Raw genomic sequence first — 57,671 nt, 5'->3', positions numbered from 1 at the left:
CCTTATGACACGGTCCGAGTGCTTAAGCACACGCAAAGTTTCGAATTATTCTAAACTGCGTTCTAGAAAAGATGACACAGTTCGTCAAGTCTTCTCGTCGGAAGAATGCGGTTGGAGAATGAAAAAACACGACCGGAGTACCAATGCCCGAAGTCATTTTTAACGGCCCTGCGGGTCGCCTCGAAGGCCGTTATCAACCCTCCAAGGAAAAGAGCGCGCCGATAGCGATCATCCTTCATCCGCACCCGCAGTTCGGCGGCACGATGAACAACCAGATCGTTTATCAGCTCTTCTATCTTTTCCAGAAGCGCGGTTTCACGACGCTCCGGTTCAACTTCCGCTCCATCGGCCGCAGCCAGGGCGAGTTTGACCATGGCGCCGGCGAGCTTTCCGATGCCGCATCCGCTCTCGACTGGGTGCAGAGCCTGCATCCCGATTCGAAAAGCTGCTGGGTCGCCGGTTATTCCTTCGGCGCCTGGATCGGCATGCAGCTTCTGATGCGTCGCCCGGAAATCGAAGGTTTCATGTCGATTGCGCCGCAGCCCAACACCTACGACTTCTCTTTCCTCGCCCCCTGCCCGTCTTCCGGCCTCATCATCAATGGCGACGCCGACAAGGTCGCGCCTGAGAAGGATGTCAACGGTCTGGTCGAAAAGCTGAAGACCCAGAAGGGCATCCTCATCACCCACCGCACCCTTCCCGGCGCCAACCACTTCTTCAACGGCAAGGTTGATGAGCTGATGAGCGAATGTGAGGACTACCTCGACCGCCGCCTGAATGGCGAACTGGTTCCGGAACCGGCAGCGAAGCGCATTCGGTGATTTAGGAGCGCAGCTTAGGTCATTGTTGATCTACCTACAATGATCGACGGCGGGCTTGGCTCGCCGTCGTCTATTACGCCCTGACCAAAACCCCACCCGTAACCGGCTCATTCACACCGGTCGTCCCCGGATATGTTAGCGGCAGCCCCTTCAGCGATCGCACCGCCAGATAGGCCCAGGCCTCCGCCTCCATCGCCCCGCCGTCGAACCCCGCCTCTTCCGCCGCGATTACCCGCGCACCCTGCTTGGCAGCAAGGCTCGCAAACTCTTCCATGATAACAGGATTGAGCCGCCCGCCGCCGCAGATCACATAGGTCTTAGCCGCCTCCGGCAGATAGCTCGCCGATTTGAGGATCGCGGTACCCGTCAGATGCGACAGCGTGCGTGCGCCGTCCGCCAGCGAAACCTCGCCCTTTTGCGGCGGCACGAAATCGCTGCGGTCAAGCGAGCGGCGGATATTGGCCGAGAAGAACGGACTTTCCATGTAGCGCGTCACTAGAGAGGCAACGACGCTGCCGCCCGCCGCCGTCCTGCCGCCCTTGTCGAAGGCTTTGCCCGTATGCGCCTCGATCCACTGGTCGATCAGCATATTGCCGGGACCGCTGTCGAAAGCCGCAAGCCGCCCTCCCTCGCCGATATAGGTGAGATTGGATATGCCGCCGATATTGACGAAGACGGCGGGCGTTTCGAAGCCATCAGGCAGATTGGCGGAGAGCGCCATGTGGTACGCAGGAATGAGCGGTGCGCCCTGCCCGCCATGCACCATGTCGTTGGCACGCATGTCGTACACCACATCGATACCGGTTTCCTCGGCCAGAAGCGCGCCGTTGCCGATCTGCACGGTCAACGCCTCATCCGGCCGATGCAGCACCGTCTGGCCATGAAAACCGATCACGTCTATATCGCTGGCTTCAAGCCGGTGGCGGTGGAGGAAGGATTTGACTGCCGCCGCATGGGCAAGCGTCAGCTTGCGTTCCGCATCCGCGAGGTCACCCGGGCGCTCGCGCCGTTCGCGAATGGCTTTGGCCGTAACCAGCGCCTTCTGCCAAGTGGCGCGCAGGCCCGGATCATAGGGGAAATAACCGCTCGGCCCATGCCGGACCACGTTTTCGCCATCCGTGCGCAACAGGGCGATATCGATGCCGTCCATCGACGTCCCGCTCATCAGCCCGATTGCCGTTTTGACCTCGCCCACGCGCTGCTCCCTTTCAATATCGAATCATGCGGAGATGAATCGCCGTTATTCATGGCCGAAACGGGTGCACTTTTCAAAAAACAATGGTAAAGCCCCCCGCGTTCATTGACAGACAATGACGGCAAAGGTCCAACCAGAAAGAAAAAGGTTATGTCCAGGTTCAAGTCCGATTTCCTCCGTACGCTCGATGAGCGCGGCTTCATTCACCAGATCTCCGACGAGTCGGGTCTCGACGAACTGTTCGCCAAGGAAACCGTGACCGCCTATATCGGCTATGACCCGACGGCCTCCAGCCTGCATGTCGGCCACCTCACCCAGATCATGATGCTGCACTGGATGCAGAAGACCGGTCACCAGCCGATTTCGCTGATGGGCGGCGGCACCGGCATGGTTGGCGATCCCTCCTTCAAGGAGGAGGCCCGCAAGCTGATGACAATAGACATGATCGAGGACAACATCACCTCGCTCAAGCACGTTTTCGCCAACTACCTCGATTACGATCGCGCGGAAAATCCGGCGCTGATGATCAACAATGCCGACTGGCTGCGTGGACTCAACTACCTCGAATTCCTGCGCGACGTCGGCCGCCACTTCTCGGTCAACCGCATGCTGTCCTTCGACAGCGTGAAGACGCGCCTCGACCGCGAGCAGTCGCTGTCCTTCCTCGAATTCAATTACATGATCCTCCAGGCCTACGATTTCGTGGAACTGAACCAGCGTACCGGCTGCCGCCTGCAAATGGGCGGCTCTGACCAGTGGGGCAACATCATCAACGGCATCGACCTCGGTCACCGCATGGGGACACCGCAGCTCTATGCGCTGACCTCCCCGCTTTTGACCACGTCTTCGGGTGCGAAGATGGGCAAGTCCGCGTCCGGTGCCGTCTGGCTCAACAAGGACCTGCTGCCGGTCTATGATTTCTGGCAATACTGGCGCAACACGGAAGACGCGGACGTGGTTCGGTTCGCGAAGCTCTTCACCACGCTGCCGATGGATGAGATCGCACGCATCGCCGCCCTTGGCGGATCTGAGATCAACGAGGCGAAGAAAATCCTCGCAACCGAAGTCACGGCCATTTTGCATGGCCGTGCCGCTGCCGAAGAAGCAGCCGAAACGGCGCGCAAGACTTTCGAGGAAGGCGCGCTTGCTGAAAACCTGCCCTCCATCGAGGTTCCGGCATCCGAACTCGATGCCGGCGTCGGCGTCCTGTCGCTCATCGTCCGCGCTGGCCTTGCCGGCTCGAATGGCGAAGCCCGCCGTCACGTTCAGGGCGGCGCGGTAAAGATCAACGACAAGGGCGTATCCGACGATCGCCAGATGATCGGTTCCGCCGAGATCACCGGCGATGGCATCATCAAGCTTTCGGTTGGCAAGAAGAAGCACGTTCTCGTTCGCCCGGCGTAACACCCGCGAAAATCATCAGATGAAGGGCCGCGGAAGCGGCCCTTTTTATTGAAACTCGAAAATCTGCCTGAAGACGCCGGGCGCTATCAGCGACAGCGGGTTTATAGTCAGCTTCGGCTGGTCCGTCTGGCCGGAAAGCTTGAAGGTAATGCCGAGCAGACCGCGATCTCGGCCGTTTCCGAGGAAGATGCCGATAAAGGGCAGCTCGCCGAACAGCCGGTTCAGGCCATAGGCGGGCATAAAGGTGCCGGTCATGTCCATACGGCCGTTCTGGTCTTTCAGCAGGCCCTGGAACGTCGCACCGATCTGCTCGCCGCGCACCACGCCGTTTTCCACCGCAACCGAGCCGTTGACGTAAACGAGCCGGGCAAAACCGCGCTGGAATTTCTCCGAGCTGACATCGATATTGCGGCGGACCGCCGTGTTGAGGCTCCGGCCGTCATCGCCCGTCGGCGTGGCGACGATATCCTGAAGCTTCGCTTCGTTGACGACGGCGAAATTGCGCAGATCGAGCGAGCCGCTCCAGTCGCTGCCGTTGACGGTCGAAAGTGCGAGATTGAGAAGACCACCGCGAATGCGGGTGTAGATATTGGTGAAACGGGCAAGAGAACCGGCATCGCTGCTGGTAAGCGTCACGGTTCCCGTCGCGCCGCGATTGGTCGTCTGAGCCACAACCGCCTGACCTCTGCCGGTGACGCCGCGAAAATCAACCGAACGGACCTTGCCGTCACGCACACTGACATCGGCACTGACATTGGAAAGGATCTCGTCATTGAAGCCGTAGACCTTGTCGAGTTGCGCCTTGATGGCAAGGGACGGCTGCGAACGCGACGTGCCGTCACCTGCCCCTGAGGAACTGCGAAGCTTTGACAGGAACGGCCGGAGATCGGCAGATTTTCCCGAAGCGTTGATGCTGTATCCGTTTTTGGAGGCAGTGACGGCGACGGCGTAATTGTCGGAAGGTGACAATTGCACGCGGCTGAGATCGGCGGAAATCAGCCCGTTCTTGGTGAAGGTGACATCTCCGGCCGCGCCGAAGCCGTCCCCGGTTAGGGAGAAATCACTGATCGTCGTGCGGCCATCGCTGGTTTCCAGGGTAAAGGTCGCTTTTGCCGGAATACCGACGCCCTTGCTCCATCCAAGCCCCGGCAGAATGATAGACGCCTTCGCCAGATCGAGCTGTATCTCCTGACTTTTCGTATCCGCGCCATCGATTTCCACAACGGTCGTGCCGCCAAGAACCGTGGAAAGCTCCGGTGCAAGCTTGGCGACCTGCGTCTCGTTCAGGGTTGCTTTCAGCGACAGCGTTGGAGCAACGTCGCTATTCTTACGCACCGGCTCCGTCATCTCGATAGACATCGGCACATCGTCCACCCGGCCCTTGCCTTCAAGCTTGAGCTGCCGGTCGTTGATGGACATGAAACCGTCAAGCGCGGTCACCTTGCGGCCGGCAAACGGTTTTGTCAGCGACAGGTTCTTCAGATCGAGATCGGCCGTCCACACCGGCGGCGGTGGATTTTGGCTGGAAAGCATGCCGACGGTCAGCTTTGCATTCGCCGTCACGTCGCCGGTGAAGTCATCCGGCTTGAACTGCGTATCCTTGAGCGCATTGATAGGCTTCAGCGTCGCAAGCTCCGCCACGGCATCGGCCGAGCCCGAAACGTTCAACTCGAGATTTCCAAGCAGGGGCTTTGCATAGACGTCGGACATGGAGAACCGGCTGTCCTCCAGCGCAAGCGACCGATTGGAGGCGAAATAGGATGTCGCGTTCTTGAGATCGACATTCATCCGGCCGCCGACGAGATTGAAATGCGCATCAACGTCGCGCAGCGGCGGAATGTCGCCGGTGGTATTGAGACGCGTACCGTCGATATCGAAGCGGATCTGCATTTCGCTCTCGCCCAGCACCAGCGGGCAACCGGGACCGCACATCCGTCCCTGCGGAATGAAGATCGCAATCGAGCCGTTCGTGACCGTGCCGCCATAAAGATTGGAGACCACCCACTCGCGCGGCTTGTGCGCCATCCAGAACGGCCAGAGCTGCTTGACCGCCGTGGCCTCCATCTTGGGAATCTGTCCGGCGAAACTGATTTCAGGCGAGCCCTGGCCGAAGCGGATTTTCAGCGAGCCTGCCATGTCTCCAAGCGGGCCGGTGACGTATAGCGAGGGTACCTCAAGCTGCCTGGTCGCGACATTGAATTGCCCGTCGGCCTTCAAGCTGAAAGGAACGGGGTCTTCGCCAGAGGCTTCGGCCGAGGCAACCGCATTGTCGATCCGCAGCGAAAGACCGAAGCCCTCTTGGGTATCCGTGATTTCCCCAGTGACCGGAATAGCCGTTCGGCCGAGATCAATCCGCGAATTCCCAATGACAAGACTGTTTTTCTGAAAATCGTAGCGCGCGTTGACGGTGCCGGCCGTGAAGGGTTGAGCCTCGCCGCCGATAAGAAGCATTCCATTGCCCATGCCGAGCGAGATTTCCAGCCGCGGCTCATGTCCGGGCATGGAACGCCGGGCGAGGATGCTGACACCGGTCTTGACGTTCAGCCCCTCATGAAGATTGCCTTCAGGATCGAATTTTTCCAGAAAAGGACCGATGTCGAAACCGTCGATGCGCGCGTCGAAACCGTCGATCACACCGCCTGATCCCGATGTCTTTAGCGACAGGCTGGCGATTTCGCCGTTAAACAGCGTTTCACCCTCAAGCGAATATCCGCCCTGCTGGTCAGGGGTCAACGAAAGCTCGCGCACTTCAACGACGCGTGGCTTGCCGGCTTCGCTCGGTGGCAAGTGGATCGAAACGCTGGAAATATCGATTTCCTCTGTTCCGCTGCTTAAAAACGCCTGCGCCAATTTGTCCAGCTGGGAAAACGCCGCCTGCAACTGCTGCGGAACAGCGTCCAGCCGGATGCTGGCGAGATCGAAACCGTTACCCTTCGGCAAAAGGGCCGTATCGAGTTCCATCCCGTCGGCCTCGAGACTTTGCACGGAGACGCGTCCGGTCAAAAGCGCGAGCGGATCGAGCGCCATGCCGATAGCCCTTGCCCGGCTCAAATGCTGGCCGGATTCCTTCTCGACGATATCCACATCCTCCGCCACCAGCGCAAGCCGCAGCCCGGTCGAGAACCTGATGGCCGAAGAACCGATTCGCGCGCTGTAGTGGGGTCCGAGCGCCCGTTCGAGCGCCTGCTGCGCCTGGCTGGAAAGGGCATTGTCGATCGATCCGGTTTCGACGGAGACAATGATGCCGCCGATGGACAGGAAGGCCAGTACGAAAAGAGCAGCGAAAATCTTGATGAGAGCACGCGCCATGGAGCGCGGCGCCGGGCAATGCACGATGAGAGGATCTTCGGCCTGCGCCGAAGGAAGATCATGCAGCGCAACGATATCGCGCTTGCTGAACTTGACCTTTTCACCCCTTACTTCAGCCATACGCCCGTGTTTGCCCCTGAATAGCTTTTGTTTCGCCTCAACACTGGACGACGCCCGGTTTCGCTATATATCGAATGTGGCGACTTTCACTCAACATCCCGGCGAAAGAAAGATGATTATGACAGAACTGACGATTGGCAGCCCTGCACCGGATTTTACTTTGCCCCGCAACGGTGAAGGAACGGTGACATTGTCCGGCCTGCGAGGCAAGGCGGTCGTTCTCTATTTCTACCCGAAGGACGACACATCCGGCTGCACCGCCGAAGCGATAGATTTCAGTGCCCTTGGCGCGGAATTCGAGGCCGCCAATACTGTCGTCATCGGCATTTCCCCTGATAGCGTCAAAAGCCACGACAAGTTTGCTGCAAAACACAAGCTTTCGGTGATGCTGGCCGCCGACGAGGAACGGAAGGCGCTCGAGGCCTACGGCGTCTGGAAGGAAAAAAGCATGTATGGCAAAAAATACATGGGTGTCGAACGCACCACCGTCCTCGTAGCACCTGACGGTACGATCGCGGAAATCTGGAACAAGGTGAAGGTTCCGGGCCACGCACAGGCCGTTCTCGACGCCGCACGGAAGCTCTGAGAGACGCCCCTGTCGTGCCGCCCACCTTCAGGATCATCTCGCTGCGCGGCGGCGCCACCGAGGCGATTGCCTGCGCCGATCTCGACAGAAAAACCGCACTGGCGCAGGAAACGGCGACACGATGGTTCGAGCGCCGCCTGTCGCTGCGCTCCCCCCTAGATCCACCCCTGCCCGAACGTCCGGGCAGGCCGGATAAACCGGAACTCGTTCCGCCGACCGCCGTGGAGCGCCGCTCCCTCCACAGCGTCAAGGGTCGCATAGCGCTGCTGCACGCCATCGCCCATATCGAGCTGAACGCCGTTGACCTCGCGCTCGACATTGTGGCCCGTTATGCCAGCGAGCCGGTGCCGCATTCCTTTTTCAACGGCTGGATGCAGGTTGCCTTCGAGGAGGCGAAACATTTCCGGATGGTGCGGGAAAGGCTGCAAAACCTCGGCGCGGATTACGGCGATCTGCCCGCCCATGACGGGCTCTGGCAGGCGGCGCATTCAACCCGCAACGACCTCACCGCGCGGCTCGCAGTCGTGCCGCTCATCCTCGAGGCGCGCGGACTGGACGTGACGCCCTCCCTGCAGGCGAAGATGCGCGAAACCGGAGACCTTGAAAGCGCCGCCGTTCTCGATGTCATCTACAATGACGAAAAGGGCCATGTCGCCATCGGCGCCAAATGGTTTCGCTTCCTGTGCGCCCGTGAAAAGAAGGACCCGGCAGCAACCTTCAGGCAACTGGTACGTGCCAATTTCCGCGGACCGCTGAAACCGCCCTTCAACGACCTCGCCCGCGCCGAAGCCGGGTTGACGCCATCCTTTTACCGCTCCCTCACCGCTGTCAGCAACAGCGGCTGACGCCCGCAGCCCGGCGCATGGTGCAAAACTTCGTTAACCTTAACGAAGTATGATTTCCTGTGAGAAATCGGCCAGTCCGGAGAGAGATTTTGACTGATACAGCGGAAAACCGGGTATTCGGCAAAAAGCGGCAGCAGCACGTTCTGGTGCTGGCAAGCGGTGACAAGGTCCGGCACATGACGATCCGGCCTTGGATGACGGCGCTTGCCGGCTGCACGATCGGCCTTTTCTCGCTCGGTTATCTGGGCGCCACCGGCTATCTCATCCTGCGTGACGACCTGATCGGCGCGACCATGGCGCGCCAGACCCGCATGCAGCACGATTACGAAGACCGTATCGCCGCACTGAGGGCGCAGGTGGACCGCGTTACCTCAAGACAATTGCTCGACCAGCAGGTGGTTGAAAAGAAAGTGGAAAAGCTGCTGCAACAGCAGGCGGCACTCACGTCCAGACACGGGCGCATGAGCGAATTGCTGGAGCGCGCGGAAAATTCCGGCATCGCCGCCTCCACGGCCACGGCGCCCATTCCAACCGCGCCCTCCTCGCTCTCGAACGCGATGGCGCCGGAAAAGCGCGCCGATCTGACAGGTGGCCTCTCCGCCATAGAAAATCTGATGGCGCCCCGCCCGTCGCAGCCGGAAAAGCCAGCCGGAACCGACAAGCGGGCGTCCTATGTGCCCGAAAACGGCGAAACGCCTTCCGACCGCGCCGACCGCGTGTTTTCCAAGGTCACGCTGTCGCTGAAGGATATCGAACGCCAGCAGATATCACGGATCGCCAGACTGACCAGCGACGCCGAGGACAAGGCGAGCGCGATGCAGGATATCATCCGGCAGGCGGGTCTGAAAATCGACGAAAGTGGCACCGACGGCGTCGGCGGCCCCTATGCGGATCCGCAGGGGAATGAAACCGATCCCTTCAATATGTCTCTGACCAATCTAGACAATGCGCTCAACCGGCTGGATATCGTGAAGGAAACCGCAACCGCCCTGCCCTTTGGCAATCCGGCTCCCGGCAGGGCGATCACCAGCCGATTCGGAAACCGGCTCGACCCTTTCCTTGGACGGCCTGCCTTACATACCGGCATCGATTTTCGCGCCGAAACAGGCGCCGACGTCAAGGCGACGGGCGCTGGAAAGGTGACGGTTGCGGAAAACTCCGGCGGCTACGGCAATATGGTCGAGATCGATCACGGCCAGGGCGTATCGACGCGATTCGGCCATCTCTCCACCATTCTGGTCAAAGCCGGCGACAAGGTGGAGGCCGGCGACATCGTTGGCCGTGCTGGCAGCACCGGCCGCTCCACCGGTCCGCACGTACATTACGAGGTCCGCCGCAACGACACGCCTGTTGATCCGATGCGGTTTCTGGTCGCCGGGGCCGAGCTTAAAACCTATCTCAAATAGCAGTCCGATTTTAACGCTTTTTTCGCCCTTTTTGCGATAAATCGCCCGAAACCGCGTCCAAGGCTCAAAAGCCTCGCCAGCGTCTCGCCGTTTCGCGCGCATTTCCGGTTGTTTCCTTGACTTTCTGGCAATTTGGGCATATCCCCGCGCCAAGTCTTTGCAAGTGTCGCAGCGGCACGCAGGTATTCTTACCGAACCAGAACGGAAAAAGTTCTTCCTTTGACAACATTCTCTGATCTTGGCCTGAGCCAAAAAGTTCTTTCCGCTATTGCAGATGCCGGCTACACGACGCCGACACCCATTCAGGCTGGCGCAATTCCGCCCGCTCTTGAAAAGCGTGATATCTGCGGTATCGCACAGACCGGCACGGGGAAAACCGCATCCTTCGTTCTGCCGATGCTCACACTGCTGGAAAAAGGCCGCGCACGCGCAAGAATGCCGCGCACGCTGATCCTCGAGCCGACCCGCGAACTGGCGGCACAGGTAGCCGAAAACTTCGAGAAATACGGCAAGAATCACAAGCTGAACGTCGCCCTTCTGATTGGTGGCGTTTCTTTTGAAGATCAGGACCGCAAGCTTGAGCGTGGCGCCGATGTTCTCATCTGCACGCCCGGCCGCCTTCTCGACCATTGCGAGCGTGGCAAGCTCCTGATGACCGGCGTTGAAATCCTCGTAATCGATGAAGCCGATCGCATGCTGGATATGGGCTTCATTCCCGATATCGAACGCATCGCCAAGATGATCCCCTTTACCCGGCAAACCCTGTTCTTCTCGGCCACCATGCCGCCGGAAATCCAGAAGCTTGCCGACAGGTTCCTCCAGAACCCGACCCGTATCGAGGTTGCCAAGCCCTCCTCCACGGCAAAAACCGTTACCCAGCGCATCGTCGCTTCGCACAACAAGGACTATGAGAAGCGCGCTGTCCTGCGCGATCTCGTCCGTGCCGAAGAAGCCGAACTCAAGAACGCGATCATTTTCTGCAATCGCAAAAAGGACGTTGCCGACCTCTTCCGTTCGCTGGATCGTCACGGCTTTTCCGTCGGCGCGCTGCATGGCGACATGGACCAGCGTTCGCGCACGACCATGCTGCAGAACTTCCGGGACGGTCAGCTGACGCTGCTGGTCGCTTCCGACGTTGCAGCCCGCGGTCTTGATATTCCCGATGTCAGCCACGTCTTCAACTTCGACGTTCCCATTCATGCCGAAGACTATGTCCACCGCATTGGCCGTACCGGTCGTGCTGGCCGTTCGGGCAAGGCCTTCACCCTCGTCACCAAGAGCGATGCGAAATATCTCGACGCGATCGAAAAGCTGATCACCGAGAAGGTCGAATGGCTGAACGGTGACCTGTCCTCCCTCCCCGCGCCCATGGAAAGCTTTGAAAGCAATACCGGCCGCCGGGGCACCAAGGAACGTGGCGGCAGAGGCCGCGACAGAAACCGTCGCGATGCACCTGCATCGCCGGTCGAAAACATCAATCAGGGTGCACAATCCACCACTGTGGATACGGACATCGCGGCTCACGGAGAAGACAAGGTGAAGGCAGAACGCAGACCGGAAAAGACCCCGCGCAATTCCGAGCGCAACAGCCGCAACCTGAACCCGCTGCACGCCAATGACGACAACCGCGACCGTCGCCGCCATTACCGTGACCATGACGATGGCCCGACGCCTGTTGGTTTCGGCGATGACATTCCCGCTTTCATGCTGATCGTGGCAAACGCCAAGGGCTGAGCCCCGACGGCCTGACGCAGGAAACAATACGCATGACGCCGACGATCAAGCCAGGACAAGATTTTCCAGGCGTCGGCGTTGGGCTTGCCATATTGCGTGATGGCCGCCTGCTTTTATGCCGGCGCTTGAAAGCGCCGGAAGCCGGATACTGGAATATTCCGGGCGGCAAAGTCGATCACCTTGAATCATCCCTCGCCGCAGCACGGCGAGAAGCTGAAGAAGAGACCGGGCTGACAATCGGCAAGGTCGAATTTCTCTGTCATAGCGAATATATCAATGTCGCAGACCGGCACCATTGGGTCTCGCTGATCTTCGTCACCCGCGACACGCAGGGTGAGCCGGTACTGACAGAACCGGACAAGCTTTCCGATATCGGCTGGTTCGACCCCGATAACCTTCCCGAACCCATCTCTGCCTTTGCAAAAGACGCGCTGGCTGCTCTGACGAAATAGAGTCGCTAGCGGACGGAAGCGGCATCAGCGCTGACCGGCGTGGGCTTTTCGCGGCACTCAACGGCGTCTTGAGCTTTACTAAAAACAGGCCTCGCCTGCGACAGACGCGACGCTCCTGCGCGATTTGCTTTCGGAAAACCCAATGCTGGAAGAATATCTTTTCGCGAAGCTCTTCGAATGCAATTTAAAATTGCTTAAATTAGCATCACATAAAAAACCGCCCCGGTTGCCCGAAGCGGTTTATACGTAATGAAAATAATAGAATATAGAATGTAATATAGTTTGGCAGTGCTTACGTTCGGAACACTTCCGAGGCTTGTTACAGCCAATTTCAGTCGTCCCCTGAAACACCTATATCTAATCTAACCATTTACTTTTCGTCAAGCAGATCTTCTCGCAAATGCGAAAAAAACATGGCAAAGCACAAATAAAGCGCAGGGAAATATGTATATTCTCTTTTTATATCAATAAATTAGATGAGTGGAAATAAAATGTGCATTTTATTGGGGTGCACTATAAAAGGCAAAATCGCAAACCCGCCCTTATAAAACTGTGCTTATACGCACTGCATGTTACAGTTTTATAAAGTAAAAATGCTCTAAACCATGACGAGCAGTACTTCCGCTCTTATGAAATTACAGAGTGAATTGCCGACCTTAAAAAAGATGAATCTCGGCAAAAAACAATCGCGCGCGATCACATCGAATATATACAACCATAACGCGTCATTGTAGACTGTTGTTTCAAATTGGATGAGTTGCGATCAAAACCGCCGTGCCGTGAACGATGATGTGCGATTATGATGGGTATCAGCGATTTTTCCTTTGGAAAACCGGTTGTTGCCGATAAACATCAAACCGGGACAACAGGATTTCGCGCACGTCATGCTTTCACTTCGCCTGCTAACGATCATCGCCGGTTTTGCCTTTGCGGGCTCAGCATGCGCGGCGACGATCGGCATCGTTGCCCCACAGAACGGCCCATACGAACTGCTGGGGCAACAGGTCAGGCAGGGCGCGAAGGCCGCGGCCGCCAAGCTCGGGCTAGATGTCGTCGAAATCCATGAAAGCTGCGAAGAAGGCAGCGGCGGCGCGATTGCCGATGGTCTCGTGGCCGCCAAGGTCAGCGCGGCAATCGGTTTTTTGTGCACGGAAACGCTTCAGGGCGTTCTGCCGCCTCTGAAGTCAGCCGCCATTCCAGCAATCACGCTTTCCAGCCGTGCCCCGATCCTGATGGAAGACGCTCTGAAATATAGCTGGCCGCTTTTCCGCCTAGCGCCATCGGACAAGGCCGAATCGGACCGGGCCGCAGAAATCATCCTGCGCGACTGGAAGGGACATTCCATTGGACTCGTGGATGATGGCACGATCTTCAGTCGCGATCTGGTAGATCGCATCCGTTCGGCGCTGGAGGAGAACGGGCTGAAACCGACACTCACCGATACGCTGCGCCCGGCACAGGAGCAACAGGTGGCGCTTGTACGCCGGCTGGGGCGCACCGGCATCACCCATGTCTTCATCGGCGCGGAACGCAACGACGTGGCGATTGTCGCCAGAGACGCCGGCTCCGAAAACATTCCGCTCACCATCATGAGTGGCGACGCCATGAATGCGGCAAACAACCCCGTGCCACTTGCGGCAAATGTGCTAGCGGTCACGCGCCCGGCCTATGACACATTGCCTTCGGCACAGGCCGTCGCCGGCGAATTGCGTGCCGCCAATATCGAGCCGGAAGGTTACGTCCTGCCCTCCTATGCGGCTGCGGAACTGACTGCGGCGCTTGCCGAAGCAGCCCAATCCCAAGGGAAACCCGCACCGGAGATACTGGCGAACGGTACCGTCTTCAAAACCGTGCTTGGCGATATCGCTTTCAACCCTTCGCATGAGCTTGCAGACAATCCCTATCGCCTGCAGCGCTGGAACGGCCAGCGTTTCGAACAGGCGGACAAGGCCGAAAGACAATAGGTGAAGCCGGTATCGCTGGAAATTCAGTAAGCCGCGGCTGAAAACCGGCGGCAACCGCGCGACAAGCCGTTTCAAACCCTGATACTTGATGCTAAAGGCAGCTTACGCAACGCGTCGAGAGGAGTTTGCCCCATGTCCCTGCCCATCCGGATTGCACCGTCCATTCTGGCGTCCAATTTCGCCAAGCTGGGACAGGAAGTCGCCGATGTGACGGAAGCGGGCGCAGACTGGATCCACCTCGATGTCATGGACGGCCATTTCGTGCCAAACATCTCCTTCGGTCCTGACGTCATTAAGGCGCTCCGCCCGCACAGCAATGCCTTTTTCGACTGCCACCTGATGATTGCCCCCGTCGATCCCTACCTCGAAGCCTTCGCCAAGGCCGGCTGCGACGGCATTACCGTCCATGCGGAGGCAGGCCCGCATCTCCATCGCTCACTCCAGACCATCCGCACGCTCGGCAGGAAGGCCGGCGTGACGCTCAACCCCGCCACGCCGCTTTCGGTCATCGAAAACGTGCTTGACGATGTCGATCTCGTGCTGATCATGAGCGTCAATCCCGGTTTCGGCGGACAGAAATTCATTCCGGCCATGCTCGACAAGATCCGTGCGGCAAAGGCCATGATCGGCGACCGGCCGATCGAACTTGAAGTGGACGGCGGCGTGACGGCGGAGACAGCCGGCGCCATCGTCGCAGCCGGTGCCAACGCACTGGTGGCCGGTTCGGCCGTCTTCAAGGGCGATGGTGTCGCAGACTATCGCAAGACGGTTTCATTGTTGCGCTCGGTGTCGGAAGCCGCCCGGTCCTGACCCGCCACAGCAGCCGGAGACACCGGAGACGGGACGGCAGGGCGTTTGGGTGGGGGCTTTGATGAACAGCGACAGGCGGAATTTCCACGACGTCATCCCGGCAGCGCTGTTTTCGCTCCTCGCTCCGCTTGTCTGGGCCGCCATCTCGGCAGCCACCGCTACCCTCGGCCTCTATCTCCGCAACCGGCTGGAAACCGACCATGCCGCCGATATCGCCGTGCTGTTCTTCTTCGGCGGTCTCCTGGGCTGGCCGCTGGCCATGGTTGCCTTGCGCTTCCTGCCCGCATCCACCAGCCTGCCGCTGCGTTTTGCGGCAAGCTGCCTTGCCATCGCTTTTTTCACGATCGCGGTCGCGGCGGCATTTTTCGCGCTCCAGTACCGCATCTTTTATGCGCAATGGCACGCGCCGGCATTTTCCCGCATCTGGTTTTTCCAGCAATTTTTCACCTCGCTTGGCGCGATCTACCAGTTCTGCATTCTCGGCCTCGGCCTCTATTTTCCGTTTGCCACCATTCCGCTTGCGCTGGCAGGCGCAATCCTTTGCCGCCGTGCGCACAGAGCGCCATGCGTCCGTTCGGACGTACAACGGACGCTCTAGCATTTTGAATGTACGCATCGAGCCGATGCGCAGGCTTGATAGATTGAGATTCGCGGAACACTTTGCTAAACGGGCAGCAAAATTCCTCCACAAAGAAAGTCATTGCCATGATCCCTCGTTACTCCCGGCCGGAAATGGTCGCCATCTGGTCGCCGGAAACAAAATTCCGCATCTGGTTCGAGATCGAGGCGCATGCCTGTGACGCGCTGGCCGAGCTCGGCGTCATTCCGAAATCGGCCGCACAGACAATCTGGGAAAAAGGCGGCAGCGCGACTTTCGACGTCGCCCGCATCGACGAGATCGAGGCCGTCACCAAACACGACGTCATCGCCTTCCTGACGCACCTTGCGGAATTCGTCGGTCCCGACAGCCGCTTCATCCACCAGGGCATGACCTCGTCCGACGTGCTTGACACAACCCTCAACATCCAGCTCGTCCGCGCTGCCGATCTCCTGCTGGCCGATATGGACCGCGTGCTGGCGGCGCTCAAGACCCGCGCTTTCGAACACAAGAACACGGTACGCATCGGCCGCAGCCACGGCATCCACGCCGAGCCGACCACGATGGGCCTGACCTTCGCCCGCTTCTACGCCGAGATGCATCGCAACCGCGAGCGTCTCGTCAATGCGCGCGCGGAAATCGCCACGGGCGCGATCTCCGGTGCTGTCGGCACCTTCGCCAATATCGATCCGCGCGTCGAGGAACATGTCTGCGCAAAGCTCGGCCTCGTGCCCGAGCCGGTCTCCACGCAGGTCATCCCGCGTGACCGCCACGCCATGTTCTTCGCCATCCTCGGCGTCATCGCCTCGTCGATCGAAAACGTCGCCATCGAAATCCGCCACATGCAGCGCACCGAGGTTCTGGAAGCGGAAGAGTTCTTCTCTCCCGGCCAGAAGGGTTCGTCGGCCATGCCGCACAAACGTAACCCGGTTCTCACCGAAAACCTCACGGGCCTTGCTCGCCTGGTGCGCATGTCGGTCGTTCCCGCGCTTGAAAACGTGGCGCTCTGGCATGAGCGTGACATCAGCCACTCTTCCGTGGAGCGCGCCATCGGCCCCGACACCACAGTCACCCTCGATTTTGCGCTGAACCGCCTTGCCGGCGTCATCGAAAAGCTGGTGATCTATCCCGACAACATGCTGAAGAACATGAACAAGTTCCGCGGCCTCGTGCACTCGCAGCGCGTTCTTCTGGCGCTGACGCAGGCCGGCGTGTCCCGCGAGGACGCCTACCGTCTGGTGCAGCGCAACGCCATGAGGGTCTGGGAACAGGGTGCGGATTTCCTTGAGGAACTGCTGGGCGACGAGGAAGTGCGCGCCGCCCTTCCCGAAAGCGTCATCCGTGAAAAATTCGACCTCGGTTACCACACCAAGCATGTCGACACGATCTTCGCCCGCGTCTTCGGCAACGCCTGAGGCGAGGCTCCCGAAGTTAATGCCGTCGCGACCTTGATCGTGACGGCATGAAACCACAGATATGGGCCCATGAAAGTTTCAGAAGCAGATATTCTCATCGTACCGGGTTACACCAATTCCGGTCCTGACCACTGGCAGACACGCTGGGAGCGCAAGCTTTCGACAGCGCGCCGCGTCGAGCAGGCTGAATGGTCAAAACCGGTGAAGGAAGACTGGATCGCGCGGCTGGTGGAAGAGGTTAACGCCTCGACCAAGCCCGTTGTCATCGTCGCCCATTCGCTGGGTGTGCCGACCGTCATCCACGCCCTTCCGGAAATCGGCAAGAAGGTTGCAGGCGCGCTTCTGGTGGCGCCGCCGGATGTCGCCAATCCCGATATCAGGCCGAAACATCTGATGACCTTCGGTCCCTATCCGCGCGATCCCTTGCCGTTTCCGGCAATCACAATTGCCAGCCGCAACGATCCCTTCGGATCCTACGAACATGCCGACGATATTGCCGCCGCCTGGGGTGCGATGTTGGTGGATGCAGGCATGTCCGGCCATATCAACGCCGAGTCTGGCCATGGCCCCTGGCCCGAGGGTGGCATGGTATTTGCCCAGTTCCTGAGCCGCCTCAAGGTGAACGAGCCCTGACCATCGCGGCCAGCCGCTGAAGCCGGTCGATTTTCGGCCGGGCAACATTCTTCCGCCCGACACAAGAATTGAAGGGAAGATATGCGAGCCGCATTGTAGAATGCACTCTTTTCCTTTATGGGACCGCTCAAAGACAGAAACGCAACGCCACCAGAATCGGCGTGAACCAAGAGACCTGCCATTATGAACCGTCGCCGCCGTATTTACGAAGGCAAGGCCAAGATCCTCTACGAAGGTCCGGAGCCAGGCACGCTTATCCAGTTCTTCAAGGACGATGCGACTGCCTTCAACAAGAAAAAACACGAAGTCATCGACGGCAAAGGTGTGTTGAACAACCGGATTTGTGAATATGTCTTCACGCATCTGAACAAGATCGGCATTCCCACACACTTCATCCGCCGCCTCAACATGCGCGAGCAGTTGATCAAGGAAGTCGAGATGATCCCGCTCGAGATCGTCGTGCGCAATGTCGCCGCCGGCTCGCTGTCGAAGCGACTCGGCATCGATGAAGGCGTGGTTCTGCCGCGCTCCATCATCGAGTTCTACTACAAGTCCGACGAGCTTGAAGACCCGATGGTCTCCGAAGAGCACATCACGGCCTTCGGCTGGGCCAACCCTGCCGAGCTTGACGACATCATGGCGCTGGCGATCCGTGTCAACGACTTCCTGTCCGGCCTGTTCTTGGGCGTCGGCATCCAGCTGGTCGACTTCAAGATCGAATGCGGCCGCCTGTTTGAAGGCGACATGATGCGCATCATCCTCGCCGACGAGATTTCGCCCGATAGCTGCCGCCTGTGGGACATCGAGACCCAGAAAAAAATGGACAAGGACCTGTTCCGCCGCGACATGGGCGGCCTCGTGGAAGCCTATTCCGAAGTGGCACGCCGTCTCGGCATCATCAATGAAAACGAACCGATCCGCGGCACCGGCCCTGTCCTGGTAAAGTAATTTCGGCCTCGTGAAATAATATCGGCCTAGCAAGGTAAAATCAGGAGAAGATCAGGTGATCAAGGCACGGGTGACTGTTACGCTGAAGAACGGCGTTCTCGATCCGCAGGGCAAGGCAATCGAAGGCGCACTCGGCAGCCTCGGTTTCGGTGGCGTCGGCCATGTCCGTCAGGGCAAGGTCTTCGATCTGGAACTGGAAGGTGCAGACAAGGCCAAGGCCGAGACCGACCTGAAGGCGATGTGCGAAAAGCTCTTGGCCAATACGGTTATCGAAAACTACTCTATCGCCATTCTCTAAAGCCGCAGGAGCCGCCGACCATGAAATCCGCTGTCGTCCAACTTCCCGGCCTCAACCGCGATCGCGACATGATCGCGGCACTCACGAAAATCTCCGGCAAGGCGCCCGTCACCATCTGGCAGACGGAGACGACTATCCCGGATGTCGACCTGATCGTCATTCCGGGCGGCTTTTCCTATGGCGACTATCTGCGTTGCGGCGCAATTGCTGCACGCATGCCGGTCATGCAGGCCATTCGCGAAAAGGCTGAGCAGGGCGTCAAGGTTCTCGGCGTCTGCAACGGCTTCCAGATTTTGGTCGAAGCGGGCATGCTGCCGGGCGCGCTGATGCGCAACGCCTCACTGAAATTCGTCTGCCGCGAAGTGAAACTCGAAGTCGTCAACAACGACACCGAATTCACCCGCGCCTATGACAAGGGCCAGGTTCTGCGCTGCCCCGTCGCCCACCACGATGGCAACTATTTCCTCGATACGGATGAGCTTAAGTCCGTCGAAGACAACGGTCAGGTCGTTTTCCGTTATGCAGATGGCACCAATCCGAACGGTTCGCTGAACGACATTGCCGGCGTCATCAACGCCAAGGGCAACGTTCTCGGCATGATGCCGCACCCGGAAAACCTGATCGAAGCTGCCCATGGCGGCAATGACGGCCGTGGCCTCTTCGCCTCGGCGCTTGGCGTTATAGCAGCCTGACAAGCGGGCGGGCCATGCGCCTGCCCTCTTCCCGATGATGCTCTTTATGGCTCCAGTTTTTGGCCCTTACCTTGGATGACGCGATGAACCGCCTGCTCCGTTCCCACGCCCCGAAGGCCGCTGGATTGCTTCTCGCCGCAGCAGCGCTTGCTGCGTGCCAGCCCAAGCCGCAACCGGCATCATCCTCCGCATCCCGTGCGGCATTACCGACGATGGAGCGAATCGCGCTTGGCGCCAATGCTTGCTGGTTCAAATCGGGCGATCCGGCCTTCAAGGCCTATCGCCTGGCGCCCGAACTCAACTCCTTCTCGGGCCGTCCGCGCATTCTGCTCGTACCGCGCAACAGCCCGGAATCGCGCCCGATGCTGGTTATTCAGGCAGAAGGCAACCCGGCAAAGCTCGACGCTTTCGGCCCCGTTATGAACGAAGCCATCTCCGGGCGCATCGCAACCGACGTCAAACGCTGGGCGAATGGCGGCAAGGGCTGCTGATCGGGCAAAACTGCGCTAAAAGCCGACCAAATACAAAAAAGACCCGCCGACGCCGGTTGGGACTGGCGTGGCGGGCCTGCCGAATGGCTGTTCAGGCACCGGGGAAAGATGGCGCCGCTCTCCGGCAGAAAATCAAAGCGGCCGCGACGGCCATGAAAACAGCTGCGATCTCGCGGCCTCCTTCAAGGCTTCGTCCCGCGTAACGCCGATATCGTCCAGAAGATCGTCGGACAATTCCCGCAAGGCAAGCCGTCCCTGACGTTTGCCATGCCAGTTGGACAATCCCGCAATCAGGCGGCCAATAAGCGTGTGAGCGATCCGGGCCGGAAAGGGCGACGGTGCGACCATGTCGCCGGTATCGCGGAACACGCGTTCCCGTTCGTAGCCGTCAGGATAAAGCGTATCCGCTGTCGAAAGGTATTGATCCATCTTGCGCATATTGCACCTATTGTCTCCGTGCGTTTGATCTCATTGACTGCATCCGATAAATACAATTGACTTGCGGATAGATACAATGCATAAATTGTCACCATGACAAATTGGCTTCCCGATATCACCGAGGGCAACGGCCCCATCTACCTTCGCCTCGCGGACAAGATCGAAGGCGCAATTTCGGATGGCATCTTGCAGGCCGGGTCGAAATTGCCGCCGCAACGCAATCTCGCTTTCGATCTGGGCGTTACAATCGGTACAATCAGCCGGGCATATGCCCTCATCCATGAACGCGGCCTCGTCAGCGGCGAAGTCGGCCGTGGCACCTATGTCAACGAGCGTAAGGCTGCCGCCCCGTTATCACGCGTGGAACCGACGGCATCGGCATTCGGCGGCACGCGCTACGCGGTGGACACCAGCGCCGAATTCCGCCTGAACACCACGGCTGCTCCCGATGTCGGGCAGAGCGCGCTGGTCAGCAAACACGTCGAGGCCGTGACGAGAGAGCATCCGTTCGAAATTTCCAACTACACCCGCTCCTTTCCCGACAACTGGTGCATGGCGGGCGTTCGCTGGCTTTCCCAGAATGGCTGGTCGCCGAAACCGGAAAACATCGTTTCGACGCTTGGCGCCCATGCTGCGGTGATGAGTGTGGTAACGGCAATGACCGCGCCGGGCGACCGTATCGTTTTCGAACCCCTCACCTATTCCCATATCAGCCGCAGCGCCGCCCTTGCCGGACGGCGGGTGACACTGGTGGAAGTGGATGAGAAAGGCATTATCCCCGATGATTTCGAGCGCGTTTGCGCCCAACAGCATCCAAAGATGATCTTCCTGATGTCGGCGGGCCAGAACCCGACCTGCGCCACCCTGCCCGAGGAGCGGCGGCGGGCGATCGCCGATATCGCCCGCAGATACGGCGTATGGATCGTGGAGGACAATCTCTATGGCGCCATGACGCGGGATGCGATCCCACTCATTGCGGAATTCGCGCCCGATCTTACTTTCGTCGTCGGCGGCCTGTCGAAATCCGTTTCCGCCGGCGTCAGGGGTGGCTGGGTCGCCTGCCCGGCGCAATTCGCCTCGAGAATTCGCATTTCGCATTCGATGATAACCGGCGGACTGCCGTTCATGCTCGCCGAACTGAATGCACGCCTCGTCAACAGCGGCGACGCAGACGACATCCGCAAGGACTGTATCGCCGAGATCAACCAGCGCGAGGCCCTCGCCAGACGTATCTTTGCGGGGCTGGAATTCAACTCCCTGCCGGACATCGCCTTTCTGTGGCTGAGGCTGCCTGAACCGTGGCTGTCTGGAACCTTCCGCAGCGCTGCCATGAAGGAAGGTGTGCTGATAGACGACGAGGACGAGTTTAAGGCCGGGCGCACGGAGAAGGTTTACCACCGTGTCCGCATCAGCCTTTCCGGGCCGTCAAACCAGGAAGAACTGAAGCATGCCCTGGGTATCCTGCGGCATTTGCTCGACAATGGTTCAGCCGGCTACGAAAGCGAGGCGTGAGCGGGAACGAGTCTTTCCTGCAACACGCCCCCTAATTCAGTAACTCATTATTTACCACGCCGACGAATCTGCCATCCTTTCCCTACTTCGGAGCGGGGAATGATTCGATGGCAGCATTCGGTTCCATATCCGGCAGGGCATTTGTTGCTCTCGCGATGGTTTTCGCAGCATGTGTGTTGAGTGACATGACGCCGGCCGCCGCCGCAGACGGCACGGTGTTCGATGAATTGCGTTTCGGGGTCACAACCTCGCTCGCCGATCGCAATGGTGGCGGCGAAGATGGTGTATTCCCGGCCTTCACTGCCTATTTCGATCCTTTCGCGAGCGCCTCGGCCGTCACCTTTGGCGAAAAGCTTGCCCGACCGCGTCTGCATCTGGGTGCGGAAATCGGCACCGAGGGCGAAGCAAATACCGTTTACGGCGGTATCAACTGGACCTTCGACCTCAATCCGAAGATTTTCGTCGACCTAGGCTTTGGCGGCCTGTGGCATGACGGCAGGCTGAGAAATGGTCCGGGCGAAACTGGCGCGGAATTCGGTTGCCGCGTGCTTTTTCATGAATATGCCGCCATCGGATATCGCTTCAACAGCAACTGGAATATTTCGACCCAGATCGAACATGCCTCCCATGCCAATCTGTGCGACGGCCCCAATGACGGGCTGACGCGTGTCGGACTTATGGTCGGCTACAAGTTCTGAATAACCCAACAAAGCAGCGTTTTGCTGGCAAAACTGCGCATTTTCCTGTCGCACGGAGAGGCCTCTTGCGCTAAAGAACCGGAAACTTTCCTCGGCTCGAACCGCGTGAGACCTATGTCGATTCCAAACTCCATCAAGATCACCCCGGAACTCGTTGCATCCCACGGGCTGAAGCCCGACGAATACCAGCGTATCCTCGACCTGATCGGACGGGAGCCGAGCTTTACCGAGCTTGGCATTTTCTCGGCCATGTGGAACGAGCACTGCTCCTACAAGTCCTCCAAGAAATGGCTGAAGACCCTGCCCACCACGGGCCCGCGCGTCATTCAAGGCCCCGGCGAAAATGCCGGCGTGGTGGATATCGATGATGGCGACTGCGTCGTCTTCAAGATGGAAAGCCACAACCATCCGTCCTACATCGAGCCCTATCAGGGTGCGGCAACCGGCGTCGGCGGCATCCTGCGCGATGTCTTCACCATGGGCGCACGCCCGATCGCAGCCATGAATGCGCTACGTTTCGGCGCACCCGACCATCCGAAGACCCGCCACCTCGTGGCTGGCGTCGTCGCCGGTGTCGGCGGTTACGGCAACTCCTTCGGCGTGCCGACCGTCGGCGGCGAAGTGGAATTCGATCCCCGCTATAACGGCAACATCCTCGTCAACGCCTTTGCCGCCGGACTTGCCAAGTCCGATGCGATCTTCCTTTCGGAAGCCAAGGGCGTCGGCCTGCCGGTGGTGTATCTCGGTGCGAAGACCGGCCGCGACGGCGTCGGCGGCGCGACCATGGCCTCTGCCGAATTTGATGAGTCGATCGAAGAAAAGCGCCCAACCGTTCAGGTCGGCGACCCCTTCACCGAAAAGTGCCTGCTGGAAGCCTGCCTCGAGCTGATGAAAACAGGTGCGGTCATCGCCATTCAGGACATGGGTGCCGCAGGCCTTACCTGCTCGGCCGTCGAAATGGGCGCCAAGGGCGATCTCGGCATCGAACTTGATCTCAACGCCGTACCGGTGCGCGAAGAGCGCATGACGGCCTACGAAATGATGCTGTCGGAAAGCCAGGAGCGCATGCTCATGGTTCTCGAGCCCTCCAAGGAAGAAGTCGCCAAGGCGATCTTCGTCAAATGGGGCCTGGACTTCGCCATCGTCGGCAAGACCACCGACGACCTGCGTTTCCGCGTGCTGCACAATGGCGAGGAAGTCGCCAACCTTCCGATCAAGGATCTCGGTGATCAGGCTCCGGAATACGACCGCCCGTGGACGCCCGCCAAGGTTCAGGCTCCGCTTGCGGAGAACGACGTTCCTGATGCAGACATTGCCGACGCATTGGTGTCACTGGTCGGTTCGGCCAACAACTCCTCGCGCCGCTGGGTCTACGAGCAGTATGACACGCTGATCCAGGGCAATTCCCTGCAGCTGCCGGGTGGCGATGCCGGCGTTGTCCGCGTTGAAGGCCATGACAAGAAGGCGCTCGCCTTCTCCTCCGACGTGACACCGCGTTATGTCGAGGCAGACGCCTTTGAAGGCGGCAAGCAGGCCGTGGCCGAATGCTGGCGCAACATCACCGCAACCGGCGCTTTGCCGCTCGCGGCCACCGACAACCTCAATTTCGGCAATCCGGAAAAGCCCGAGATCATGAGCCAGCTCGTCCATGCCATCAAGGGCATCGGCGAAGCCTGCCGCGTACTGGAATTCCCGATCGTTTCCGGCAACGTCTCGCTCTACAACGAGACCAACGGTCAGGCGATCCTGCCCACCCCCACCATCGGCGGCGTTGGCCTGCTGAAGGACTGGGGCCGTATGGCGCGCATCCGCTTTGCCGCCGCGGACGAAGTCGTGCTGCTGGCGGGCGCGCCTGCCGGTCTTGGCACCCATATTGCCCAGTCCGTTTACATGCGCGACGTGCATGGCCGCATCGATGGCCCGGCACCGCATGTCGATCTGGAAGCTGAAAAGAGAAATGGCGATTTCGTCCGCGCCCTTATCGCAGACGGTCTTGCCACAGCGGTTCATGATTGCTCCTCGGGCGGCCTGGCTCTCGCGGTTGCCGAAATGGCAATTTCCTCCGGCATCGGCGCGACGATCGACGCGGTCGAGGGCCATAATCCCGTCCTCACCTTCTATGGCGAAGATCAGGGCCGTTATGTGCTGACCGTCAAGAAGAGCGATCTGGATGAAGTGCGCGCGGCAGCGAAGGCAGCGGGCGTTTCCTGCCCGGCAATCGGCGTCACCGGCGGCTCAAGCGTAAAGCTGGGCACGGCACGCGCTATCGAGATTAAAGAATTGCACTTGGCCTATGAATCGTGGTTCCCTCAATTCATGGATGGCGAAACTCTAATCGCCGCAGAATGAATTAAGGAGATACACCATGCCCATGAAACCCGGCGACATTGAAGACATGATTAAGGCGGGAATTCCCGGGGCAAAGGTCACGATCCGCGATCTGGCCGGTGATGGCGATCATTACGCGGCGGAAGTCGTCGCGGATGCTTTCAAGGGCAAGACCCGCGTGCAGCAGCACCAGATGGTCTATGACGCGCTGAAGGGCAATATGGGCGGTGTTCTGCACGCCCTTGCCCTGCAGACCTCGGCTCCCGAATGACTGCGCCCGGAAAAGCGTCTCCGGCAGAACGGTTTCACTGTCCTTGCCGCGGCAACGCTTGAAGCCATGAATTGAAAAAGGCCCGCGTGAGGCTGTCACGCGGGCCTTTTCTTTTCCGGCAAATGGCGCGTGCCGCTTACAAAACAGGTGGTTGCTGCGATTCCAGATCGGCAAAGGAGGCAGCCGGCAACGGCCCAGCCGTCAGCAGGGTAAAATCGTAACCGGACTTGCGGTCCGGCCCCAGAACATATTGCCGGTGCATGCGCAGGAAGTTGCGCTTGTTCTTTTTGTAGCGTTCGGGTGAAAGCGAGTGCTTGAAACGGATCGGCACGATCTTCGGCTGCGGCGCATCCTTGTGCCCGGTCAGCGCCACGGTGTTGCAGCGGTAGAGGTGGATCGGATCCGTCAGGCACTGGATATCGAACCATGTCACTTCAGGGTGACGCGCAATCACGCCGACGCTCTGGCGAAGCCTGTCCGCACTCGACAGCAACGCGCATTGCAGCGCAGCGCCACCGAGCGTCGCAAAGGACAGCTTCCGGCCATCCAGCGCATCTGGCCGCAGTTCCAGCACACGGCCTATCACGGCGAGCGCCAGGCTGGCGCCCATGCTATGCGACACGACCAGAACCTCCTCAGACGGCTGCTCCAGCGCCTTGAGAACGAGGGCTGCCTTCTCTTCGATCCAGTTGCGGGCAATCGGCTCATCGCGCCCTACGGCCAGCGCAAAGCGCCAATCGGCATAAAGATGCAACGTATGAAACCGCTCGGCGAAAGGCAGAAACGCCTTCACGAAGAACAAGGCCGCAGCGGGAAGACTGATCGCAAGCAACCAGAGCGGCAAACCGAACAGCCATGGCGAGAGCGCGATCCCCGCCGCAAGCGCACCCCCCACCAGCATCAGCAGAAACGGGAAAATGAAGAACAGGCCGAAACGCCAGGCATGACGGAGGTAACGCCCTGCCCCACCTTCCGCGACGATACCGGCCGCAGCCGCAAAGCCTAGTGCGATCTGCCGCCAGAGTGGCGCATCCCGCAGGCGCGATATCACCGCATTGTGGTCGTAGACGAAGATGGTGGAACGCGTCCGCCAGTCGCCGGCCGAGGCATCCACCGAGAATGTTTCGCCAGCCGGAGAGTTCTCCAGCGCACCCACGGCATAATTGACATCCCACGTCTTGCCAGCAAGCGCTGCCGCCCGCTGATAGCGCAGATGATGCGCAGCCGCATCGAGCGGATCGAAGCCCGGGAAATAAAGAACAAGTCGTGACTTGACGGTCGGCATGCATAAACCCTCGGGCTGGAGACACCCGAAAGGATCGCTTGATACAGTGGGCGATGCACGTATAGTAAAAAACGCGACGGAAATATGATTTATTTGTTGCGAGGGAATTTTGTCTGGGATCGTCGATCAATTGCTAAACGGCGTCGTCAAAGGCGCTCTGTCCGAAGTCCTCGCCAAGACAGGCCTTCGCAAAACCCGCCGCATCCGCCGCCGGACCAAAAGCAACACGTCCCTCGCAGGCGGCATCGTCGGCTCCGTGCTGGAAGCGGCAATCAAAGCAGCCGTCAAACCCAAGCCGGCCAAAAAACAGGTGAGCAAAAGACGCACCGCCGCCGCCCGCAGCAGACAGCGGCTTCGATGATGCATCACCTCAGCGTGCTTCCAACCTTTTTGGTGTTGGCGATTTCGGGGCCGCTACAAGGTGCCGCCGAGGTTAAGAGCAGCAAAGAGATCAAGATCGGCTTCGTCGTGGAGCTTGATGGTGCTGATCGGATATCCGGCACAGCCTTCTGCAAAACCGGCAACACCTGCCGCCTGGTGGACCAGAAAAGTCCAAAACTAATTATCGATATCAAAGCGGGTCGCTTCTCTAGCGAGATCGAAATCAAGTGCAAGGATGACTGCTCACTGAATAGCGGGCACGAAACCATGACGTTCGACAACAAACAGGAACTCAATATTTATAACGGCAGATCAGGTCCGATAATAAAATCAGTCTTCAGGCGGCGGGAGCCTATCGGGAAGATAATGCTCAACTTTTCTTACCCGCCCGGGACGACGCGCTGGTAGCGGGGTTGCGACCTTCACTTAGCGATACCACACCAGCGTATTTTTTACGCTTCCCGGGTGGAAATCGCGCCGTGACATGTTATTTAGGGACAAAGTCAGAGCAGCGGCCTTGAACCGCATGTGAAAGGAATAGGCCTATGAGCGGCATTCACGATATGATCGACAGCGAAGTGAAGAGCAACGACATCGTTCTTTTCATGAAGGGCACCCCGCAATTCCCGCAGTGCGGTTTTTCCGGTCAGGTCGTACAGATCCTCGATTATCTCGGCGTCGACTACAAGGGCGTCAATGTGCTCGCCGATGCCGACATCCGTCAGGGCATCAAGGATTATTCCAACTGGCCGACCATCCCGCAGCTCTATGTCAAGGGCGAATTCGTCGGCGGCTGTGACATCGTAAGAGAGATGTTCCAGTCCGGTGAACTTCAAAATCACTTCCAAGAACAGGGTATCAGCGTCCGCGGCGCGGCCTGATTTCGGCCGGTTCATCCGGCCCACCCTGATTGTCAGAAAACTTATGCCAGGCGTTGCTTCATGCAACGCCTTTGCCGTTCTTTTTGGGGCAATCCTGTGACAGAACTTTCACAATCCACAACTTCGCGCGCCGTTTCGATGGGGCGCACGGAATTCATCGCGCTTGCCGCGATGCTGATGGCGCTGAATGCGCTTGCCATCGACATCATGCTTCCCGGCCTTCAGGAAATCGGCGCGTCACTTGGCGTCGTGAATGAAAACCACCGTCAATACGTCATTTCCAGCTATCTTCTAGGCTTCGGCATTGCCCAGCTTCTGTACGGACCGATCTCGGACCGTTTCGGGCGCCGCAAGCCGATGCTCGTCGGGCTGGCAATCTACATCGTCTCGGCCATTGCCGTCGTCTTCGTACCGTCATTCACTGGCCTGCTGGTTCTGCGCTTCATTCAGGGCATCGGCTCTGCGGCGACGCGCGTCATCACCATTTCGATCGTGCGCGACATCTATGGCGGCCGTCAGATGGCGGAAGTCATGTCGCTGATCATGATGGTCTTCATGGTCGTTCCGGTCATCGCACCCGGCACTGGCCAGATCGTGCTGTTTTTCGGTGACTGGCACCTTATCTTCGCCTTCATGGCCGGAATTGCCGCCGTCGTAACCGCCTGGATGTATTTCCGCCTGCCGGAAACCCTCCATGCCGATGACGTCAGGCCTTTCACGGTTCGTTCGATCCTCGGTGGCTTCAAGATCGTGCTCACCAACCGTATCGCGCTCTGTTACACGCTCTCCAGCACATTTATCTTCGGTGCGCTGTTCGGCTTCATCAATTCCGCCGAACAGGTCTATAAGGGCATCTACGGGCTGGGCGCATGGTTTGCGGCCGCTTTTGCGGGCGTCGCCCTGTTCATGGCCTTCTCGTCCTTCATCAATGCAAGGCTTGTCGGCAGGTTTGGCATGCGCAAGCTGTCGCACGGTTCGCTGCTCGGCTTCATCGCCATCACCTTCGTGTGGCTGGTGGTACAGATGGTCGGGCCGGAACCGATGCCCTTTGCGATCTTCATCGTGTTCTTCGCGCTTGCCATGTTCCAGTTCGGCTGGATCGGCTCGAACTTCAACTCGCTCGCCATGGAGCCGCTCGGCCATGTCGCCGGCACGGCCTCGTCCGTTATTGGCTTCATGGGAACCGTCGGCGGTTCGCTGATCGGTGCCGTTATCGGTCAGGCTTTCGATGGCACAGCGCTGCCAATGGTAGCCGGCTTCTTCGCCGTCTCCATTATCGGCCTCGTCTTCGTGCTGATCGGAGAAAAGGGCGTGCTGTTTCAGGCCCACAACAAGCCGACGCACTAAGGGCAGACAGACAAATAAAAAGGGCGCGGAACTCGGTTCCGCGCCCTTTTTGTTGATAAAAGCTGAACTTCACTAAACCGTGAAAATCTTCTCGCGCAGCAATTCCCATGTCTCCTGATCAGGCGCAAGCAGCAGGCCACCCTCAAGGTGGCGCGGCAGGTAAGGCGAGCCGTCGAAACGGGCGGCGTAGGCGCCCGCTTCCTGCGAAAGCAGGGTGCCAGCGAGATGATCCCAGGGCATAAGCTTGTTGTACATCAGGAAATGCATGTGGCCGCCGCAGAACACGCGGTATTCATGCGCAGCACAACGGTAGCTGGTGAAGAGCCGCACATCCGCGAGGTTCATGAGAATCTTGCGACGGGTCTCCACGTCAAAATAACCGGTGTTGGCGATGCCGACCATCTGCGACAGTGCCGGTGCCGGCACGACTGACATCTGCGTCTGCGAGCCATCGGCGGCACAAAGCCATGCGCCGGAGCCCTTTTCGGCAATCGCCCAGTCATTGCCCATCGGATCGAAGATGAGACCGGCAACGGTCTCGCCCTTGGAGATGACGCTCATCATCACGCCAAACAGCGGCAGGCCCGACGCGAAGTTGTAGGTGCCGTCGATCGGATCGACCACCACGGCAAGATCCGCATCCGCAAGCTTGCCAAGCAGCGAGGCATCCGCCGCAACGGCCTCTTCACCGATGAACAGCGCCTGCGGCATGATTTCCTGCACGCGGGCGCGGATCAGCCGCTCAGCAGCCTCGTCAGCCTCGGTTACGAGGTCTATCGCCTCGCTCTTTATCCTGACGTCGCCCTCACCCAGATTACGGAACCTCGGCAGGATTTCCACTGCCGCCGCCTCCTGAAGCGCATTGGCGAGAGAGGCGATGTCGAGTTCGATAGCCATGGGCGATATCCTTCTATTTAAGCATCAATATTATAAGGCCACGATTTCCCGGCGCAGCATCTTCCAGCTTTCCTTGTCGGGTGCCGACAGGATGCCGCCTGTCGTCTGTCCCGGCCGGTAGGGCGTATTGTCGAAACGGGCCGTGTAGCCGCCCGCTTCCTGATGAATGAGAACGCCAGCGAGATGATCCCAGGGCATCAGCTTTTCATGGCCGATGAAGTGCAGCTTGCCAGTCGAGGCAAGCCAATACTCATGGGCCGAGCAATTGATTGAAAGCGCCATCTTGATCTTGGCCATATTGGCGGCGATCACCGGGCGGCGATCTTCATGGCTGTGACCCCAGGAAAATATGCCGACCATTTCGGACAATGGCAGGGGATCGGCAACCTTGAGCCTTGCCTGTGAGCCGTCCTTGCGGTGGAGATAAGCGCCCTCGCCTTTGAGAGCAAGGATGGTATCACCCATGACAGGATCGTGGATGATGCCTGCGACCGTCTCACCCTTGACGGTGACGGCGAGCAGCGTGCCGAAAGCTGGGAAACCGGAAGCATAGTTGAAAGTGCCGTCGATTGGATCGATCACGAAGGCAAATGGTGCATCGGCAAGGGCAGGAATAACGGATTGATCCGCGTCATAGGCCTCTTCGCCGACAATATGGGCCTTAGGAAACCGTTGCAGAAGAGCGGCGGTTATCGCCTTTTCCGTCACAATATCCGCCTCGGTGACGAGATCGACCGCAGAGGTCTTTTCGGAAATCGCGCCTGCGTCGAGATTGCGGAAGCGGGGCATGATTTCCTGGCGGCCGGCAGCGGCAACGGTGGAAATCAGAAAGTCGATATCTTTATCGGAAAGGGTCATCGCTAAGGGCACTTCTTCATAAGGGAGGGCTGGCCTACGTACGCTCTTCAGGTGACGCCCCGGTGACAGAAAGCGCCGAGAAATCAAAAAGCTTCGGGTCGAGCAGATGCGATGGATTGACATGGGCAAGCGCCCGCAGCATCACGTCCTTGCGGCCCGGCATACGCCTTTCGATGTCAGCCAGCATCTCCTTCATGGCATTGCGCTGAAGCCCGTCCTGCGAGCCGCAAAGGTCACAGGGAATGATCGGGAATTCCATCGCCGCCGCGAATTTCGCCATATCCTCTTCGGCGCAATAGGCAAGCGGGCGCAGCACCATCAGGTCGCCCTCGTCGTTCATCAGCTTTGCCGGCATGCCAGCCAGACGGCCGCCATGGAAGAAGTTCATGAAGAAGGTCTCGAGAATATCCTCGCGGTGATGGCCGAGCACGAGCGCGTCGCAGCCCTCTTCCCGCGCAATACGGTAGAGATTGCCGCGCCGCAGCCGCGAACAGAGCGAACAATAGGTGCCACCCGCCGGCACCTTTTCCTTCACAACGGAATAAGTGTCGCGATATTCGATGCGATGTGCGACGCCGATCTTCGCCAGATATTCCGGCAGGACGTGCTTGGGGAAATTCGGCTGGCCCTGATCCAGATTGCAGGCAATGAGTTCCACGGGCAAAAGGCCGCGCCACTTCAGATCAAGCAGCAGCGCCAGAAGGCCGTAGCTGTCCTTGCCGCCGGAAAGGCCTACCAGCCAGCGCTTCTGACCGTTCAGCATGCCAAAATCCCCGAAGGCCTGACGTACATTGCGCAACAGCCGCTTGCGCAGCTTGTTGAAGGAGACAGAACGGGGTGCCGCGTCGAACAGCGGATGCGAAGCGCCATTTTCTCCGGCCAGGTCCTGATCGGCCTCGACCTCATCTGCGATGCTGGTGACAATGTTCATGATTAGCCCGCTCTGGCATTCAGCCATTTTCAATGCAGGAAATGCCCGCATCCGCCCGCAATATCAAGCCCCGAATACCGACCAGCCGGTTTTCGTCGCCAGCATTTCCAGCGCATGCGACCCAAGCGCCGAATTGCCGACCTTGTTCAGACCCGGCGACCAGACCGCAATCGACGCCTTGCCCGGCGCGACTGCCATGATGCCGCCGCCCACGCCGCTCTTGCCCGGCAGGCCGACATGATAGGCGAAATCGCCCGAACCGTCATAATGGCCGCAGGTCAGCATCAGCGCATTGATGCGCCGCGCGCGTCGGTCTGACACAACCGTATGACCACTCAGCGGATTGCGGCCGCGATTGGCAAGGAAAAGACCGGCCCGTGAAAGCTGCGCGCAGGTCATGGACAGCGCGCACTGATGAAAATAGACGCCCAGCGTATATTCAACGGGGTGATGCAGATTGCCGAAGGACCGCATGAAATTGGCAAGCGCGAAATTGCGGAAACCCGTCGCCTGCTCGGATTTCGCCACGGTATCATCAATGCTGATCGTGTCATCATCAGCGAGATAACGGACGAAACGCAGAAGCTCGCCAATCGCCTCGCGCGGCTGGTGGCCGGAAAGAACGATATCCGTCACCACGATGGCACCGGCATTGACGAAGGGATTGCGCGGAATGCCGTGCTCGTGCTCCAGCTGGACGATGGAGTTGAAGGACGACCCCGACGGCTCACGCCCCACCCGGTTCCATACCGTCTCGCCCGCCTTGCCGAGCGCCAGCGTCAGCATGAAGACCTTGGAGATGCTCTGGATCGAAAACGGCGTGAGCGCATTGCCGGCTGTATAGGTGGTTCCGTCGACAGTGGTGATGGCGATACCGAACTGGTTCGGATCGACCTTGGCGAGTTCCGGAATGTAATCCGCAACTTTGCCCTCGCCCAGGCGCGGCACCATGCTGTCGTAAATGGAATCGACGATCGCCTGAATGTCCTGCATGCAAAGCCTTCCCCAGCAAACAAAAAAGCCGCCCCGAGGGGCGGCTTTCTCAATACTGAAACGCGCCGATTAACGCGAGTAGAATTCGACGACCAGATGCGGTTCCATGACGACCGGGTACGGAACGTCAGACAGAGCCGGGATGCGAGCATAGGTCGCAACCATCTTGTTGTGATCGACTTCGATGTAATCAGGAACGTCGCGTTCTGCGAGCTGAACAGCTTCGAGAACGGTCACCAGCTGCTTGGACTTCTGGCGAACTTCGATAACGTCGCCCGGCTTGCAACGGTAAGAACCGATGTTGACGCGAACGCCGTTAACCGTGACGTGGCCATGGTTGATGAACTGACGCGATGCGAAAACGGTCGGAACGAACTTGGCGCGGTAGACGATGGCGTCCAGACGCGACTCGAGCAGGCCGATCAGGTTCTCGGAGGTATCGCCCTTGCGACGGTTTGCTTCGTCGTAGGTGGCGCGGAACTGCTTTTCGCGCAGTTCGCCGTAGTAGCCCTTGAGCTTCTGCTTGGCGCGCAGCTGCGTGCCGAAGTCGCTCATCTTGCCCTTGCGGCGCTGACCGTGCTGGCCCGGGCCGTATTCGCGGCGGTTTACCGGGGACTTCGGACGGCCCCAGATGTTTTCGCCCATACGGCGGTCAATTTTATACTTAGCCGATTCGCGCTTGCTCATCGTATTTCCTTCTCAATAGGTTATGCCGGTTTGTTGCCAAACCGGTTTGAGGAAACACGCCCTCCTCTGAAGCCCGTTTCAGGACCTCTGACAGGTTTCTCACATGCGAATGGAGAGACCACGGGACATGTCGGTGATGTTGACCGCCGAACGTCAGCTTATAAACTGCAAGGCAGTCAACGAAACACACCGGACATGACTGCCCGGCGTTGGGGCGGCTTCTAAACACGTTTTACAAATTTGTCAAACAAAGCCCGCCGCTTTTTTCTCGAACCACCCCTTGAAAAGCTGGAAGGCCCACCCACTTCTAAGCCGTAATCAGGACTCGGGCCCCTCTGGCGTGTTACCGGACAACACGCGATGTCGAGTCTCTTGAAGGTTGGGGCCCACGTTTATTCCTGATACGCGTCCCCATCCGCAAAGCCAACCTCGTCCGGCTAAAGGTTGACTGATGGAGTTCCTCCTCAACGATTTTCTCGGTACCCCCACATGGATGTGGGCGGTCTTCATTTCTCTCGTCCTTGGCCTCTTGGCGCTCGATCTCGGCGTGCTGCACAAGAATTCCAAGGAAATCGGCATCCGTGAAAGCTTGCTGATGTCCGGCTTTTATATCGCCATCGGCTTGGCCTTCGGCGGATGGATCTGGTACCAGTCCGGTGAACAGTCAGCGATGGAATATGTCACCGGCTTCGTGGTCGAAAAAAGCCTCGCCATGGACAATATCTTCATCATCGCGATGATCTTCTCCTATTTCGCCATTCCCCGCCAATATCAGCACCGCGTGCTGCTATGGGGTATCCTCGGCGTGATCGTTCTGCGCGGCATCATGATTGCCGGCGGCGCCGCCATTGTCGAAAACTTCCACTGGGTGCTTTATCTCTTTGCGGCCTTCCTCGTCTTCACGGGCCTCAAGATGCTGTTTTCATCCGACCATGACGAGAACGACATCGGCAATAACCGCATCCTGAAATTCATGCGCAGCCGCCTTCCGGTAACGGAGAAGCTGCATGGCGAGAAGTTCTTCGTCAAGGAGACCGATGCTGCCACAGGCAAGCTGAAGACCTTCGTGACGCCGCTGTTTCTGGCGCTTATCATGGTCGAAATCGCCGACCTCATCTTCGCGGTCGATTCGATCCCGGCGATCTTCGCGATCACCACCGATCCGTTTATCGTCTACACCTCTAACATCTTCGCGATCCTCGGCTTGCGCGCCCTCTATTTCGCACTTGCCGCCCTCATCCACCGCTTCGCCTATCTGAAATACGCGCTGGCTGCGGTTCTGGTCTTCGTCGGCTCGAAGATTTTCGTCGCGGATATGCTGGGCATCGCCAAGATCCCGCCCGCCGTCTCACTCGGCGTCACCGTCGCCATCCTCGCAACCGGCATCATCGGTTCGCTGATTGCAACGCGCAAGGAAACAAAGGCTATCGAGTAATGATGAGCAAGGAGGAGGCGATTACGCCTCCTCTTTCTTTTTTGATGATGAAATATATAATCTGTATTATTGTTAGCTAGAGCGAAATCTATTTTCTCAATATTAAAACAAACGTCCAATTCATCGCAAAAATGACTTTTGAAACCGTTGATCAGGCAATCTCAGAAAAGAAACTTTGGCGAGCGAAGGAAATCCTTCAGGGCAGGCTCAGCCATCCCGACGTCGATCTGGCACTCTTTCAAAAATACGGTGAAGTGCTGCTTGAGATGAACGATCTCATTGAAGCGGGACGGATGTTGTTCTGCTCAGGCGCACGCGACGAGCGTTTCAGGGAAGCGATCACTATATTCCTGTCAAGAATCAACAGGCGTGAACCGCAACGCTTTCTGGCGCAATTGCCTTCTTCCATTAGACGACAACGGCATCTTGCTGAATTTATCGCTTCGCCGGAATTCGAACGTGACGGATGGACAGCGACCCAGCTCTCCCGGCTCGCCCCCTTGCAAACACATGTCAGCACCCGCCCCTATCAACGGCCGCATCGATTGACCTCGGCACTGTTTATAGCCGTTATTGTTTGCGTACTGGCTCTGAGCCTCAGTGGTCTCTACACGACGATCAGTTTTGCGGTGCGGACTTTGACTGAATAGCGATTACTCCGCCGCCAGCCTCGCATCATCCTCAGCCGCATCCGCATCGCCGGGTGCGGTCTTCGCGTCGAGATCGGGGAACGCCACGATGCGCTTGCCGGAGAAATCGGCGTGTACCACCACAAGCTCCTTCTCCTCGAAATAACCGAGAAGACGGCGCGCACGGCGGGCGGAATGGGTACCGTAAGCGCGGGCAATACGGGCGTCGGATGGGCAAGGCTCCTCATTGAGCGCCGCCTTGACCAACAGCAGGAAAACCCCCTGCAGATCGTCGGAGACCGACATCGACAATTCCAGCGCCTTCTCCCAGCCTTCGCTGGCCGCCATTGCCGCATCCACGCCGGAGCGGGCAATCGCCACCTGCCGGCGGAAATCCGCCAGCGTCATCGGCGTGCCGGGAATACGGCGCATGCGCGCGCGCACCAGAAAATCCTGGTACAGCACGGCGTCCGTGCGATAGGCCGATTGCGGATCGTCGAGAATTTCGACCAGCACCGCCGCGATCTTCTCTTCGCGCTCCTCCGGCGTCAGCTCCGGCTGACCTGCACGCGCCGACTGCTCCGGTGAAGGACCGGCGGCGGCGGGGGTGGAGCGAGAGAGTTCAGCGAGAATATCGGTTGTCGGGCGCGGCGCTGGCGGCGTGCGGCGCGTGGCGGGTCGCGTGAACTCTTCCGGGTCCGGCGTGAAGATCAGATCCTCCACATCCTGCGGTGCATCCGGCAGCGGCATGAGCTTCGGCGAGGAAGACCGCGCCGAGGTTTCCACCGCACCGATGACGATGGGCAACGGGCGGCGCGACAGCGCCGGTCCAAGCGCCACGAAATTGCCGCGCTGCAGATCCCGGAACATTTCCGCCTGCCGCCGGTCCATGCCGAGCAGATCGGCAGCGCGCGCCATATCAATATCGAGAAAGGTGCGGCCCATCAGAAAGTTCGAGGCTTCCGCCGCTACGTTCTTGGCAAGCTTGGCAAGGCGCTGCGTGGCGATGACGCCCGCAAGCCCGCGTTTACGCCCACGGCACATCAGATTGGTCATGGCGCCCAGCGACGCCTTGCGCGCATCCTCGGTCACCTCGCCGCCGACGGAGGGCGCAAACATCTGCGCCTCGTCCACAACGACAAGCACGGGATACCAGAATTCGCGATCCGCATCGAACAGGCCGTTGAGGAAAGCGGCAGCGGCCCGCATCTGCTGTTCGATATCAAGACCTTCAAGCGTCAGCACGCAGGAAACGCGGTGCTGGCGGATGCGGTTGGCAATGCCCGCAAGCTCGGCTTCCGTGCGCTCTCCATCCACCACCACATGGCCGAACTTGTCGGACAGCGTGACGAAATCACCCTCGGGATCGATAATGACCTGCTGCACCCATTGCGCCGATTGCTCCAGGAGCCGGCGCAGAAGGTGTGACTTGCCGGACCCGGAATTGCCCTGCACCAGCAAACGCGTTGCAAGCAATTCCTCAATATCGAGCTTGGCCTGCTGCCCGCCCGATAGGGTTCCCATGTCGATGCCGACCTGCAATGTTCCGTTCCTCGTGCTGCATGTCATCCGGCCGATTCCCGTAACGGCGGCCGGACATGCTCTTTACCAAAAAATCACCGATTGCGTCTGCCCCGTGCCGATAATGCACAGGCAATTGCGCCACATCTATGCGGCCCCGGACGAGACGCGCGAAAATGATAGCCGCCTGCCGAACACATTCAGCATCAACCCGATGATGACCAATGCGGCACCGACCACTTCGAAGACGGTAATATGCTCCGCAAAAGCGAGATAGGCGCTGACGAAACCGACAATCGGCACCAGCAGCGAAAACGGCGCCACCGTTCCGGCCGGATAACGCAGAAGCAGGTAACTCCAGATACCCGCGCCGACGATGGTCGCACCATAGGCCATATAGATCACCACGAGAGCCATCGTAGGCGTCGCATTGCGCAGCCCTTCCGCAATCGCATCAGGTCCCTCCACCACCAGCGAAAGCAGCACCAACGGCAGAACGGGTACAAGGCTCGTCCATGCGACAAAGGAGACCGCATTCACCTGGCCGATGCGGCGATTGACGATGTTGCCGCAGGCCCAGGCAATGGCCGAGCCGACGCCCATCAGCAGCGGTATCAACGCTGCAGCCGTCATGCGCTCCACGCCGATGACCGCCAGCCCGCCAAAGGCAACGATTGCGCCGACGATCTGTGACGGCAACGGCCGCTCGCCGAGAAACACCACGGCCAGCGCCAGCGTGAAGAAGGCCTGCGACTGCATGACGAGCGAAGCAAGCCCAGCCGGCAGGCCGAGCTTGATGGCCGGGTAAAGCAGGCCGAATTGCACGAAACCCATCGCCATGCCGTAAACGATCATATGCCGCCACGGCACATTGGGTTTGGGCAGGAAGAACACCAACGGCACGGCTGCAAACAGATAGCGCACCCCCGTCAGAAACAGAGGCGGCATGTCGGCGACGCCGATCTTGATGGCAACGAAGTTGAAGCCCCACAAAAACACGGTGATCAGGGCAAGAAGAATATGCGGCAACGCCATTTTGTTATGTCCGAATTTCAGGCGATCGACGGGCGCTTTACGCCGAAACCGCCCTCTTCCAGCCAAATGTAATGAGACCGGCGCCGATCAGGAGACCGCCGCCCGTGCGGTTGACGATGCGCTGAACCCTGGGTTTGCGGATCGTATTGCGGGCGGCACTTGCCAGAAGTCCATAAAGCGCCGCATTGCAGCTGGCAAGCACAAGGAATGTCGCTTCGAAAATCAGCACCTGCGGCCATAAAGGCAGCGTCGGTACCAGAAACTGCGGCAGGAAGGCGACGAAGAAGACAATGCTCTTGGGGTTCAGCGCCGTGACGACATAGGCATGCAGGAAGATTTTGAGCGGCCTTTCACGGCCGGTCACGCCTGTCCCTTCACCACCTTCACCGCCAACCGGAGAACGCCACAGCTTGATGCCGAGATAGATGAGGTAAGCCGCGCCGACCCATTTCAGGCCGGTAAAAAGGGCCGCGGATGTGGCAAGCAGCGCGCCGAGCCCCAGCATGGAGGCCGTCATCGCAGTGAAATCACCAAGCGCCACACCCGTCACCGTCGCGGTGCTCGCCTTGCGTCCATGCCCCAGAGCATAAGAAATCACCAGCAGGATTGTCGGCCCCGGAATGGCAAGCATGATGGCGGATGCGGCCACGAAGGCCAGCCAGTTCTCCAGTGGCATGATGCAATCTCTCCCGTTCGGTCTTTGGAGCAAGCCACCAAAAGCGCACGGTATCAAGCCAGATTTTCGGGGACTATGCCGCTTTGTCATCCGCGGACGAACAGGCTGCTGCCGCCGCTTGATCGCCTGTGCAAGATCGTAATTTGACGGCATGGCAAGCCATGCCGCGCCGCGCTGACCCCTGCCCGCTCCAGCCGCAGGGCAAGATCAGGGGTAACGCCCGCCCGGACGTTCAGGAGGATAGTGCAACGCGCTATATGCCAGGCCTTTCCGCAGCTTCCGTTACGGAAAACTGAAGTGCGGCGATGAACTCCTCGCAGACGCGCCGTGGGTGGACGACGGGTCGAGTCCGGCATGACGGTGGTGCGCATTTCGAACATCATTAGAAGTGGAAACGGACGACGGAGCCTCCCCGGCATTTTCTCGCCGGAGAGACTGTCGCCATCAAAACCGCGGCGCCCAGTAAGGAGGGGCCCACTCCCGCCGCATTTTGCGGTCGGACGGCTCCAGGCCGATATCGTCCAGAAGACGCTCCGGCAGATCGGAAAGATCGGTCGGCGGCGGGCGCGGCACCATTGCCGCGACGAGAACCGCTTTCAGGGTTGTCCAGACGCCGAATGTGACGAACAGGCGGTCGACCGCATCCGGCAGCGCATATGCTACCAATGGTTGATTTTTCTGCATGGGAAATCCGTCCCGGCGCGGCGAAGCAGCCAGGTCCTTTATCGATGATAAAACGACATGCGGGAACGGCGGGCGCAACACGCGGTAGCGCGGACGCACAATTCAGCTGTCAAACGAAGTGAAGATGCCAAACGGCAGGGAAATCAGGCAGGAAGCCTTATCGGAGGTCGATGCCTCGGGACATGTAACCGCCGATGACCATGCCGGAAAAGCCAGACATGCCGGTAAGGCGCATATTCATATAGTCAGTCATTCCACGCCTCCTTTTTATAGCGGTTACAGACAAGATGCATCTTACACGAGATGCCGGACGCGACAAGAGGTCGCAATCTCGAATTGCAAAAGTCAGGCAGAATAGATGCAAAAATGCAACAAGCCTTTCAGCTCAGCGAGACGCTGAGGCCAAAACCCTGCATCAGCCGCCGTGTGGCGAAATCCGGCTTGCCGGAAGTGAAGACGGCGAAATCGAAACCATCTGGATGCTCCGCATCCTGCGGCAGCGGCACCAGATGGCGCGCGCGACGGGCAATCGCTTCCGCGGGATCGAGCCAGTCCACCGGCCATGGCGCCAGCCGGCGAAACACATTGGCCATGAAGGGATAATGAGTGCAGGCGAGAACAACGATATCGGTGCGCTTGCCGTCGCTATCGATGAAGCAGGGTTCGATTTCCGCCAGCACGGCTTCATCGGAGATCGGTTCGCCCCTGATCCAGCTTTCGGCCATACGCGCCAGATTTTCCGATCCCACGAGGCGAACATGGCATTGCGTGGCGAATGACTGGATGAGATCGCGCGTATAGGCGCGCTTGACGGTGCCGGGTGTTGCCAGCACGGAAACGAGACCGGAACGGGTGCGTTCGGCCGCGGGTTTGATAGCTGGAACGGTGCCGACGAAAGTCATATCAGGAAAGCGCGCCCGAAGATCGGCGCCTGCCAGTGTGAAGGCGGTGTTGCAGGCAATGATGCAGACTTCAGGGCTATAGTTTTCAAGCAGCTTTTCGAAGAGCGAAAGAATGTGCGCTTTCAGCGCCTCCTCTTCCCAGCCGCCATAGGGGAAACCGGCGTCGTCGGCCACATAGATGAAACCGCGCTCGGGCATCAGCACGCGCGCCTCGCGCAGTACCGTGAGCCCACCAATGCCGGAATCGAATACCAGCACCGGTTTGAGAACATCGGCCAGAGCCTCAGTCGTCTTCAGCATTCTCCCCAGCCCTCTCCGACAATGGTCCCTCCGCCGTTCCGGCCCGGCCTGCCTGCTTAGGCCACTGCCGGGGAAAACGATCGAGTGACCTGATCACGCCACGGAAAACACTGATTTCCTGCTCGGAAAAGCCGCGTCTCGACAGCACCGCACGCAGATTGTCCACCATTTTCGGCTTTTTTTCGGGCGGATGAAAATATCCGCGCGCATCGAGCGCCTCCTCGATGTGTTCGAACAGGCCGAAGACCTGTTCCTTGGTCGAGGGCCGCTGCTCGATGGGCTGGAAAAGCGTCTCGTCCAGATCGTCCATGCCGGATTTCATCCACTCATAGGACATCAAAAGCACGGCCTGCGCGATATTGAGCGACGCGAAGGCGGGGTTGACCGGAAATGTCACGATCTCATCGGCCAGCGCCACTTCTTCATTGGTAAGGCCCCAGCGCTCACGCCCGAACAGGATGCCGGTTCTTTCACCCGCCTTGAACTTCGCGCGCAGCGTGCCGGCTGCGGTAACGGGGGCACGAACCGGTTTGAAACCGTAACGCTCCCGCGCGGTCGTGGCATAGACGAAATTGAGATCCTTGATCGCCTCTTCCAGCGTCTCGAACACCTTCGTCCCGTCGATGACATGATCGGCCTTGGAAGCGGCGGCGCGCGCCTTCTCGTTCGGCCAGCCGTCACGCGGCTTGACGAGGCGAAGTTCGGCAAGACCGAAATTGGCCATTGCCCGTGCCACCATGCCGATATTTTCGCCGAGCTGCGGTTCGACCAGAATGATCGCCGGGCCTTCCGCCACAAGTTCAAGCTCGCTGTTTGTGCCTGCCATCGTCGTTTTCCAGTTTCTGAAGCGCCGCATCGATTTTCAGGCCGATGCGTTTTATGGTTTTCGCGCATTTCCAGACTGAAAACCGGTCGCCGCTTTTCCTGAAAATGCTCTAAAGCGCGCTTCACTGGCACAGATCGGCGCCAAAATCAAAGCCGGGGCAGGCAGAACGCCCTGTTATTCGCCCTTGATGATCGCCGCCATCTCTGCGCGCAGCGAATCCCTGCCCTCGTCTCCAACCCGGTGAATGTCGCTGATGACAGGCTGGCCGTTTTCCTCGATGACATCGAAATGCACCTCGTCGACCGTTGCCTTCATCTCTGCCTCATCCATGCAGGCCCAGAGCTTGAACTTCGCCGTCACGTCAGTCACGCCGTCCTTCACCTCACCGGGCGTTACCGAAACATCCACCAGCGGACAGCCATCCTGCGAGTTGGTCACCACATCGTAGCCGAAGGGATCGCCGGTCTCGCCGCTTTCCGCCTCGTAAGCCGGCTTCTTGGAAGCTTCGCGGTATTGGGCAACGAAGTCCTTGCTGAACAGGCTGGTCAGCATGTCCTCGTCAAAGATGTATTTCCAGTTTTCCGCATCGCCGGACCAGTTCTTGACGGTAATGTCCATCACCTTCTGGACGGGATCGGCAGGGCCGGCCGCAAGGGCGCTGTGGGAAAAGAGGACGGCGGCAGTCAGAAGCAGAATATTCCGCATGATGTGATCCCGGAGGTAGGCCCGACGCGCGGGCGAAGCGATTCGCCTGACTGTATTCCGGCAATATGGTTTGGCAATGCGCAAAGCGTTATTGCACCGCGCCAAAAAAGCGCCCCCCATGGCTTTGCCTCAGGCGCGCGCGATGCTATAGCCGCACCGGATATTTTTCCGAATACCGGCGTCACCAGGCGCCACAGCTTCGAAGGTGAGGAATTCATGGCAAAGATCAAGGTAGCCAATCCAGTCGTCGATCTCGACGGCGACGAAATGACCCGTATCATCTGGCAGCTCATCAAGGACAAGCTGATCCTGCCATACCTCGATCTCGACATCGAATATTATGACCTCTCGGTCGAAAACCGCGATGCTACCAACGACCAGGTAACAGTCGATGCGGCACATGCCATCAAGAAGCACGGCGTCGGCATCAAGTGCGCGACGATCACGCCGGACGAGCAGCGCGTCGAGGAATTCGGCCTGAAGCAGATGTGGAAGAGCCCGAACGGCACGATCCGCAACATTCTGGGCGGCGTCATCTTCCGCGAGCCGATCATCTGCAAGAACGTTCCCCGCCTCGTTCCTGGCTGGACGAAGCCGATCGTCGTCGGCCGCCACGCCTTCGGCGACCAGTACAAGGCAACCGATTTCAAGTTCCCTGGCAAGGGCAAGCTGACGATCAAGTTCGTCGGCGAAGACGGTCAGGTCATTGAAAAGGACGTCTTCGACGCGCCGAGCGCAGGCGTTGCGCTGGCAATGTACAACCTTGACGAATCCATCCGCGAATTCGCCCGCGCATCCATGATGTACGGCCTGATGCGCAAGTGGCCGGTTTACCTGTCCACCAAGAACACCATCCTGAAGGCCTATGACGGCCGCTTCAAGGACATCTTCGAAGAAGTCTACCAGACCGAGTTCAAGGCGAAGTTCGATGAAATCGGCATCATCTATGAACACCGCCTGATCGACGACATGGTTGCCTCCGCTCTGAAGTGGTCCGGCGGTTACGTCTGGGCCTGCAAGAACTACGATGGCGACGTGCAGTCTGATACGGTTGCCCAGGGCTTCGGTTCGCTCGGCCTGATGACCTCCGTTCTCCTGTCGCCGGACGGCCGCACGGTTGAAGCTGAAGCGGCACACGGCACGGTCACGCGCCACTACCGCCAGCACCAGAAGGGTCAGGAAACTTCGACCAACTCGATCGCTTCGATCTTCGCCTGGACCCGTGGCCTCGCCCACCGCGCCAAGCTGGACGACAATGCAGAACTCGCAAAGTTCGCAGCAACGCTCGAAACCGTCTGCGTCGACACCGTCGAAAGCGGCTTCATGACCAAGGACCTCGCGCTCCTCATCGGTCCGGACCAGCCCTGGCTCTCCACCACCGCCTTCCTCGACAAGATCGATGAAAACCTCAAGAAGGCGATGGCGGCTTAAAAGAACGGGGCACTACCCGTTTGAAATATCGACAAAAGGAAACCCGGCCGCAACGCCGGGTTTCTTTTTTTGTTCACAGTATCTTGCTTAGATGTTGCACTAGGCGCAGACTTCGATTCCACAGCGTGCCGCAGTCACAAAAATAAAAATATATAGCTGAAACAGCATAAAACGACACATAACTTGTCCGGCACAGTCAAAAATTCATGTGGTTACCAGCTCGATCCTTCGGGAAAACAGATAATGCTGTGGACTATAAAAACGCACCGTGTCAGCGCGAACTGCGCGCGGGTTTTCAATGATGCTTTTGCAATTTTGCTTGGGGAGGCAAAGCAATGAGTGAATTGATCTTCTACACCAATCCCATGTCGCGCGGACGCATTGCGCGATGGATGCTCGAGGAAGTGGGCGTTCCCTACAAGACAGAGATACTGGGCTTCTCGACGTCGATGAAATCGCCGGCCTATCGGCTGATCAACCCGATGGCCAAGGTGCCCGCCATAAAACACGGCGACACCATTGTCACCGAAGCGGCAGCGATCTGCGCCTATCTGGCGGATGCCTTTCCGGGCGCCAACCTTGCGCCGACGCCGAAAGCGCGCGGACTTTATTACCGCTGGATGTTTTTTGCTGCCGGTCCGTTGGAAATGACAACCAGCATGAAGGCGATGGGTTTCGAGGTGCCGCAGGAAAAGCTGCGTATGGCTGGCTGCGGCAGCTATGCGGATGCGATCAACACGCTCGAACGTGCCGTCAGCGAAAACCGCTTCATCGCCGGCGATCACTTCACTGCGGCGGATGTCTATGTAGGTGCCCATGTCGGCTGGGGCCTGCAGTTCGGCACAATCGAAAAACGTCCGGCCTTCACGGACTATATGGCGCATCTGACAGACCGCCCCGCCTTCAAGCGGGCCACCCAGCTTGACGAAGCGGCAGCGAAGGATATGCAGGCGGCCGGTTGAGGAAACTGACAGGCATTTCGCCTGAAAGCGGAGCACGAGCGCTTACAAGGGTCACAAAACGGATTTTGGAAGCGGGCTTATTCGTTGGACTGGGCGAGTGGTTCGCCGATCTCGACTGCATGCCCGTCCGGATCATAAAAACGGAACACTCTCTGTCCCCATGCCTGCCGCTCAACGGGATGGATCAACTCCACATGCGGCGCAATATTCCGAAATGCCGCATCGACATCCTCATGTTCGAAATAGAGCAGCAGATTCCTTCTGCCGTAAGGTTTGTCCGTGTCCGGCGATGTCCGCCAGACCGTCTGTTCGAGCGAACGCCCCTCATGGATTGCAAAGCCGCTTTCAAAGAGGACAAAATTTCCGAAATCGTCCAAAACCTTCAGGCCGAGCCTGTCACGATAAAACTCCCTGGAGCGGTTGATATCGCACACGAAAGGGATGGGATTTACAAAGCGCATCACGTTCCTTTCGGATTTCAACATCCAGAATCAAAAAAGCGGGGTAGAACCCCGCCTTTTTTCAATTCATCCAGATCAGGCCGCCAGGGCCGCTGCCACCGCGTTGATGGCGTCCTGTGCCTTGGCGCCATCGGGGCCGCCGGCCTGCGCCATATCCGGGCGTCCACCGCCGCCCTTGCCGCCGAGGGCCGCAGAGGCCGTGCGGACGATATCGACGGCGCTGAAACGGCCAGTCAGATCCTCGGTCACGGCAGCAACAGCACTTGCCTTGCCGTCTTCGGACACGGCGATCAGCAGCACGACGCCGGAGCCGATATTGGCCTTGGCTTCATCTGCAAGACCCTTGAGGTCCTTGGCATCGATGCCGGACAGGGATTTTGCGAGGAAATTGACGCCAGCAACCTGCTGTACGTCGTTTGCGCCGGCATCCGACGAGCCGCCGCCCATTGCGAGTTTCTTGCGGGCATCCGCAAGCTCGCGCTCCAGCTTCTTGCGCTCGTCGAGAAGTCCCTCGACACGCGACAGCACATCGCCCGGCTGAACCTTCAGCGACGAGGCCAGTGCCTTTACGCGCTCATCCTGCTCGGAGAGATAGGCAAGCGCGCCCTGACCCGTTACGGCCTCAAGACGGCGCACGCCCGCACCGACGGCACTTTCGCCAAGAATGCGGATAAGGCCAATCTGGCCGGTTGCGGCAACATGGGTGCCGCCGCAAAGCTCGACCGAGTACGGACGGTTGGCTTTCGCACCGTGAACACCGGTGCCCATGGACACAACGCGGACTTCATCGCCGTATTTTTCGCCAAACAGTGCCATAGCACCCTCGGCGATGGCGTCGTCAACGCTCATCAGACGCGTCACGACAGGCGAGTTCTGCAAGACGATCTCGTTTGCCATTTCTTCGACGACCTTCAGCTCCTCGGCCGACATCGGCTTCGGATGCGAAACGTCAAAGCGCAGACGCTCGGGTGCAACCAGCGAACCCTTCTGTGCGACGTGCGTGCCAAGCACCTCGCGCAGCGCCTCATGCAGCAGGTGGGTGGCGGAGTGGTTGGCGCGCAGACGCGAGCGGCGGTCGTGATCGACCGTCAGCTGCACGGCGTCATCGAGCTTCAATCCACCCTTGGACACCGTGCCGGAATGCACGAAGAGGCCCTCGCCCTTCTTCTGGGTTTCTGAAACGGTAAAGGTGCCGTTATCGCCAGAGATTACACCGGTATCGCCCATCTGACCGCCGGACTCGCCATAAAATGGCGTCTGGTTGACGACGATCTGAACCGTCTCGCCCTCGGCAGCACTGTCCACCGACTTGCCGTCCTTGACGATCGCCTGAATAACGCCTTCGGCTGTTTCAGTGTCGTAACCGAGGAATTCGGTCGCGCCGAGCTTTTCCTTCAGTTCGAACCACACCGTTTCGGTCGCCTTGTCGCCGGAACCAGCCCAGTGCGAGCGTGCTTCCGCCTTCTGGCGCTGCATGGCATCGGTAAAGCCGGAAATATCGACGCCGATTTCGCGGGCGCGCAGCGCATCCTGCGTCAGATCGAGCGGGAAGCCATAGGTATCGTAAAGCTTGAAGGCGGTTTCGCCGTCCAGCATGTCGCCCTTGTGCAGGGTCGAAGTCGCGTCAGACAGCAGCGACAGGCCGCGTTCCAGCGTCTTGCGGAAACGGGTTTCCTCAAGCTTCAGCGTCTCGGAGATCAGCGCCTCGGCGCGAACCAGTTCCGGATAGGCGCGGCCCATCTGCTGTATCAGCGCCGGCAGCAGCTTGTAGATCAGCGGCTCGCGCGAACCGAGAAGCTCGGCATGGCGCATGGCGCGGCGCATGATGCGGCGCAGAACGTAACCACGGCCCTCATTTGACGGCAGGACGCCATCGGCGATCAGGAAAGCGGAGGAGCGCAGATGATCGGCAATGACGCGATGGCTGGCGCGCTTCTCGCCCTCTGCCGGAACGCCGGTCGCTTCGACGGAGGCCGAAATCAGCGCCCGGAACAGATCGGTGTCGTAATTGTCGTGTTTGCCCTGCAACAACGCCGAAATGCGCTCGAGACCCATGCCGGTGTCGATAGACGGGCGCGGCAGATCGATGCGCTCTTCCTTCGTCAGCTGCTCATATTGCATGAAGACGAGGTTCCAGATTTCGATGAAACGGTCGCCATCCTCTTCCGGCGAACCGGGCGGTCCGCCCCAGATATGATCGCCGTGGTCATAGAAGATTTCCGAGCAGGGACCGCACGGACCGGTATCGCCCATGGCCCAGAAATTATCGCTGGTCGGAATACGGATGATGCGATCGTCGGAGAAACCGGCGATCTTCTTCCAGAGATTAAAAGCCTCGTCGTCGGTGTGATAGACCGTGACCAGCAGACGGTTGCGGTCGATGCCGAATTCCTTGGTGATCAGGTTCCAGGCATGGGTAATCGCCTCTTCCTTGAAATAGTCGCCAAAGGAGAAATTGCCGAGCATTTCGAAGAACGTATGGTGACGGGCCGTATAACCGACATTGTCCAGGTCGTTATGCTTGCCACCGGCGCGCACGCATTTCTGCGCCGAGGCGGCGGTGGAATAAGGACGGCTTTCGAGACCGGTGAAGACGTTCTTGAACTGCACCATGCCGGCATTGGTGAACATCAGCGTCGGATCGTTGCGCGGCACCAGCGGGCTGGAGGGCACAATCTCGTGTCCGTTCTTCTTGAAGTAGTCGAGAAAGGTCGACCGAATTTCATTCACACCGCTCATGCCCACACACCGCTCACAGCTGGAGTCCATCACCGCCATCCCGAATGATGGCTATCTTGCAAAATCAAAGGCTTTTATCGTCCGCATCCTGCCCTGTCCAGCCATGGAGGCGCACCAAGGCGTCTAGGCAAAGAAAAAGGGCCACGCGAGGAAAATCGCACGACCCTTTTGATCCATACCGGCTCATGCCGGCAAAGCCACCGGACGCGAACGCCCGGACCTTCGAATGCATCAGCCCTCGTCGGGACCGTCGTCGCTTTCGCCAGCTTCCGGGCCGCCATTCTGCAGGAACCGATCGGCGATCAGACCGGCGTTCTGGCGCAGCGCCAGTTCGATCTCGCTTGCCATTTCCGGATTGTCGCGCAGGAAAGTCTTGGCATTTTCACGCCCCTGCCCCAAACGCTGGCTGTTATAGGAGAACCATGCACCGGATTTCTCGACGATACCGGCTTTCACGCCGAGATCGACAAGCTCGCCGGTCTTGGAAACGCCTTCACCATACATGATGTCGAATTCCACCTGCTTGAAAGGCGGTGCCATCTTGTTCTTGACGACCTTGACGCGGGTCTGGTTGCCGACAACCTCTTCACGCTCCTTGACGGCGCCGATACGGCGAATGTCGAGACGCACCGAGGCGTAGAATTTAAGCGCATTACCGCCCGTCGTCGTTTCCGGCGAACCGAACATGACGCCGATCTTCATGCGGATCTGGTTGATGAAGATCACCATGCACTTCGACTTGGAGATCGAGGCGGTCAGCTTGCGCAGCGCCTGGCTCATCAGACGTGCCTGAAGGCCCGGCAGGCTGTCACCCATCTCGCCTTCGATTTCGGCACGCGGCGTCAGCGCCGCAACCGAGTCCACGACCAGAATGTCGACGGCACCGGAGCGCACCAGCGTATCGGTGATTTCAAGCGCCTGCTCGCCCGTATCCGGCTGCGAGATCAGAAGGTTCTGCAAATCCACACCGAGCTTGCGGGCATAGACCGGATCGAGCGCGTGCTCGGCATCCACGAAGGCGCAGATGCCGCCCTTTTTCTGGGCTTCCGCGATCGTCTGCAACGCAAGCGTCGTCTTACCGGAGCTTTCCGGGCCGTAAATCTCAACGATACGCCCCTTCGGCAGGCCGCCGATACCGAGCGCTATATCCAGGCTGAGAGAACCCGTCGAAATGGTCTCTACTTCAACCACGTTTTCATTGGAACCGAGCTTCATGATCGATCCCTTGCCGAACGACCGTTCGATCTGGGAGAGCGCCGCTTCCAGTGCCTTGCTTTTATCCACCGATTTATCCTCTACGAGACGCAAAGAATTTTGTGCCATCCGATCCACCTTTAGGTTATTGAAGCCGCACAGGCAATGAAGCAGTATGGAAATAGGATGTACTCTATTTGTTCTCATATCGCAAGGCGCAGCCAGCATATTGAAAACAAATAGCGATAAGTGGTTTGTTCTGCTTTCGTTTTTCCGTGTCCGGCCTATCGCTGCGAACCGGATGTGAAGGGGAACAAACAGAAGATTGGGACGAATCGTCCACCTTTTCCATCCGCGAAAGAGGGAAACACAAGCGTGAAGAAGATACTCGTTCTGGGCGGCGCGCATATAGACAGGCGCGGCATGATCGAGACTGAAACGGCGCCCGGCGCCAGCAATCCTGGCTCATGGATGGAAGAGGCTGGCGGCGGCGGTTTCAATGCGGCGCGCAATCTTTCCCGGCTCGGTTTTGCCGTCCGTATCATCGCACCGCGCGGCGGCGACGTGACCGGCGAAGCGGTGGCAGAGGCAGCAAGGCAGGCGGGCGTGGAAGATACGCCCTTCGTTTTCCTCGATCGCCGCACGCCAAGCTACACCGCCATTCTGGAGCGCGACGGCAATCTTGTCATCGCACTTGCGGATATGGACCTTTACAAGCTGTTTTCGCCGCGCCGCCTCAAAGTTCGCGCGGTGCGTGAAGCGATTACCGCGAGCGACCTTCTGCTTTGCGATGCCAATCTGCCGGAGGATACGTTGAAGGCGCTCGGTCTCATTGCCCGCGCCTGCCAAAAGCCGCTCGCGGCCATCGCCATTTCGCCCGCCAAGGCGGTGAAGCTGAAGGACATGCTCGCCGATATCGACATTCTCTTCATGAACCAGGCAGAGGCGCGCGCGCTGACCGGACAGACGGCAGACAATGTTCGCGACTGGCCGGGCATTCTCCGCAGGGCAGGCCTTGCCGGCGGCGTCATCACCCGTGGCGCAAGCGAAGTGGTAGCCTTCAACGCGACGCAAACCGCAAGCCTCCACCCACCCATCATCCGCGAGGTGAAAGACGTAACCGGGGCCGGAGACGCCATGGCGTCAGGTTATCTCGCGGCGATTACGGAGGGCAAAGCCATCACTGAGGCCCTGCGATTGGGTGCCGCGGCGGCCGCCATCACCGTGCAATCGCCTTTCGCCACCGCCCAAGACCTGTCAAAAGACAGTGTCGAGACCATGTTGGGGCTTGTCCCCAAGGCCGAAATGCTGGCATGAACCCGTTTTTTTATAGTCTGGAACAAACAGAATGACCCGCCCCATCTCCCCGCTCCTACCCATCATCTATTCGCAAGAGGTTGCCGCTGCCAAACAGCGCGGCGCGCCGATCGTCGCGCTGGAATCGACCATCATCACCCACGGCATGCCCTATCCCGGCAATATCGAGATGGCCGAAGGCGTCGAACAGATCATCCGCGATCAGGGAGCCGTTCCGGCAACCATCGCCGTCATTCACGGCTCGCTGCATATCGGCCTCGAGAAGGAGCAGCTCGAAGCGCTTGCCCAGACCACCGACGCCATGAAGGTCTCGCGCGCAGATATTGCCTTTGCGATTGCCGAGCGCCGCACCGGTGCCACTACAGTGGCAGCCACCATGATTGCCGCTGCCCGCGCCGGCATCCGCGTTTTCGCCACCGGCGGCATCGGCGGTGTGCACAAGGGCGCGGAGGAGACCTTCGATATTTCCGCCGATCTGACCGAGCTTGCCAAAACCGGCGTGATCGTCGTCTGCGCCGGCGCCAAGGCCATTCTTGACATCCCGAAGACGCTGGAAGTTCTCGAAACCAACGGCGTGCCTGTCGTGACTTTCGGTTCGGAAGAGTTCCCGGCTTTCTGGTCGCGTTCTTCGGGCCTTCCCAGCCCGCTGTCGCTCAACAGCCCTGCAGCCATCGCCAATTTCCAGACGACCCGCGAACAGCTCGGCATCGATGGCGGTATGCTGATAGCCAATCCCGTGCCGGAAGAGGACGAAATTCCGCGCGAGGAGATGGAAATCTACATCAATCGCGCCATTTCCCACGCCGAGCGCGAGGACATCACCGGCAAGGCCGTCACGCCCTTCCTGCTCGGCGATATCTTCCGCCTGACCGACGGCCGCAGCCTCGCGACCAATATCGCGCTGGTACGCAACAATGCCCAGCTCGCAGCAGAGATTGCTGTGGCGCTAAACTAAGCGTTAGAGGCTGGATTATCCTCAAATTTGAGGATGATGGCAGGGTGAGAAGCATCCCAGTCATGCCGGACTTGATCACGCTGGCCCCCGGATCTGGTCCGGCGTTACGGATAATGTGTCGGACTGGGAACTTTGCTACCAATAAAAAAGCCCGGAAAGCTTTGCGCTTTCCGGGCTTTCATTTTTCAGTTCCTGAACCTTATCAGTTCTGGGCGACCGGTCTTACCAGCGGTGTCACGCGGCGGATGGTGACGCGGCGGTTCTGCTGTTCCGGGCCGAGTGTCTGAACCTTCAGGTAACGCTCGCCGTAGCCTTGCGTCGCCAGGTTTTCCGGCGGAATGCCGTAAACATCGGTCAGGACATTGGCGACGGAAGCGGCACGCTCGTCGGAAAGAACGAGGTTGCTTTCATCCGAACCAACGGCATCGGTGTGGCCTTCGATCAGGAAGGTTTCCGCCGGGTTCTTTGCCAGCGCCTTGTTGATCGCATCCGCTACTTTCCGCAGCGAACGGGCCTGCGCCATCGGAATATCAGCGCTTCCAGTGGCAAATGTGATCGTATCGAGGTCGATACGGCGCACCTTGTCGCGGATACGGGCCGAATAACGCACTTCATCCAGCGAGTAGACACGCTCCACCGGCTCGACCGGCGGCTGCTCCAGGAAGCGGTAGTAATCGCGGTCCGGATCGCTCGACGTGTCGATGATGTAGTCACGAACCGGAATGCGCAGACGCATCGGCGGCAGATCGAGGCCGGGATCGCGATAGACATATTCACGGTCCGGTTCGTCCATCAGCTCCGGTGCATAGAACAGCACATATTCCCGGCCACGGTCATCGATGCGCGAACGCTGGATGACGTCGCCATAGCGGTTGCGGATCGTCACCACCTGCGTGCCGTCGCGACGCTCGACGGTCTCGCGGACACGTCCGCCGGGCAGGCGCTCGTAATAGGGCTCGCCGCCATCGCGGATGAAGCGCTGATTGTCGTCGCCGCGCACAACCACGCGGTCACCGAATTGCAGGATGATCGGCGCATCGCGATCCTGATCGCGCCGGCCGCCTTCGCGCGGCTGCCATTCCCGCGCACCTTCCGGCCGGTCATATTGCGGACGGCGGTCGACACGCTCGCCCTGCTGAGAGGTAATCGCCTCCATCTTTACGGGCGGCGGAGCCTTGCCTCCGGCAGCACCGGCGCGCTGCGCTTCGGCGTCGGAAGTCGGCACCTTCACGTCACCGGCCTGCTCACGCTCGCGGCGGCGTTGCTCGCGTGCCTGGTTGTTACCCGAGCGCTCCACTTCCTTGTCGCTGTCGAGAACGGCGGCACCCTTGTCGACGGGCAGAATGACGGTGTCGGCAGTCTTGGACGGGTCCTTGGCGATAGCCTTGGCCTTGTCCAGTTCCTGCTTCGTCGTCGGAGGCGCTTCCGTCTGCGGAATGGCGACCTGATTGGGAACGGCTTCGCCGGCAGGCGCCTGTCCTGTCGTGGCACCGCTTGGCGGCGGAGGTGTCGGAGTACCCGGCAGCGGCGCTGCAGGCTCCGTCTTGCCCTGGCCTTCTACCGGCTGCTTCTCAGAAGGCTGCTGGCCGGGCGCAGGATTGGGCTGAGCTTCCGGAGCCGGTGGCCGTGCCGGTGTCGGCGCTTCCGTTGGAACAGGAGCCTCCTTTACAGCTGGCTCAGGAGCCGCTGGCTTTTTCTCTGGAACGGCCTTTTCGGCGGGTTCCGATTTCGGTTCCGGTGCTGGAGCGGGCGCCTTTTCCTCTACCGGCTTTTTCTCGGCGGCGGGCTCGCGCTGTTTCGCCGGCTGCTCGGTATTTTCTGGGCGTGCGGCTGGCTGTTCGGCCGCCGGCTCCGGCTTGCGCGGACGTGCGGGGCGTTGCTCGCCCTCGCCTGCCGGCTGCTCGGCTCTAGCCGGTTTGCGCGGCCGTTCCTGCGGCTGCTGCTCGGCGGGTGCAGGTGCGGCTTCGGGCTCAGGCTGCGGACGCTGCTTGCGGGCGGGTGGCTGTTCAGCTGGCGCCGGTTCCGGTTGGGCTTCGCGCTGCTGCGGCTGCCGTTTCGGTTCTGGCTGAGGCTCGCGTTGCGGCTCGGGCTGAGCTTCACGCTTGGGTTCAGGACGCGGTTCGGCCGGTGCAGCTTCAGCCTTCGGCTGTTCGCGCTGCGGTTCCGGAGCCTGCTCCTGCTTTTTCGGCTCTGGCTCTGGCTTCGGCTGCGCCTCTTCTGCTTGCTGGCGTTGCTTGCGCAGCAGCTCTTCCGGGTTCTGCTCCTCCGCCTGCGGCTGCGCCTGCGCCAATATCACCGGGGCCTGTGCCTGGGGCATTTGCGTTTGCGTCCGTGCGGCGCCGGCATAACCGGCGGCGGCCGGCTCCACCGCGATCGCCAGCGACATGAGGGGGAAAACCACCCCCGTCAGCAATGTGTTCTTCTTCAGCATCGGTGCTTCCTCATCTGCCAATCGTTGTACGCCGCTTATGCCGCGACATTGTGAATCCGGCCGCGCGTGCAGGCGCTGGTCAACGCCTTGCATACGCTTCGGTTCCCATGATGACCAAAGCGTTCTGTACCGGAAATGAACAGATCAAGGCCATTTCGTGAAAGCTCCGCGACGAAAAAGAGGGCGCTAATATTGCAGTTGCATTTTTTGACCAACCGGACGAATAATTGCCGCGCGCTGAAGGCCACGAATGTCAAACCGTTCTGTTGCGCCTGCGCTCACGACGTCCGCACTGAAAACAACAACAGACTGCGGATGAACGACCAAAAGAGAGGATCGAAATGCCTATTTCCACCCGTCTGCTCGCAGCCGTATCGATTGCCGCCATCTCCCTGTTTTCCGGCGCGGCCCTCGCGCAGGACAAGATCGTCATCGGCACGGAAGGCGCCTACCCGCCCTTCAACAATCTGGAAGCCGACGGTACGTTGACCGGCTTCGACATCGACATCGCCAAGGCGCTGTGCGTCGAAATGAAGGCTGAATGCACCTTCGTCACCAATGACTGGGACGGCATCATCCCCGCCCTGCAGGCAAAGAAGTTCGACGCCATCATCGCGTCCATGTCGATCACGCCGGAGCGTCTCCAGAAGGTCGATTTCTCCAAGAAATATTACAACACCCCGCCGGCAATCGCCGTACCGAAGGATTCGCCGATCAAGTCCGTCGACGACCTGAAGGGCAAGTCGCTCGGCGCTCAGGGTTCCACGACTCACTCCAACTATGCCGAAAAGCACTTCCCGGGTTCCGACCTGAAAATGTACCCGACCGCCGACGAATATAAGCTCGACATCGCCAACGGCCGCATCGACGCCGTCATCGACGATATCGTCGTCCTGTCGGAGTGGCTGAAGTCGGATGCAGGCAAGTGCTGCAAGATCCTGACGCCGCTTCCGGTGGATGTCGAGATCAACGGCAATGGTGCAGGCGTAGCCGTTCGCAAGGGCGATACGGCGCTCGCCGACAAGTTCACGGCTGCCATCGCCGGCATCCGCGCCAACGGCAAGTACCAGGAAATCAACAAGAAATACTTCGATTTCGACGTTTACGGCCAGTAAGCGGCGCGTCGCCTGTTGAAATCTGGTGGCGGAAGGCTTGCCCTTCCGCCATTTTTGTTTGAAAACGTAACCATAACAATCACGGCGGCTTAAGACCGCGGGGGAAAACTGGCATGAGCGGAGCATTTTCCGCCATAGGTGCGTTCTGGACCTATGTCTCGACACTTCTCGACCCTTTCTGTGGGCCGGTCGGTCTCTTCACGCTTTTCGGAAACGGCACCCTCGTCACCTGTGGCGATGCCGGCTGGGGCGACGAAATCGCCTTCGGCGTCAAGGTCACGATCTCGCTGGCGCTCGCCACCCTGCCCGTCGGGCTTGTGATCGGTTTCCTCATTGCGCTCGCCGCGCAATCGGAGGAAAAATCGCTGCGGCTGGCGGCCGGTGTCTATACCACCATCTTCCGCGGCCTGCCGGAACTCCTGACGCTGTTCATCGTCTATTACGGCATACAGATGCTGCTGCAATCGGCCGCCGGTTATGTCGGGATAACCGGCCCGGTAGAGATCAACGCCTTCGTGGCGGGCATGGTCGCGCTGTCAGTGGTGTTTTCGTCCTATTCCTCGGAAGTGTTGCTATCCGCCTTCAAGGCCATCCCAAAGGGCCAATATGAGGCGGGCCATGCACTCGGCCTCTCGCGCGGCCACACCATGGTGCTCGTCATCATTCCGCAGCTGGTCAGGATCGCCCTGCCCGGCATGACCAACCTTTGGGTCATTCTGCTCAAGGATACCTCTTACGTCTCGATCATCGGCCTTGCCGATATCGTGCGCCAGACCGGCATCGCTGCCCGCGTCAGCAAGGAAGCCTTCTTCTTCTACGGCATCGCCTGCCTGCTCTACCTCATCCTCGCTCTGCTCTCCTCCATCGGCATCGGCTTCATCGATCGCTGGTCGCGCAAGTCGGAGGCAAGCCGATGAGCCATGTTCAGGAACTCATCCCGCCGCGCCCCGCGCCGGTCGCCACAGACAAGCCCCTCAACATATCGCGCGTCGTCGGCATCGCCGTCATAACGCTCTGGCTGCTGCTGGCCGCCGGGCTGATCTTTGCGATGATCGAAGGCTGGGACTGGGCGAAATTCGAACGTTACGGGCCGCGTTATATCGATGGCCTCATCACCACCATTACGCTGGTTGGCAGTTCGATCATCCTCGGCGCAATTCTCTCGGTGCCGATCGCCTTCGCCCGCATGTCGGAAAATCGCGTCATCAGCGCGCTGGCCTATGCCTATGTCTACGTCTTTCGCAGCACCCCGCTGCTGGCGCAGCTTTTCCTGATCTATTACGGCCTCGGCAGTTTCCGTCAGGGGCTGGAAACCGTTGGCCTATGGTGGTTCTTCCGCGAGGCCTGGTATTGCGGCCTCTTGTCGCTCACCCTCAACACCGCCGCCTATCAGGCCGAAATTCTGAGGGGCGCGATCCGAAGCGTGCCACGCGGCCAGATTGAAGGTGCGGCCTCGCTCGGCCTGTCGAAATTCATCACCTTCCGCAAGGTCATTCTGCCGCAGGCCCTCATCGTGGCGCTGCGCCCCTACGGCAACGAGATCATCCTGATGATCAAGGGTTCGGCAGTGGTCTCCATCGTCACGGTCTTCGACCTGATGGGACAGACGCGCTACGCCTTCTCCCGCACATTCGATTATCAGGCCTATCTCTGGGCGGCGATCTTCTACCTGACGATCGTCGAGACGCTCCGGCATGTCTGGGCATGGCTCGAAGCCCGCCTGACACGCCATCTCAAGCGCTAGGGACACGGTTGGCAGCACTCAACAGAGAAGACTGCCAACATTTTGAAAAATATAACTATTTTGTGACAATCCAGACCTTTGGCAAGGTTGGGTTAACCCTGTCGTGTTCCCATATCAGATACAGCGACAACGCTGTGATCGGCAATCATGAGAACGGGAACAGCCGACATGAAAAAGGAAATGGAAATGGAAATGATGCTGAGGGGCTACGGCCTCACCACCGCCCAGATTTTTTATCGCATGCCGGACCATCCGCTGGTTCTCCAGACCTATGTCTGGCAGGACTATGATCTCGCCCCGGATTTCCCCGAAATGCACGGTTTCCTCAAATTCTGGCAGGAAAAGCTAGACGGTCCGTTGCACTCGGTCCGCTATGTGCACCGGCAGGTGATCTCGGCGCAGGAATGGCGCGCATTGAAAGGAGAGTTCATTCTCCACTGAGGCCCATCGCCACATAAGCATTGCGCCCGTCCGTCTTGCGGCTTACAGCAGACTTCAACTGAAGATGCTGACGGATACTGCACGATGACGAAGAACCAGAAAATTGACGAAGAGGCGCTTGCCGAAGCCTATAACCGCGCGCTCGCGCTTCAGAAAGCCGGCGATGTTGACGCGGCGGTGAAGGCCTATGAAGAGGTTCTGGCCATCGACCCGGACGATCATGGCGGCGCAGCCGTTCGCATCGCCGCCATGGGCCGCGGCGAACCGCCTTCCAAAGCGCCCGACGCCTATGTCGAAACCCTGTTCGACCAGCACGCCGAAGCCTTCGAGGATATTCTTGTCGAACAGCTCGGTTATGCAGTGCCGATGATGGTGCGCCAGCGCCTGCAAACGCTCGATCTCGGCCCCTTCAAGCGCCTGCTCGATCTCGGCTGCGGCACCGGCCTCACCGGCGAAGCGCTGCGCGACATGGCTGATGACATCACCGGCATCGACATTTCCGAAAACATGGTCGAGATCGCCCATGAAAAGGACCTCTACGAGACGCTCTATGTCGCCGAAGCCGAGGACTTTCTCGAAGACAATGACGACGAGCCCTTCGACATCATCACCGCAACCGATGTGCTGCCCTATCTTGGCGCGCTGGAACCGCTGTTTTTCGGCGCCGCTGAAAACCTCGTCCCTGGTGGCCTGCTGATCTTCTCGTCGGAAACGCTGCCCGAGGCAACCATGGCCGGACGCCCCTATATGGTCGGCCCGCACCAGCGTTTCGCCCACGCGGAAACCTATGTTCGGGAAAGACTGGCAGCGACCGGTTTCGACATAGTCGAAGTCACCGACATTAACGTGCGCATGCAGGACGGCAACCCCACACCCGGCCATCTGGTTATTGCCAGGCTCAAGGGCTGAGGCAGAGGCAAGCGCTCCTGACATGGAGCGC

Annotated in this window: 55 protein-coding genes; 35 read left to right on the top strand and 20 right to left on the bottom strand. The window is 59.3% G+C overall.

Annotated features, from left to right (window positions below):
• Positions 1–143 precede the first annotated feature (143 nt).
• Complete coding sequence (locus tag T18_RS00540) at positions 144–821, top strand: alpha/beta hydrolase (RefSeq protein WP_003507952.1); 678 nt, start codon at positions 144–146, stop codon at positions 819–821.
• Between the two features lie 73 nt (positions 822–894).
• Here T18_RS00540 and T18_RS00535 read toward each other — a convergent pair whose 3' ends face one another.
• A complete protein-coding gene (locus T18_RS00535) occupies positions 895–2,016 on the bottom strand; it encodes an anhydro-N-acetylmuramic acid kinase (RefSeq protein ID WP_038491363.1) in 1,122 nt (373 codons plus the stop codon).
• 150 nt (positions 2,017–2,166) lie between these two features.
• Here T18_RS00535 and tyrS point away from each other — a divergent pair, with 150 nt between their 5' ends.
• Complete coding sequence (gene tyrS, locus T18_RS00530) at positions 2,167–3,420, top strand: tyrosine--tRNA ligase (protein ID WP_003515978.1); 1,254 nt, start codon at positions 2,167–2,169, stop codon at positions 3,418–3,420.
• A 45-nt stretch (positions 3,421–3,465) separates the two neighbouring features.
• On the opposite strand, the gene T18_RS00525 is transcribed toward tyrS, so the two are convergent.
• Positions 3,466–6,849 carry a DUF3971 domain-containing protein gene (locus tag T18_RS00525; protein WP_038491366.1) on the bottom strand — a complete coding sequence of 1,128 codons (3,384 nt, stop codon included), beginning with the start codon at positions 6,847–6,849 and terminating at the stop codon, positions 3,466–3,468.
• Positions 6,850–6,967: 118 nt separating this feature from the next.
• On the opposite strand from T18_RS00525, the gene T18_RS00520 reads away from it, so the two are divergent.
• From T18_RS00520 to T18_RS00455, 14 genes are all read left to right on the top strand, one after another.
• Positions 6,968–7,435: a peroxiredoxin gene (locus T18_RS00520; protein ID WP_013636380.1), complete on the top strand. Its 468-nt coding sequence runs from the start codon at positions 6,968–6,970 to the stop codon at positions 7,433–7,435.
• A gap of 14 nt (positions 7,436–7,449) precedes the next feature.
• On the top strand, positions 7,450–8,280 hold the full coding sequence (locus T18_RS00515) for a ferritin-like domain-containing protein (protein ID WP_013636381.1): 831 nt from the start codon (positions 7,450–7,452) through the stop codon (positions 8,278–8,280).
• Between the two features lie 89 nt (positions 8,281–8,369).
• A complete protein-coding gene (locus tag T18_RS00510; RefSeq protein ID WP_038491369.1) occupies positions 8,370–9,686 on the top strand; it encodes a peptidoglycan DD-metalloendopeptidase family protein in 1,317 nt (438 codons plus the stop codon).
• A 219-nt stretch (positions 9,687–9,905) separates the two neighbouring features.
• Positions 9,906–11,420 (top strand): DEAD/DEAH box helicase, encoded by a 1,515-nt coding sequence (locus T18_RS00505; protein ID WP_019567097.1) that lies wholly within the window; start codon positions 9,906–9,908, stop codon positions 11,418–11,420.
• Positions 11,421–11,452: 32 nt separating this feature from the next.
• Complete coding sequence (locus tag T18_RS00500; RefSeq protein WP_003515990.1) at positions 11,453–11,872, top strand: NUDIX domain-containing protein; 420 nt, start codon at positions 11,453–11,455, stop codon at positions 11,870–11,872.
• Positions 11,873–12,756: 884 nt separating this feature from the next.
• Complete coding sequence (locus T18_RS00495; protein ID WP_046205602.1) at positions 12,757–13,836, top strand: branched-chain amino acid ABC transporter substrate-binding protein; 1,080 nt, start codon at positions 12,757–12,759, stop codon at positions 13,834–13,836.
• Positions 13,837–13,968: 132 nt separating this feature from the next.
• Positions 13,969–14,646 carry a ribulose-phosphate 3-epimerase gene (gene rpe / locus T18_RS00490; RefSeq protein ID WP_003515995.1) on the top strand — a complete coding sequence of 226 codons (678 nt, stop codon included), beginning with the start codon at positions 13,969–13,971 and terminating at the stop codon, positions 14,644–14,646.
• Between the two features lie 61 nt (positions 14,647–14,707).
• The gene (locus T18_RS00485) at positions 14,708–15,244 is read left to right on the top strand and encodes a hypothetical protein (RefSeq protein ID WP_038491375.1); all 537 of its coding nucleotides are present in this window, start codon (positions 14,708–14,710) and stop codon (positions 15,242–15,244) included.
• Positions 15,245–15,351: 107 nt separating this feature from the next.
• A complete protein-coding gene (gene purB, locus T18_RS00480; RefSeq protein WP_025593893.1) occupies positions 15,352–16,659 on the top strand; it encodes an adenylosuccinate lyase in 1,308 nt (435 codons plus the stop codon).
• Between the two features lie 69 nt (positions 16,660–16,728).
• Entirely contained in the window at positions 16,729–17,292 is a 564-nt protein-coding gene (locus tag T18_RS00475) for an alpha/beta hydrolase (protein ID WP_003516000.1), read from the top strand.
• A gap of 183 nt (positions 17,293–17,475) precedes the next feature.
• Positions 17,476–18,240 carry a phosphoribosylaminoimidazolesuccinocarboxamide synthase gene (gene purC / locus T18_RS00470; RefSeq protein ID WP_003516002.1) on the top strand — a complete coding sequence of 255 codons (765 nt, stop codon included), beginning with the start codon at positions 17,476–17,478 and terminating at the stop codon, positions 18,238–18,240.
• A 55-nt stretch (positions 18,241–18,295) separates the two neighbouring features.
• Complete coding sequence (purS, locus tag T18_RS00465) at positions 18,296–18,538, top strand: phosphoribosylformylglycinamidine synthase subunit PurS (protein ID WP_003495372.1); 243 nt, start codon at positions 18,296–18,298, stop codon at positions 18,536–18,538.
• 20 nt (positions 18,539–18,558) lie between these two features.
• The gene (purQ, locus tag T18_RS00460) at positions 18,559–19,230 is read left to right on the top strand and encodes a phosphoribosylformylglycinamidine synthase subunit PurQ (RefSeq protein WP_003516005.1); all 672 of its coding nucleotides are present in this window, start codon (positions 18,559–18,561) and stop codon (positions 19,228–19,230) included.
• 83 nt (positions 19,231–19,313) lie between these two features.
• On the top strand, positions 19,314–19,721 hold the full coding sequence (locus tag T18_RS00455) for a hypothetical protein (protein WP_003516006.1): 408 nt from the start codon (positions 19,314–19,316) through the stop codon (positions 19,719–19,721).
• Between the two features lie 132 nt (positions 19,722–19,853).
• Here the strand turns inward: T18_RS00455 and T18_RS00450 are convergent, their stop codons facing one another.
• A complete protein-coding gene (locus T18_RS00450; RefSeq protein WP_003516008.1) occupies positions 19,854–20,159 on the bottom strand; it encodes a DUF1127 domain-containing protein in 306 nt (101 codons plus the stop codon).
• Positions 20,160–20,252: 93 nt separating this feature from the next.
• Between T18_RS00450 and T18_RS00445 the strand changes: the two genes are divergently transcribed.
• From T18_RS00445 to T18_RS00430, 4 genes are all read left to right on the top strand, one after another.
• Positions 20,253–21,671 (top strand): PLP-dependent aminotransferase family protein, encoded by a 1,419-nt coding sequence (locus T18_RS00445; RefSeq protein ID WP_003516009.1) that lies wholly within the window; start codon positions 20,253–20,255, stop codon positions 21,669–21,671.
• A 107-nt stretch (positions 21,672–21,778) separates the two neighbouring features.
• Positions 21,779–22,369: an acyloxyacyl hydrolase gene (locus T18_RS00440; RefSeq protein WP_038491381.1), complete on the top strand. Its 591-nt coding sequence runs from the start codon at positions 21,779–21,781 to the stop codon at positions 22,367–22,369.
• Between the two features lie 114 nt (positions 22,370–22,483).
• Positions 22,484–24,718: a phosphoribosylformylglycinamidine synthase subunit PurL gene (gene purL, locus T18_RS00435; RefSeq protein WP_003516011.1), complete on the top strand. Its 2,235-nt coding sequence runs from the start codon at positions 22,484–22,486 to the stop codon at positions 24,716–24,718.
• A 16-nt stretch (positions 24,719–24,734) separates the two neighbouring features.
• Positions 24,735–24,968, top strand: coding sequence for a BolA family protein (locus T18_RS00430; protein WP_003516012.1), 234 nt, complete (start codon positions 24,735–24,737; stop codon positions 24,966–24,968).
• 136 nt (positions 24,969–25,104) lie between these two features.
• Here the strand turns inward: T18_RS00430 and T18_RS00425 are convergent, their stop codons facing one another.
• A complete protein-coding gene (locus tag T18_RS00425; protein WP_038491384.1) occupies positions 25,105–26,253 on the bottom strand; it encodes a hypothetical protein in 1,149 nt (382 codons plus the stop codon).
• Between the two features lie 109 nt (positions 26,254–26,362).
• Between T18_RS00425 and T18_RS00420 the strand changes: the two genes are divergently transcribed.
• The 4 genes from T18_RS00420 to T18_RS00405 all read left to right on the top strand — a co-directional run bounded on the left by T18_RS00420 (position 26,363) and on the right by T18_RS00405 (position 28,862).
• Positions 26,363–26,614, top strand: a complete 252-nt coding sequence (locus T18_RS00420) for a hypothetical protein (protein ID WP_013636391.1) — start codon at positions 26,363–26,365, stop codon at positions 26,612–26,614.
• Positions 26,611–27,042, top strand: a complete 432-nt coding sequence (locus T18_RS00415; RefSeq protein ID WP_003516022.1) for a hypothetical protein — start codon at positions 26,611–26,613, stop codon at positions 27,040–27,042. Before T18_RS00420 ends, T18_RS00415 begins: the two co-directional genes overlap by 4 nt.
• 137 nt (positions 27,043–27,179) lie before the next feature.
• Entirely contained in the window at positions 27,180–27,515 is a 336-nt protein-coding gene (gene grxD, locus T18_RS00410; RefSeq protein ID WP_003516034.1) for a Grx4 family monothiol glutaredoxin, read from the top strand.
• 138 nt (positions 27,516–27,653) lie between these two features.
• Complete coding sequence (locus T18_RS00405; protein ID WP_026331057.1) at positions 27,654–28,862, top strand: multidrug effflux MFS transporter; 1,209 nt, start codon at positions 27,654–27,656, stop codon at positions 28,860–28,862.
• 72 nt (positions 28,863–28,934) lie between these two features.
• On the opposite strand, the gene T18_RS00400 is transcribed toward T18_RS00405, so the two are convergent.
• From T18_RS00400 to rpsD, 5 genes are all read right to left on the bottom strand, one after another.
• Positions 28,935–29,759, bottom strand: a complete 825-nt coding sequence (locus T18_RS00400; protein ID WP_003516036.1) for an inositol monophosphatase family protein — start codon at positions 29,757–29,759, stop codon at positions 28,935–28,937.
• Positions 29,760–29,789: 30 nt separating this feature from the next.
• On the bottom strand, positions 29,790–30,617 hold the full coding sequence (locus tag T18_RS00395) for an inositol monophosphatase family protein (protein WP_038491388.1): 828 nt from the start codon (positions 30,615–30,617) through the stop codon (positions 29,790–29,792).
• A gap of 34 nt (positions 30,618–30,651) precedes the next feature.
• A complete protein-coding gene (ttcA, locus tag T18_RS00390; RefSeq protein WP_038491391.1) occupies positions 30,652–31,548 on the bottom strand; it encodes a tRNA 2-thiocytidine(32) synthetase TtcA in 897 nt (298 codons plus the stop codon).
• A 63-nt stretch (positions 31,549–31,611) separates the two neighbouring features.
• Complete coding sequence (locus T18_RS00385) at positions 31,612–32,541, bottom strand: glutaminase (RefSeq protein WP_003495341.1); 930 nt, start codon at positions 32,539–32,541, stop codon at positions 31,612–31,614.
• Between the two features lie 69 nt (positions 32,542–32,610).
• Positions 32,611–33,228 (bottom strand): 30S ribosomal protein S4, encoded by a 618-nt coding sequence (gene rpsD / locus T18_RS00380; RefSeq protein ID WP_003516040.1) that lies wholly within the window; start codon positions 33,226–33,228, stop codon positions 32,611–32,613.
• A 451-nt stretch (positions 33,229–33,679) separates the two neighbouring features.
• On the opposite strand from rpsD, the gene T18_RS00375 reads away from it, so the two are divergent.
• The gene (locus T18_RS00375) at positions 33,680–34,663 is read left to right on the top strand and encodes a TerC family protein (protein WP_038491393.1); all 984 of its coding nucleotides are present in this window, start codon (positions 33,680–33,682) and stop codon (positions 34,661–34,663) included.
• Positions 34,664–34,794: 131 nt separating this feature from the next.
• Positions 34,795–35,313, top strand: coding sequence for a hypothetical protein (locus T18_RS00370; protein ID WP_038491396.1), 519 nt, complete (start codon positions 34,795–34,797; stop codon positions 35,311–35,313).
• Positions 35,314–35,316: 3 nt separating this feature from the next.
• Here T18_RS00370 and T18_RS00365 read toward each other — a convergent pair whose 3' ends face one another.
• From T18_RS00365 to T18_RS00335, 7 genes are all read right to left on the bottom strand, one after another.
• Positions 35,317–36,834: an ATP-binding protein gene (locus T18_RS00365; RefSeq protein ID WP_025593912.1), complete on the bottom strand. Its 1,518-nt coding sequence runs from the start codon at positions 36,832–36,834 to the stop codon at positions 35,317–35,319.
• Between the two features lie 126 nt (positions 36,835–36,960).
• Positions 36,961–37,848, bottom strand: a complete 888-nt coding sequence (locus T18_RS00360; protein WP_025593913.1) for an EamA family transporter — start codon at positions 37,846–37,848, stop codon at positions 36,961–36,963.
• A gap of 37 nt (positions 37,849–37,885) precedes the next feature.
• The gene (locus tag T18_RS00355; RefSeq protein ID WP_038491400.1) at positions 37,886–38,524 is read right to left on the bottom strand and encodes a LysE family translocator; all 639 of its coding nucleotides are present in this window, start codon (positions 38,522–38,524) and stop codon (positions 37,886–37,888) included.
• Between the two features lie 444 nt (positions 38,525–38,968).
• A complete protein-coding gene (locus tag T18_RS00350; RefSeq protein ID WP_025593918.1) occupies positions 38,969–39,208 on the bottom strand; it encodes a DUF1127 domain-containing protein in 240 nt (79 codons plus the stop codon).
• Between the two features lie 380 nt (positions 39,209–39,588).
• Positions 39,589–40,410, bottom strand: coding sequence for a glutamate racemase (gene murI / locus T18_RS00345; RefSeq protein WP_038491403.1), 822 nt, complete (start codon positions 40,408–40,410; stop codon positions 39,589–39,591).
• Entirely contained in the window at positions 40,394–41,236 is an 843-nt protein-coding gene (locus T18_RS00340) for an RNA methyltransferase (RefSeq protein WP_003516049.1), read from the bottom strand. Before T18_RS00340 ends, murI begins: the two co-directional genes overlap by 17 nt.
• A gap of 174 nt (positions 41,237–41,410) precedes the next feature.
• Complete coding sequence (locus T18_RS00335) at positions 41,411–41,941, bottom strand: hypothetical protein (RefSeq protein ID WP_003516050.1); 531 nt, start codon at positions 41,939–41,941, stop codon at positions 41,411–41,413.
• Positions 41,942–42,157: 216 nt separating this feature from the next.
• Here T18_RS00335 and T18_RS00330 point away from each other — a divergent pair, with 216 nt between their 5' ends.
• A complete protein-coding gene (locus T18_RS00330) occupies positions 42,158–43,372 on the top strand; it encodes an NADP-dependent isocitrate dehydrogenase (protein WP_026331056.1) in 1,215 nt (404 codons plus the stop codon).
• A gap of 335 nt (positions 43,373–43,707) precedes the next feature.
• On the top strand, positions 43,708–44,334 hold the full coding sequence (locus tag T18_RS00325) for a glutathione S-transferase family protein (protein WP_003516054.1): 627 nt from the start codon (positions 43,708–43,710) through the stop codon (positions 44,332–44,334).
• A gap of 77 nt (positions 44,335–44,411) precedes the next feature.
• On the opposite strand, the gene T18_RS00320 is transcribed toward T18_RS00325, so the two are convergent.
• The 3 genes from T18_RS00320 to recA form a co-directional block, all read right to left on the bottom strand.
• On the bottom strand, positions 44,412–44,795 hold the full coding sequence (locus T18_RS00320) for a VOC family protein (RefSeq protein WP_026331055.1): 384 nt from the start codon (positions 44,793–44,795) through the stop codon (positions 44,412–44,414).
• Between the two features lie 75 nt (positions 44,796–44,870).
• The gene (gene alaS, locus T18_RS00315; protein WP_003516058.1) at positions 44,871–47,534 is read right to left on the bottom strand and encodes an alanine--tRNA ligase; all 2,664 of its coding nucleotides are present in this window, start codon (positions 47,532–47,534) and stop codon (positions 44,871–44,873) included.
• Between the two features lie 231 nt (positions 47,535–47,765).
• Positions 47,766–48,857: a recombinase RecA gene (gene recA / locus T18_RS00310; protein ID WP_003516062.1), complete on the bottom strand. Its 1,092-nt coding sequence runs from the start codon at positions 48,855–48,857 to the stop codon at positions 47,766–47,768.
• A 246-nt stretch (positions 48,858–49,103) separates the two neighbouring features.
• Here recA and T18_RS00305 point away from each other — a divergent pair, with 246 nt between their 5' ends.
• A complete protein-coding gene (locus T18_RS00305) occupies positions 49,104–50,045 on the top strand; it encodes a carbohydrate kinase family protein (protein WP_038491406.1) in 942 nt (313 codons plus the stop codon).
• A 31-nt stretch (positions 50,046–50,076) separates the two neighbouring features.
• Entirely contained in the window at positions 50,077–51,000 is a 924-nt protein-coding gene (locus T18_RS00300; protein ID WP_038491409.1) for a pseudouridine-5'-phosphate glycosidase, read from the top strand.
• A gap of 202 nt (positions 51,001–51,202) precedes the next feature.
• On the opposite strand, the gene T18_RS00295 is transcribed toward T18_RS00300, so the two are convergent.
• Entirely contained in the window at positions 51,203–53,431 is a 2,229-nt protein-coding gene (locus tag T18_RS00295; RefSeq protein WP_003516065.1) for an OmpA family protein, read from the bottom strand.
• A gap of 341 nt (positions 53,432–53,772) precedes the next feature.
• Here T18_RS00295 and T18_RS00290 point away from each other — a divergent pair, with 341 nt between their 5' ends.
• The 5 genes from T18_RS00290 (at position 53,773) to T18_RS00270 (ending at position 57,640) form a co-directional block, all read left to right on the top strand.
• Positions 53,773–54,546 (top strand): ABC transporter substrate-binding protein, encoded by a 774-nt coding sequence (locus T18_RS00290; RefSeq protein ID WP_003516066.1) that lies wholly within the window; start codon positions 53,773–53,775, stop codon positions 54,544–54,546.
• A gap of 113 nt (positions 54,547–54,659) precedes the next feature.
• Entirely contained in the window at positions 54,660–55,463 is an 804-nt protein-coding gene (locus T18_RS00285) for an ABC transporter permease (RefSeq protein ID WP_003516067.1), read from the top strand.
• Complete coding sequence (locus T18_RS00280; protein WP_025593926.1) at positions 55,460–56,290, top strand: ABC transporter permease; 831 nt, start codon at positions 55,460–55,462, stop codon at positions 56,288–56,290. The genes T18_RS00285 and T18_RS00280 overlap by 4 nt, the downstream gene beginning before the upstream one ends.
• 147 nt (positions 56,291–56,437) lie before the next feature.
• Positions 56,438–56,731: an usg protein gene (locus tag T18_RS00275; RefSeq protein WP_173865413.1), complete on the top strand. Its 294-nt coding sequence runs from the start codon at positions 56,438–56,440 to the stop codon at positions 56,729–56,731.
• Between the two features lie 84 nt (positions 56,732–56,815).
• Positions 56,816–57,640, top strand: coding sequence for a class I SAM-dependent DNA methyltransferase (locus T18_RS00270; protein WP_038491413.1), 825 nt, complete (start codon positions 56,816–56,818; stop codon positions 57,638–57,640).
• Positions 57,641–57,671 lie beyond the last annotated feature (31 nt).

It is taken from the genome of Rhizobium sp. TBD182, from assembly GCF_001950375.1.
Taxonomy (GTDB): Bacteria; Pseudomonadota; Alphaproteobacteria; order Rhizobiales; family Rhizobiaceae; genus Agrobacterium; species Agrobacterium tumefaciens.
Note: the sequence above shows the minus strand (reverse complement) of the source record. Positions and strands in the feature narration are given on the sequence as shown.

Coding starts and splice junctions, on each gene's coding strand:
- T18_RS00290 (WP_003516066.1), top strand. CDS start 53,773: ATGCCTATTTCCACCCGTCTGCTCGCAGCCGTATCGATTGCCGCCATC.
- T18_RS00300 (WP_038491409.1), top strand. CDS start 50,077: ATGACCCGCCCCATCTCCCCGCTCCTACCCATCATCTATTCGCAAGAG.
- T18_RS00455 (WP_003516006.1), top strand. CDS start 19,314: ATGAACCGCCTGCTCCGTTCCCACGCCCCGAAGGCCGCTGGATTGCTT.
- recA (WP_003516062.1), bottom strand. CDS start 48,857: ATGGCACAAAATTCTTTGCGTCTCGTAGAGGATAAATCGGTGGATAAA.
- rpsD (WP_003516040.1), bottom strand. CDS start 33,228: ATGAGCAAGCGCGAATCGGCTAAGTATAAAATTGACCGCCGTATGGGC.
- T18_RS00440 (WP_038491381.1), top strand. CDS start 21,779: ATGGCAGCATTCGGTTCCATATCCGGCAGGGCATTTGTTGCTCTCGCG.
- T18_RS00375 (WP_038491393.1), top strand. CDS start 33,680: ATGGAGTTCCTCCTCAACGATTTTCTCGGTACCCCCACATGGATGTGG.
- T18_RS00430 (WP_003516012.1), top strand. CDS start 24,735: ATGCCCATGAAACCCGGCGACATTGAAGACATGATTAAGGCGGGAATT.
- T18_RS00540 (WP_003507952.1), top strand. CDS start 144: ATGCCCGAAGTCATTTTTAACGGCCCTGCGGGTCGCCTCGAAGGCCGT.
- purC (WP_003516002.1), top strand. CDS start 17,476: ATGAACCGTCGCCGCCGTATTTACGAAGGCAAGGCCAAGATCCTCTAC.
- T18_RS00485 (WP_038491375.1), top strand. CDS start 14,708: ATGAACAGCGACAGGCGGAATTTCCACGACGTCATCCCGGCAGCGCTG.
- T18_RS00355 (WP_038491400.1), bottom strand. CDS start 38,524: ATGCCACTGGAGAACTGGCTGGCCTTCGTGGCCGCATCCGCCATCATG.
- purL (WP_003516011.1), top strand. CDS start 22,484: ATGTCGATTCCAAACTCCATCAAGATCACCCCGGAACTCGTTGCATCC.
- T18_RS00495 (WP_046205602.1), top strand. CDS start 12,757: ATGCTTTCACTTCGCCTGCTAACGATCATCGCCGGTTTTGCCTTTGCG.
- T18_RS00475 (WP_003516000.1), top strand. CDS start 16,729: ATGAAAGTTTCAGAAGCAGATATTCTCATCGTACCGGGTTACACCAAT.
- tyrS (WP_003515978.1), top strand. CDS start 2,167: ATGTCCAGGTTCAAGTCCGATTTCCTCCGTACGCTCGATGAGCGCGGC.
- murI (WP_038491403.1), bottom strand. CDS start 40,410: ATGCTGAAGACGACTGAGGCTCTGGCCGATGTTCTCAAACCGGTGCTG.
- T18_RS00400 (WP_003516036.1), bottom strand. CDS start 29,759: ATGGCTATCGAACTCGACATCGCCTCTCTCGCCAATGCGCTTCAGGAG.
- T18_RS00385 (WP_003495341.1), bottom strand. CDS start 32,541: ATGCAGGACATTCAGGCGATCGTCGATTCCATTTACGACAGCATGGTG.
- purB (WP_025593893.1), top strand. CDS start 15,352: ATGATCCCTCGTTACTCCCGGCCGGAAATGGTCGCCATCTGGTCGCCG.
- T18_RS00520 (WP_013636380.1), top strand. CDS start 6,968: ATGACAGAACTGACGATTGGCAGCCCTGCACCGGATTTTACTTTGCCC.
- T18_RS00275 (WP_173865413.1), top strand. CDS start 56,438: ATGAGAACGGGAACAGCCGACATGAAAAAGGAAATGGAAATGGAAATG.
- purQ (WP_003516005.1), top strand. CDS start 18,559: ATGAAATCCGCTGTCGTCCAACTTCCCGGCCTCAACCGCGATCGCGAC.
- T18_RS00325 (WP_003516054.1), top strand. CDS start 43,708: ATGAGTGAATTGATCTTCTACACCAATCCCATGTCGCGCGGACGCATT.
- T18_RS00295 (WP_003516065.1), bottom strand. CDS start 53,431: ATGCTGAAGAAGAACACATTGCTGACGGGGGTGGTTTTCCCCCTCATG.
- T18_RS00415 (WP_003516022.1), top strand. CDS start 26,611: ATGATGCATCACCTCAGCGTGCTTCCAACCTTTTTGGTGTTGGCGATT.
- T18_RS00285 (WP_003516067.1), top strand. CDS start 54,660: ATGAGCGGAGCATTTTCCGCCATAGGTGCGTTCTGGACCTATGTCTCG.
- rpe (WP_003515995.1), top strand. CDS start 13,969: ATGTCCCTGCCCATCCGGATTGCACCGTCCATTCTGGCGTCCAATTTC.
- T18_RS00445 (WP_003516009.1), top strand. CDS start 20,253: ATGACAAATTGGCTTCCCGATATCACCGAGGGCAACGGCCCCATCTAC.
- T18_RS00320 (WP_026331055.1), bottom strand. CDS start 44,795: ATGCGCTTTGTAAATCCCATCCCTTTCGTGTGCGATATCAACCGCTCC.
- T18_RS00425 (WP_038491384.1), bottom strand. CDS start 26,253: ATGCCGACCGTCAAGTCACGACTTGTTCTTTATTTCCCGGGCTTCGAT.
- T18_RS00280 (WP_025593926.1), top strand. CDS start 55,460: ATGAGCCATGTTCAGGAACTCATCCCGCCGCGCCCCGCGCCGGTCGCC.
- grxD (WP_003516034.1), top strand. CDS start 27,180: ATGAGCGGCATTCACGATATGATCGACAGCGAAGTGAAGAGCAACGAC.
- alaS (WP_003516058.1), bottom strand. CDS start 47,534: ATGAGCGGTGTGAATGAAATTCGGTCGACCTTTCTCGACTACTTCAAG.
- T18_RS00405 (WP_026331057.1), top strand. CDS start 27,654: ATGGGGCGCACGGAATTCATCGCGCTTGCCGCGATGCTGATGGCGCTG.
- T18_RS00500 (WP_003515990.1), top strand. CDS start 11,453: ATGACGCCGACGATCAAGCCAGGACAAGATTTTCCAGGCGTCGGCGTT.
- T18_RS00525 (WP_038491366.1), bottom strand. CDS start 6,849: ATGGCTGAAGTAAGGGGTGAAAAGGTCAAGTTCAGCAAGCGCGATATC.
- T18_RS00335 (WP_003516050.1), bottom strand. CDS start 41,941: ATGCGGAATATTCTGCTTCTGACTGCCGCCGTCCTCTTTTCCCACAGC.
- T18_RS00370 (WP_038491396.1), top strand. CDS start 34,795: ATGACTTTTGAAACCGTTGATCAGGCAATCTCAGAAAAGAAACTTTGG.
- T18_RS00340 (WP_003516049.1), bottom strand. CDS start 41,236: ATGGCAGGCACAAACAGCGAGCTTGAACTTGTGGCGGAAGGCCCGGCG.
- T18_RS00450 (WP_003516008.1), bottom strand. CDS start 20,159: ATGCGCAAGATGGATCAATACCTTTCGACAGCGGATACGCTTTATCCT.
- T18_RS00395 (WP_038491388.1), bottom strand. CDS start 30,617: ATGACCCTTTCCGATAAAGATATCGACTTTCTGATTTCCACCGTTGCC.
- T18_RS00330 (WP_026331056.1), top strand. CDS start 42,158: ATGGCAAAGATCAAGGTAGCCAATCCAGTCGTCGATCTCGACGGCGAC.
- T18_RS00360 (WP_025593913.1), bottom strand. CDS start 37,848: ATGGCGTTGCCGCATATTCTTCTTGCCCTGATCACCGTGTTTTTGTGG.
- ttcA (WP_038491391.1), bottom strand. CDS start 31,548: ATGAACATTGTCACCAGCATCGCAGATGAGGTCGAGGCCGATCAGGAC.
- T18_RS00270 (WP_038491413.1), top strand. CDS start 56,816: ATGACGAAGAACCAGAAAATTGACGAAGAGGCGCTTGCCGAAGCCTAT.
- T18_RS00350 (WP_025593918.1), bottom strand. CDS start 39,208: ATGCAGAAAAATCAACCATTGGTAGCATATGCGCTGCCGGATGCGGTC.